Below are 56,389 nucleotides of genomic sequence, written 5' to 3'. Positions count from 1 at the left end.
GGTCCACCTTCCACATGGCGTCCTTCATCTTCTCCAGCCCCAGTTCGTGCTGGGTGCCGAAGATCAGGTAGAGCATCCTGCCGCCCTCGTCGACCATCTCGAAGTACAGCGTGTGCGTGAAGCCTGCCTCGCGCAGCGTGTTCCGGTACTGCTCGCGCAGGAATGTGAACTTGCCTGAGGGAGACTGCTGGAAGACGCCTTGCCACTCCTGGCTGCCGAAGGCTTCGTCGCCGAGCTGGCGGTGGCCGTCGTGCTTCTCGGCGAACCGGGTGAGGAAGCTGGGCTCGAAGGTCACCATCACTTCAGTGCTGGGATGGCGCCCCAGCTCCTGGAGGAGCGAGAAGGGGATGTCGGGTCCGCCGAAGCTGTCCAGTAGGACAAAGAGAGGCTTCCCCAATGCGCCGATGCCCCGCAGCTTCTGCAGGAGGGCCGGGTGGAAATCTCCGTGACGTATGTCGACCGCTATTCGTTTGGTGATGTCGCCCGTTTGCTTGGAGCGGACGAGCTCCATCTGGCGCTGTAACTCCTTGACGCGCCGGGCGTCCTCCTCCATGAGGATCACGCGCATACGTTTCGGGAACCTCTGCAGTGCCTCGGCGAAGACTTCGTAAGCGATGACCGGGGAGCCGGGCTCGCCCTGCTTGTAGACGCCGGCACCCGCGAAGCCTTCGGCGTAACTGATCACGTCGAGCCGTGACAACAGAATCGGCGCCCAGGCTTCCAAGTACCGCTTCAATAAGTCGTGTTTGGCCGCCGTGTGCGGATCGCGTTCCCACACGGCATCCTTCGGTACGGCCACGATCGCTCCCCCTACTCCCGTCGGCCCCGCTGGGGAGAGGGTCACACACCGTTGCCATATGCCACCAGAGTGCGTACGGCGTCTGCTGGACTTTGGCCGTTAATTGGCTGTGACAGGCAGTCGGGGCGGCATCTCGTCCCAGGTCGCTCCGTCGAGTTCGCGGCCCCCTGACTTCGGGCTGCGACCACCCCATTGCTTGAAGAAGAATGGCACTCCGGCGTCGTTGCAGACGTCGCGGATGTCCACCAGCCACTCCTCCTTCACGGGCCGATGGTGGGGCCCGGACTCCCCGCCGGCAATAACCCAGCCGATGCCTTCCAGCTGTAGACCGGTCAGCGGACCGAGCAGAGGCTCACAGGACAGGAAGCGCACGGCAGCGGGAACTTGGCGAAGGTCGTCGACACGATCCAGGTGCTCTGCATCTTCGACGGACACCCCCATCCACAGGTTGGAGGGCCAGTCGAGGTCGCCGGCCACTCGTCGCAGCCTGCGGGCTCTTTTGGTCAGTAGCTGATACGTGTGCTGGGGGGTCTCGGCAATCACCTGGAAGACTTGCCGGACGAAGCCCAAGGGGACCTTGGCGTGGAAGAGGTCGCTCATGGAATTGACGAACACCATCCGTGGGGCCTTCCACTGACGGGGAATGGCCAGTGCGTCAGGGTGAGGAGTGAGGCCGAAGCCCGGGCCTGATGTCCTGGGATCCCCGTCAGTCCGGTACTTGGCAACGCCCATGGCCTTGAGGCGCCTGGATAACGTCAAGGCGTAGCAGTTGTCACACCCTGGGGAGATCCGGTCGCATCCTGTGGTGGGATTCCAGGTCGCCTCGGTCCACTCGATTGTGCTGCGATCGCCCATGGGTCCCCTCCCGTAGCGGGTGGGCCGCTGGTCATCAGCGCTTTCCCACCCGGCGATTCGACTGCGCTGCCTAACGAGCGACGTGCCGAACTGACACGCGATCGCCCCCATACTTCACGTCGAACAGGTGTTCTGTGAAGGGGGTGTTGGGATCGGAAGCCGATGGGTGCGTTCGTCTGAAGGGAAGTTCGGCCTGCGGCTGTGTGCACTACCGGGATCGGCGGTGGATTGCTGAGAGAGGGCGCGGTATGGCGGCCACCTGCCCGGCCGTCCCGATGGCCAGCCGTCGATAGAAGCCGTCCGCCGTTGGTCATCGGCTCATTGCTGAACACCCGCACAGCCCGGCGGCTGTCCAAGGCCTCATGGAGCGCGTGCCGAGCAGTGAACTCGCGCTCTCAGCTTGGGAAGCGACGGCGCTTGCAAATGAGGCACGGCTCCGGACCTGCGCGCATGCTGTCGCGATGGCGCAACTACGCGGCTCGGTCGCGCCGATGTTGACCACGCTTGTCCGGTTGTACGGGCACGGATTGGACCTGCTTCGCGCCAGTTGCGTCGTTCGGCGGCTCGTCCTACCCGCGAGTGACGCATCCGCAGCGGGCCCAGCGGCATGCGCGGGGTGATGTCGAGTGGCACTCGGCCGCAACACAACGCGGCGGTTGGTTGTACGAAGCGCAGGCCACGCCTCCACAGCTCGCCACGGGAGCTGCCGTTTCCGCCGCGTGGCATGCCATCCTCGAATAGAATCCAAGGGCTGCTGACGGTCCTTCAGAACGGGGGGTTGATGGCCGGTGTCGACGCTGCCCTGCAGGAGATCGCGCGTCTGTGTAAGGAGGTCAAGCCGGAGGAAGCCCAAGCCCTAGCAGTCGCCCTGATCGAAGGGCTTTACACCGGAGAGTTGGAGGCTCGAGAGACACAACTGCGGAAAGCGTTCGAAGGCGCATTCCTCCGGAAGCGCAAGATCGCATTGCTGGCTCTTCTCGACGAGAGGTTGCACGGCCCCGCGCCTGCCCCTGACCCAGCGCCCCAGGCACCCACACAGGCTGAGGACGACTGGCTGGAAGAATTCCGCGCTGCGCTGCAGGATTTGAGCGATCGGCACATTTTTCAGTGGTCCACCTACTATCGGGACCGGCTCGCCGAGGACTTCAACTACTTCCTGGACCGCATGACGGACCCGGAAGACGTGAGGACGCTACTTCCGAAGATCTCTTCGGCGCTGTCCAGCCACGCTGAGGAGATCTTCCAAAGAGGCTTCAACTATCAGATGACACAGGGTGAGTCGGAGCCGTACGCCCTGATGAAGTCGCTCAACGGACTGCAGCGGTTCTTCGACCTTCCCATCGAGTTCTACTCCACTCGCCTGCCTGGCGCGGCCGACCTGGAATCCGCCCGCCAGCTCCGTGCGCTGAACTCTTGCATGCTGTCCGCCATCATCATGGGGTACGCGCAGGTGACCTTCGGGGACCGCACAGGCCGCGAGGTCCTGCAGGAGAACGCGCGAGCCTGGTTGCACACGCTCCCTTTCCTCGTCACAGATGACATGTTCCTGGTGCAGAGACGGATCGGTCCCAGTCACCTCACCGATGGACTTCTGCGCAGCGTCCTGCCCACTGTCTCTGCCTTCGACAGGCTGGGCAACAACCGGCAGCACGTCCCACTGCCAGCCCTTTCCCAGTACTCGGTGGCGGAGCACCGGCTCGACATCTCGCTCCGCCCGTCCGCCCGGTCGCCGTACCAGCAGATGATCGAGGTGCAGTGCTATCTCGACGACGGCTACGTCGATCGGCGCGACCTGGAGGAGGCCCACCGGCGAGGAGTCGCCGCTGTAGTGGCGCCTCTACCGCCCGACCTGCGCGCCTTCATCGAGCAGGACGGGAGTCTGAGCAGGACGGTTGTCTCCGTCCCGCGGGGGGTTGACGTCGATTCCATCCCCGCTACCCGGGACCATGTGCTCCGGCTCTTGGTGGCTCGCTCCTACCGGCAAGGCACCACATCGGTGCGCAGTCAGCCGCTGCTGTACAACTTCGCCCGTGACTTCCCGCTGGAGGAACCGGGCAAGCTGCGGTACTACCGCGTACACCGGCACAGCGTGCACGACTTGCTCCGAACCTTCGAGAGTCGTAACGGCGTACGGCTCTGGTGCAGTGTCCGGCGCAGCGGCAAGACCACCGCGGGCTTCGATCTGGCATCGACGACTGGCGAGGCGGCCGTGGTCAGCCAGACCTGTTCCTCCACTGGGGAACTCGCCAACGACGGGGTCTGCTACGACCGTGTCTGTGCCGCCCTGGACGAGGGTCGCCGCATCCCCAACACATTCTTCGCCGACCTTGTCAATCACTGCGCGAACGGGGAACCGGCCGACCGAGGCCGCACGGTGTTCGTCCTCGACGAGTACGAGACGCTCTTCGGGGACCTTCACGCAGCCCTGCAGAGTGACTTCGGTATCAGGTACACCGTGGTTCAACCCCTACTCAACCAGATGGTCCGGTTCGCCAGGGAGAACCTCCTGGTGTTCCTCGGACAGCAGCCCGACGCTCACTTCATCCTGATGGAACAGAACCAGCTCAGTCCCTTCGTACGACAGGACCCTTTCCCGCTGTTCGAGCACAGAGCCGGCGCGGAGGAGAGCGAATTCGCCCAGTTCACGCAGAAGGTGTTGGGCCCTCAGGTGTCACCTGATGCGTCCTTCATCGATGCCATCCACTCGGAGACGGCCGGGCATCCGTTCCTGACCGTGAACCTGCTGCGTGACTTCGTCGCCTTCCTGATCGAACAGGAACGGCGGCAGGCCGACCTGGACGTCACATCGGAGGACGCCACGCTGTTCTCCGAGAGCCGGCTCCGCCCGAGCCACATCAGCCGAAGCCGCCAATACGAGTTCTTCCGACAGGCGGCTTCCCAGGCCATGGGAGCGCGGAACGGCCGGGACACTGTATGGCTCCGCGCTGTCTACTCCTGTCTGAGCGCGATCATGCGCACGTCACCGGAGAGCATGCGATGCAGCATGGAGGACTTCGAGGACATCGTCGAGCGGCTCGGCCCGGACACCGTCATAAGCGCCGACCGCCTTTTGTCCAGCGCCACGGAGAGCAATTTTCTCGACAGCGACGGCGAATGGGTGTGGCCCAAGATCCGTCTGCTCGGTCGTATCGCGGCGATCTCGCAAGGAGACGTGTACGCATGAACCCGTTCGACCAGGAGAACGTAGCCAACAGAACGGATCCGGGAGCCTTCGCTGACGAGCAGATCGCGCCCGCCCGCCTCGCCTCCGCGATCAGAGACAGGCTTGCTGCGTCGGCCAGTGAGCTGAATGGGTTCTGGTTCCAGGTCCGGGGAAATCGGACCGACTATGCACGGGAACTACAGGAACACCTCAACGGCAACGCCGTTGTGGTTCTGGTCGTACGCGGAGCCCCCTTCGACAACGTCAACGCCGTACTCGACGATTTCGTAGTACTCCTTGAGGAAAACCAGGAAGCGTGTGAGAAACACCTGGCCGGCGGTGCCGCAACGGACCGGCGCGCGGTGGTATTGCTGGCTCGCAACACACTGCAACTGCCTCAGATCTCCTCCCCGGTGAGGCTCCCGGCTTGGTTCCCGCGCCTCGGCGGCAGGACACCCTCGGTCATTATCGAGGACCTTACCTGGCGCGCGGAAACCCCGCTCAACACGGCCGAGGCCGCCATCGACGAACTGTGCCAGCTGCTCTTCGAACTGGAAGGGGTGCTGCTCGATCGCCTTCATTCGGTATGTGAGCAGAAGAAGGCGGAGACAGCCAGCTTCTGGGACCAGGTACGGAGGGAGGGCGAGGGGCCATCCTTCGATGACTTCCTCGACGATGTACGACGGACCCGGCGCGAGGTGCGCAACCCATCCTCATACCGGCCCAGCGTGAAGGCAGGAAGTTCCCTGGTGGCCAGGATCTGGGGCAAGACCCAGGCCACGCCACCCGACGGCCTGGGTCGGCTCGGAAAGGCTCTCGCGCGGGCACTGGCGCTTCCGGACTCGGCGGATACGTCCTGGCACCGCAGTATCGTCGCCGTACTCTTCCGACCGTCCTACCGCCCGCCTTCAGATCAGCAAGCCTTCGCCACCAGCCTCCTGGTCACGATCGGGGCCACGTGTCAGATGATCACCGCGGCGGCACACGCCGACGCGTACCCGAGCTATCCGGTGCCATTGATCCGGTCGATGTCCTTCGACCTCCGCCAGGGACTGGCAGGCGCGAGGAGAGCTCTTATCGCTTTGGACCGATACACCGGCTGACCAAGGCCACTCCGCGATCCTGCAACCCGTTCGCACACTGCGACAGGCAGCTGGGCGGTTTCGGCGGCTAACCGTGCAGCCACTGGGAGGTCACTAAGCTGGCTGTCCTTCCGTGTTGAGTGGAGGGCTCGTTGTGGGGGAGGACGCCGGCTGACCGCGCCGGTGCTGCAATGTACTGCTGATGTAGGCGCGGGCCGTGTCCGGCTGTGTGCAAGGGGGTGCAAGCGATGGACAGTGGACAAGAGCAGCTCGGGGAGCGCGTACTGGCGCAGGCTGCCGCGATCTTCTCTGCTCGTTCGGACTTCGGCGCGACGGAGCTGCTCCGCGCGGTTGAGAGGTTGGACTTCGAGCAGACCGAGGACAGGTACACGACGGCCACCAACTGGCACGACTACTTCTGGGCTGCCGTCTTCTACATCGACGCGGCGGACTTCCCCAGCTTCGATGACGAGGTCTTGGACCATTTGTTGCCAACGATCGCTGAGGTGGCCAGTCAGAACGGCAGACCAGCCATCGACCGGATCCTGGTCAAACCGGCTCTTCCCACCCCGGATGTGAACTGGCGGCAAGCGCTGGAGGGAGGGCAGGTGCATGCGCTCCTTCAACCGCAAGATATACGTGGGGCCGAGGGGCAACGGGCTCGAATCACTGAGGTCACGCGAATGCGTATCTTCGACACACTTCGACTGCAGAACGTCGAATGGTCCGGAAGGCTGGAAGAAGCAGAGTTCCTCAAGCGCATCTTCGATCTGGATGCTTTGGAAAGCTACGACTCCCGATTCACGACGGCCGAAGGTGACATCTACCAGCATCGCTTCAACAATGATGATTGGGAATCGGACTGGGTCTTCACCGACGCGCGGTTCGGACTGAGCCGCGGCCCGGACGTAGTCCTTCTGCGTTTCCTCTCCGAAATGCTGCACCCCGTTGTGCGGACTGATGCGGAAGAGCTACGCGAGTTGCTGGAACTGCTCAATACCCTGCTGGCCCGGGACGGTTACACGCTTGTCCCCGTCGGCTCCATCAGCGGCCATCCCATTTATGGCGGGCGCCGCATTCCAGTGCAGGCACGTCCCATGCTCCCGGCCCCCGCACAGATGACGCCCAACCGCGCATCCGCGGCCAAGGGCGATGCTTTGAGTAGCCCGTACGATCTGGTGCGCGCTCAAGCACGCGGCGACCGAAAAGACTATCGCCTTGATCGACTACCCATGGAGGAAGGCGGACAAGCACAGGTCTTCCGGGCCATGCACAAGCCGACCGAGGCCGAAGTCGCCTTCAAGCGCCGGAGTTCGGAACGGGAAACACCCGCCGCGCGGATGCGACGAGAGATCGAGATTTCCCAACTGCTTGGTCGGCATCCCCACTACATGCCCATCCTCGACTCCAACCCAGAAGACGGGTGGCTCGTCATGCCGATGGCACGGGCGACCGCGGAGGACCGACGCGACGACCTCAAGGACCCTACACAGCTACGCGTCCTGGTCGAGGCGCTGATGGACGTGCTGGAACTCGCTCACACTCACGACTGGCTCCACCGCGACGTCAAACCCTCTAACATCCTGCTGCTGGACAGCAGATGGACCCTTGCCGACTGGGGGATTGTCCGGCGGCCGAGGGGCCAGACCACGAAGGCCGGGCGTACCCGCTTCGAGATCGGCACGGAGGGCTTCGCGGCACCTGAACTTTTCATTGCTGCGCACGAAGCCACGCCGTCCGCGGACATCTACGGCATTGGGCGCGTCATTGCGTGGGCATTGACAGGCCAGTATCCGCAGATGAACGTGCCGCTCCTGCCTGCCCCAGGCCCCTGGAGAAACGTCACTCGGGTTGCTACTTACCCTGACCCTAAGCGGAGGCCGCAGAGCGTCCAGGACCTTCGCGAGCTGATCAACCGCGAGCTCACTGAGCCGGCGGAACCGCCGACCGAACAAGCGAAGCGGCTGTGGGAACGGACGCGCGCTGGTGATCCGGCAGCAGTTACTTCCTTGCTCGATTTGATCGCGGACCATCCTGAAGACTATGAGTTGTACCTCCATACGCTGATTGAGCTCTCGGCTGAACAGGTAGGCCCGTGGCTCTCTCGCAACCCTCAAGGAAGCGAACGCCTTCTCAAGGCCATGGCCGACCACGCCGACGGCCGAGGTGCACGACGCGTCCAGTTCAGCGAAGCTGCCCGAGCTGTCGTATGGCTTCACACCATCGCGAATTTCGCCGCAGCAAAGGACGACTGGGACCTTCTAGATGAGGCTGCGCGCACGATGTGCATCTGGGACGCTGCATGGGACCAATGGAACGCCCAAGATCGGATCGCGCCGTGGTTGCGCTCCCTGTCGGGACAGGCAGCCCAGCTTGTGGCAGCGATTCTGCGTGATGACCCACGCTCTGCGAGGCACTTTTCCGGCTTGGCGCAAGACGGGACTGTGGATCTGTGGATCCGCCAGGCGATTCGTGGGGCCGTAGAGACGCAGCAGCCATAGGGAAGCAGATCCGTAGCACGCGGTAGGTAGGACGGCGACCGGCGGTCGCGCGAGGCGTCGCCTTCCGTGATCTCAGGAGGCCCAGCCAGTATCCGGGCGGCGCTAACGACAGTCCGGACTCTGGCTGAGCGATTACGGCAGCGGCTGAGACTACGGTTTCCGCATGGACCTATCGAGACTCATTGAATTGACGAGCGGCGATGATCCACGTGCACGTGTGGACGGCCTGCTGCGTGTCTACGAGGAGGCGACTGGCGAACATCTTCGGCAACCTCTGTTGCGTGAGGAGGCTGATCGTGTTCGCTTGTGGATGATGCATTCAGACCTGCCGTGGGTGGTTTACCGAAGGCTCGCAGTGGGAGCGAACGTGCATGCAAGCCTCGCGAGTAAGGCGGGGTTTGTGCAGCAGGCTGCTTGTGGAGTGTGTGACCTGCTGCCGTTGGATGGCCTGATTGCCAGGCCGAGCTTCTTCCCGATCTCGGTTCCGCCGTTCACGAAGCAGAATGCCGCGAAGCGGAAGGAGATCCATAAACGAGTGGTTAGAGAGATGGAGAAGGCAGCAGATAGACGCGAAGATCCTCGAACATGGGACGGGCTGCCAATCTGTGCCACGGTGGTTGCCGTGCAGGACCAAAACCGGAAGACTATCGATGCCGATAATGCGGCAAAGGCCATTCTGGACACTCTTCAGGGAACCGTGATTGTCAACGACGCTGCTATTCAACATGTGTCCGCGTATCGCATGAAGGCGCCGGAGACCAAGGGTTACTACCTCATCGGCCTGCGCCCCGTGTATCCGCTGGAAAATGACGTGGTGGACTTGGTAGCCAGGGCGAAGGATGTCAGCCCGCTTATGAGGCTTCAGGAAGAGGAGTAACAACGGATTCTCAACCGGTGTAAATAACAAGTGAGCTTCATGGTCCACCTATCCACCACGGAGACAACCGGCCTGCCAAGATGACTGGTTACCTGAGCGTGCCGGTACCGCTACTTGTGCTTGCCATGGCGCACAACGGATCGCAGGCACGGTCCACTGTCGACGGCCCGTGCCCCCAGGTGAAGTGGATCCTGCACTTGCGTTCGGTCGGAGCCACGGGCGAACAGTCGACCTGCAGCTGGGGCCGCCTGCCCAGCCGCTTTCCTACGGGCAAGTCGAAGTCGGTGGGCTTGGTAATGACTGTCCGCGCCAGACGCGGGGTCAGGCCGTGAGGTCGTACGACGTCTGGGCATCCAGCCACGCGTCCACCTCCCGCCAGCGGTAGAGCAGGTGACGGCCGACCGTGTGGACGCTGGGGCCGGTGCCCCGGTACTTCCACTGGTAGAGGGTCTTCACCGGTACCCCGAGGTACGCGGCCACGTCGGCGGGAGTGGCGAGCTGGTCACGCTCGGCGCCGGCAAGGTGCGGGGAGTGGTTCGGCAATGAGGTCTCCATATTCAGGGTTTTGGATGGCAAGCGTGGACAACACCGCCACACCACCTGGGATGCTTCCAGAGTGAATTCTGAAACTCCCGGCTACTTCCCTCTGCGTCGCCAGGGAAGACCAAAACAGTAAGGGCGGATCCCCGGTTGCCGAAATCGCTCCCACGGAAGCTGAAATTTTCTGCAGATAAGCAACCGGCTGACGTGCCGGAATTCGGTACCTTAGCAGCTCAGGCGTAGCGTCCAGCAGTGAGAAGTGGCGTGGCCAGTCCAGCGGACACTGCATCCGATAGTCGCCCAAATCGCCCACTTTTTTGATTCGGCGGGAAGGCTGCACAACCTCCCCGCCGAAACGGCTCGTGATGTGCCGGAATCCGACGAGACGAACACCACACGGTCCGCAACCACATCGTCGAGCACCTCGGCCGGCGCGAGCTGCGGTCCCTCAACCCCCTCGGTCATTCAGGGTTGGATTCGCACACTCCAGGACGCCGAACTGGAGGTGTAGGCGATCGAGGGCATCTTCGACATCCTCTCCAGCATCCTCAGCATGGCCGTCGAGGACGGGCTGCTGCCAAAGAACCCCTGCAAGGCGAAGTCGGTCAAGCTGCCGACGGCGACCAAGATGGAGATCATCCCCTGGTCGTTGGAACGCGTGCGTGCCGTAATAGCCGGACTCCCGAAGCGCTTCCAGGTCGGCGGCAAGCTTGCCTTCGGCTGCGGCCTCCGCCAGGGCGAGGTGTTCGGCTTCGCTGTCGAGGACATCGACTTCAAGGGTGGTTGGATCCACATCAACCGCCAGGTGCGGTTGGTCGGTACGAAGCAGGTCTTCGCCCTGCCTAAGGGCAACAAGATCCGGTCAGTGTCCCTGCCGGTTCAGCTCGCAGCTGCCCTCAAGGCCCGCATGAAGGAGTTCCCTCCGGTCGGGGTCACTTTGCCCTGGACCAAACCGGAGACGTTCCGCCTGCTCTTCGTCGACAAGAAGAAGCGGGCCTACAGACGCAGCGTTTTCAACATGGGTGATTGGAAGCGCGCCCTGGCTGCCGCCGGAGTGATCCGACCTCGCGAGCGCGGCGCGCGCTACCTCCAGGCGGCCCCCGAGGACGGCATGCACGCCCGCCGGCACGCCTACGCTTCCGTACTCCTGGACGCGGGGGAGAGCATCAAGGCGCTCTCGGAGTACCTCGGGCACTCGGACCCCGGCTTCACGCTACGGACGTACACGCACCTGCTGCCGTCCAGCGAGACCCGCACCCGCAAGGCGATCGACGACGCCTTCACGGAAACGGAAGCCGAGGCGGAAGCGGAAGACGACGGCGGCCCGCCCGCAACCCAGGGCACATCAGCACCCCCAGCGAAACCAATGTGCCCTCAATGTGCCCTGGCCGCCTGACGGCCCCACCCCGGCACCAAAAAGGGCGAGGCCCGAAGACCCCGCCCGAATCCCACGAAACCCCAGGTCAGGGCCACACAAGGCAATAAGGCTGATGCCCCGCCTCATGCAACCGATGGCTGAAGTCCTGCCACTCGTGGAGCAGCTGGTAGACGTTGAACGCGTCGCGGGGGCCGCCGCGGTCCGGGACCGTGGACCAGATGAAGGCCGCCGCGCCCACCGCCTCCTCGCCTATGCCGCGCAACGGGTCGACGACCGTCATCGGCAGCTTCACCACGGCGTAGTCGGGGTGGAGGACGACCAGCTCCAGGGGCGGCACCTTGTGCAGGGGCACGCCTTCGATGCCCGTCAGCACCATGGCCGCCATCGTCTCCGGCTTGATCTTGGTGAACATGCCGTTCATGCCGAGCTCGTCGCCGCCGAGTTCCTCGGGGCGCATCGAGATCGGGACGCGGGCCGCGGTCGCGCCGTCCGGAGCGCCGAAGTACTTGTACGTCACCCCCACCCGACCACCATTCCTGCTCCCCGCCCTCAGACGGTCGACCCGGCTGTCGATCCGCCGGTCGAACGGCTCGTGCTCACTCGGTACACCCGTCGCATCTGGCATACCTGGTACAACGTGTCCCTGGCGTACTTCGTTCGAATCCTCCGCGTCGCGTCGGTGCCTTCCCCGCCGGGCACGTCGAGGACCCAGGTCGTCGGTCCCCTCGCCCAGTCCGCCACCGCGATGCATATCTCCACCCGACTGCTGTTCTAGGACGCGTGGCGCCCGCCGCGCAACCCGATCATCGTGTCAGTGACCTCCCCCACGGCCGCCCGCCGAAACGTGCGGCGAAACACCTCTGCGCGAGATGTCCCCGGTCCCCGATCACCACGGCCCGCATGAGCTGTGTGTATCACGCCCAGTCTCGCAGATCACCCGTCCGTGACGCCGGGGTACGCGGGGACGGAAGGGGCGAAGGGGGCCGTCCGCACGCCGGTGGCGGCTCGCTGCCGTCGCCGGGCCCTGGCCTACCCTGAGGAGGTCACAGGCAACCGGAGCCCCGGATGATCACCGAAGGTCGGAAAAGGTCGGAGTAGTCGCAGGTCATGAGCGAAGCGCCCTCTTCAGGAACGCCCTATCCATACGATGCGCCCGCCTCGCAGGCGCTGTTCGACCGTGCGGCCGCCGTGACGCCCGGTGGTGTGAACTCCCCGGTGCGCGCCTTCCGCGCGGTGGGCGGTACGCCCCGGTTCATGGTGTCCGGCAGCGGCCCGTACCTGACCGACGCCGACGGACGCGAGTACGTCGACCTCGTCTGCTCCTGGGGGCCGATGATCCTCGGGCACTCCCACCCCGAGGTCATCGCCGCCGTGCAGGAGGCCGTCGCCCGCGGCACCTCCTTCGGTACGCCCGGTGAGGGCGAGGTCGCGCTCGCCGAGGAGATGGTCGACCGGATCGGGCCCCTGGAGCAGGTACGCCTGGTCTCCAGCGGCACCGAGGCCACCATGTCGGCGATCCGTCTCGCCCGCGGGTTCACCCGGCGCACCAAGGTCATCAAGTTCGCCGGCTGCTACCACGGGCACGTCGACTCGCTGCTCGCCGCCGCCGGATCGGGCGTCGCCACCTTCGCCCTGCCCGACACCCCGGGCGTCACCGGCGCCCAGGCCGGCGACACGATCGTCCTGCCGTACAACGACCTGGAGTCGGTGCACGAGGCGTTCCACCGCTACCCCGGCGAGATCGCCTGCGTCATCACCGAGGCGTCCCCCGGCAACATGGGCGTCGTCCCGCCCCGCCCCGGCTTCAACCAGGGCCTGAAGGACGCCTGCGGCAAGAACGGCGCCCTGTACATCTCCGACGAGGTCATGACCGGCTTCCGCACCAGCCGCGCCGGCTGGTACGGCGTGGACGGGGTCGAGCCCGACCTGATGACCTTCGGCAAGGTCATGGGCGGCGGTTTCCCGGCCGCCGCGTTCGGCGGCCGGGCCGACGTGATGGCGCACCTCGCCCCCGCCGGGCCCGTCTACCAGGCCGGCACGCTGTCCGGGAACCCGGTCGCGACGGCCGCCGGTCTCGCCCAGCTGCGCCTCCTCGACCAGGCCGCGTACGACACGATCGACCAGGTGTCGGCGACCGTCCAGGGGCTCGTCACCGAGGCGCTCACCAAGGAGGGCGTGGCGCACCGGCTGCAGAACGCCTCCAACATGTTCTCCGTCTTCTTCACCGACCGTGAGGTCCGCACCTACGAGGACGCCAAGCGCCAGGAGTCGTTCCGCTTCACCGCGTTCTTCCACTCGATGCTGGCGCAGGGCGTCTATCTGCCGCCGTCGTCGTTCGAGTCCTGGTTCGTGTCCACGGCCCACGACGAGCGGGCCCTCCAGCGGATCGCCGACGCCCTCCCGGCGGCGGCCCGAGCGGCGGCGGAGGCCACGGCGGAATGAGCGACACGCCCCGCGACACCTCCCGCGACACCTCCAGTGACGACACGCCCACCCCCGAGCCCTCCGAGAAGCCGATGACCGACAGCAGCGACATCACCGTCGTCCACCTCATGCGGCACGGCGAGGTGGACAACCCGGACGGCGTCCTCTACGGCCGCCTGGCGGGCTACCACCTGTCCGAGCTCGGCCGGCAGATGGCCGACCGGGTCGCCGAGCACCTGGCCGACCGGGACATCACCTACGTCTGCGCCTCCCCGCTGGAGCGGGCGCAGGAGACGGCCACCCCGATCGCCAAGGCGCACGGGCTCGACCTCGCGACCGACGCCCGGCTCATCGAGGCCGAGAACGTCTTCCAGGGCAAGACGTTCGGCGTCGGGGACGGCGCGCTGAAGCGGCCGGCGAACTGGAAGCACCTGTTCAACCCGTTCAAGCCGTCCTGGGGCGAGCCGTACGCCGAGCAGGTCGTGCGGATGATGGGCGCCCTCGACGCCGCCAAGGACGCCGCGCGCGGCCACGAGGCGGTGCTGGTGAGCCATCAGCTGCCGATCTGGATCGTGCGCTGCGCAGTCGAGAAGCGGCGGCTGTGGCACGACCCGCGCAAGCGGCAGTGCACGCTCGCGTCGCTGACGTCCTTCACCTACCAGGGCGACCGGATCGTCTCCGTCGGCTACTCCGAGCCGGCGATCGACCTCGTCCCCGAACATCTGCGGGCCGGTGCCAGGCCGGTCCAGGGGCAGAGCAAGGGCTTCGGCGCCTGACCCCCCGTGGCTGATACACGCGGGTGACATTGCTCGCGAATCCTCCACAGGGCGACGGGAACCACCCCGTTCGTCGTGACCTCTGACTGGGTGACCACCTCAGCAGCACGACGGACGGGGCAGCCATGCGCGACATCAGCCGACGGGGAGCCATCGGGCTCGGGGCCGGAGCGGCCGCCGCCCTCTCACTCGCGGGATGCGGCGCGTCCACGTCGTCCGGCGGACCCAAGGACCGCAAGGATCCCGGCGGTTCCGGCGGCGACCGGGACAACCGGCACGGTTCGCAGGCCGGCCGCGCCCGTCCGATCGGCGACGGCTCCACCTCGTACACCGGCAAGCAGCCCCATCAGCCGGACGCGCCGCGCCCGCTGGAGCCGGGCGAGGAGCCGCCGCAGTTCGTCGTCTTCTCCTGGGACGGGGCCGGCGAGGTCGGCAACGGTCTCTTCCCGCGCTTCCTCGACCTCGCCAAGGAGCACGAGGCGCACATGACCTTCTTCCTCTCGGGGCTCTATCTGCTCCCCGAGTCGAAGAAGCGGCTCTACGAACCGCCGAACAACCCGCGCGGCGCCTCCGACATCGGCTACCTCACCGACGACCACATCAAGCAGACGCTGAAGAACGTCCGGCGCGCCTGGCTCGACGGGCACGAGATAGGCACCCACTTCAACGGGCACTTCTGCGCGGGCAACGGCACCGTCGGCAACTGGACGCCGCAGCAGTGGCGCAGCGAGGTCGACCAGGCCAAGTCCTTCGTCAAGGAGTGGCGCACCAACTCCGGCTGGACCGATCTGCCCTCCCTGCCGTTCGACTACGACAAGGAGCTCGTCGGCGGCCGTACGCCCTGTCTGCTCGGGCAGGACAATCTGCTGCCCACCGCCCGTGAGCTGGGCTGGCGCTACGACGCCTCCTCGCCCGGCGGCCGTCAGATGTGGCCGGTGAAGAAGCAGGGGCTCTGGGATCTGCCGCTGCAGCAGATACCTTTCCCCGGCCGTTCGTTCGAGGTCCTGTCGATGGACTACAACATCCTCGCCAACCAGTCGGTCAACTCCACGAACGCGCCCAGCCACAACCACCCGGCCTGGCGCACCCAGGCGACACAGGCGTACATCCAGGGATTCAAGCGGGCATACGAGACGAACCGCGCCCCCTTCTTCATAGGCAACCACTTCGAGCAGTGGAACGGCGGCATCTACATGGACGCCGTCGAGGAGGCGCTGAAGCACATGGCGCGCGAGAAGGAGAAGGGCGGCGACATACGGCTCGTCTCCTTCCGGCAGTTCGTGGACTGGCTGGACGTCCAGAAGCCGGACATTCTCGACAAGTTGCGCACGCTGGACGTCGGGCAGAAGCCCGCAGGCGGCTGGAGCGCCTTCACCAAGGGTGGCGGCGAGGGCGGCTCGGGGACCCCGTCCGGCACCTCTGCCGAGGGGTCCGGAAACGCTGCCTGATATGCGGTTTTACGCCCGAGAGGGGGGTGCGCAAGATCCCCCGTACGGGCATGCGAAACTTTTCACATGAGTGCCGTCCGTCGCGCCCGTAGCCGTATCGCCCCGCTCGCCGCCAGTGCCGCCGTTGCCGCGCTGGTCCTGTCCGCGTGCAGTTCGGGCGGCACCTCGGGCGGTGGCGGGGACACCAACTTCGTCGCCGGCGGCAACGGCGTCGACACCGTCAAGCGGGGCGAGCGCGCCGAGGCGCCGGAGTTGTCCGGCGCCACCATCGACGGCAAGCAGCTCACCACCGCCGACTACAAGGGCAAGGTCCTCGTGGTCAACGTCTGGGGCTCCTGGTGCCCGCCCTGCCGGGCCGAGGCGAAGAACTTCCAGACCGTCTACACGGACCTCAAGGACCAGGGCGTCCAGTTCGTCGGCATCAACACCCGGGACACCAGCACCACCCCGGCGAAGGCCTTCGAGAAGGAGTTCGGGGTCACCTACCCGAGCCTGTACGACCCCACCGGGAAGCAGATGCTCCGCTTCGGCAAGGGCACGCTCAACCCGCAGGCCATCCCCTCCACGCTCGTCATCGACCGGGACGGCAACATCGCGGCCCGGGCGCTGACGCCCCTCGGCGAGGACACCCTGCGGGACATGATCGAGCCCGTCCTCGCGGAGAAGTGACGTGAGCGCCCTCACCACGCTCGCCGCCGAACCGAACCAGACGGTGATGAGCGGCGCCCTGCTGATCGCGCTGCCCGTCGCCCTGCTCGGCGGCCTCGTCTCCTTCTTCTCGCCCTGCGTCCTGCCCCTGGTCCCCGGCTATCTCTCCTATGTCACCGGGGTCACCGGCACCGACCTCGCCGAGGCCCGGCGCGGCCGCATGGTCGCCGGCGCCTCCCTGTTCGTGCTCGGCTTCACCGCCGTGTTCGTCTCCGGCGGGGCGCTCTTCGGGTACTTCGGCGACAACCTCCAGGCGCACAAGGACATCCTGTCGAAGGTGCTCGGCGTCCTCATGATCGCCATGGGCGTCTTCTTCATGGGCCTGATGCCCTGGATGACCCAGCGTGAGTTCCGCTTCCACAAGCGGCCCGTGACCGGGCTGGTCGGCGCGCCCTTCCTCGGCGCCCTCTTCGGCATCGGCTGGACGCCCTGCCTCGGCCCCACCCTCACCTCCGTGATCGCGCTGTCGTACAACGAGGCGAGCGCGGGCCGCGGCGCCCTGCTCACCGTCGCCTACTGCCTCGGCCTCGGCGTCCCCTTCGTCCTGGCTGCCGTAGCCTTCCGCAAGGCGCTCGGTGCCTTCGCCTGGGTCAAGCAGCACTACGTCTGGGTCATGCGGATCGGCGGCACGATGATGATCGTGACCGGTGTCCTGCTGCTGACCGGCGCCTGGGACCGCATCGTCCAGGAGATGCAGGTCTGGTCCAACGGCTTCACTGTGGGGATCTGATCGATGAGCGACACGACCGACAAGGCCGCCCCGGCCGTCCCCGAGGGCCAGGAGCAGGACCAGGACCTCGGCGCCGCCGGCTCCCAGCTCTCCACCGCCCCCGCCGAGGACGCCCCGAACCTGCCGTCGCTCGGCGTGATCGGCTGGGCCCGCTGGTTCTGGCGGCAGCTCACCTCGATGCGGGTGGCGCTGCTGCTGCTCCTGCTGCTGTCGCTCGGCGCGATTCCCGGCTCGCTCATCCCGCAGACCGGCATCGACGAGACGAAGGTCGCGGAGTTCCGCCGTACGCACGAGACGCTCGCGCCGATCTACGACAAGCTCGGCCTCTTCCACGTCTACAGCTCGGTGTGGTTCTCGGCGATCTACATTTTGCTCTTCGTCTCCCTCATCGGCTGCATCGTCCCGCGCACCTGGCAGTTCGTCGGACAGCTGCGCGGACGGCCGCCGGGCGCGCCCAGGCGGCTCACCCGGCTGCCCGCCTACACCACCTGGCGCACCGAGGCCGCACCCGAGGAGGTCCGCGAGGCCGCGCTCGCCCTGCTGACGAAGCGCCGCTTCCGCGCCCACCGCGCCGGTGACGCCGTCGCCGCCGAGAAGGGCTATCTGCGCGAGGTCGGCAACCTCGCCTTCCACATCGCGCTGATCGTGATGCTGGTGGCGTTCGCCTGGGGCCAGCTGTTCAAGTCCGAGGGGAACAAGCTGGTCGTCGAGGGCGACGGCTTCTCCAACACGCTCACCCAGTACGACGACTTCAAGTCCGGCAGCCTCTTCTCCCAGGACGACCTGGACCCGTTCAGCTTCAGCCTGAAGGAGTTCAAGGGCACCTACGAGGCGACCGGACCCAACCGCGGCACCCCGCGCACCTACGAGGCCGACCTCACCTACAGCGCGGGCGCCGACGGCAAGGAGAAGAAGACGACCGTCAAGGTCAACGAGCCGCTGGAGATCGGCGGCTCCAAGGTCTATCTCGTCAGCCACGGCTACGCCCCCGTCATCACCGTCCGCGACGGCAAGGGCAACGAGGTCTTCCACGACGCGGTCCCCCTCCTCCCGCTCGACGGCAACGTCACCTCCACCGGCGCGATCAAGGTGATGGACGGCTACCGCGACGCCGAGGGCGAGCGCGAGCAGCTCGGCTTCCAGGCCTTCCTGCTGCCCACCTACGTCCCCGGCAACGAACTCGCCTCGCAGTTCCCCGCGCTGCTCAGCCCGGTCATGAACGTCGAGGCCTACCACGGTGATCTCGGTGTCGACTCGGGCCTCCCGCAGAGCGTGTACCAGCTGGACAAGAAGAACCTGAAGGGCTTCAAGGACGGCAAGGGCGCGCAGCTGAGGAAGAACCTGCGGCCCGGCGAGACCCTGACCCTTCCGAACGGCGCCGGCTCGATCACCTTCGAGAAGGAGATCAAGGAGTGGGCCGGCTTCCAGGTCGCCCGCCAGCCCGGCAGCGGCTGGGCGCTCGCCGGCGCCCTGGCGGCGATCTTCGGTCTGGCCGGCTCCCTGTTCATCCAGCGTCGCCGGGTCTGGGTGCGGGCCACCACCGGGGACGACGGTCTCACCGTCGTCGAGATGGCCGGCCTGGGCCGCAGCGAGTCCGCGAAGGTGCCCGAGGAGCTGGGCGAGCTCGCCGGGATCCTCTACGACCGGGCCCCCGGGGCAGCCGCCCCCGAGGACACCGACGACGCCTCCTCCGATACCCCCGACCCCCAAGCCGTACCTGCCGAAGGGGCTGAGAAGTGACTCTCGCCGCCGCAACCGATCTGGCCGCCGCCACCAACGAGAACCTGGCCAGTATCAGCAACACGCTGATCTACTCGTCGATGGCCGTCTACACCCTGGCCTTCTTCGCGTACATCGCCGAATGGCTCCTCGGCAGCCGCAGCAAGGTCGGCCGCACCGCCGCCGCGCTCACCCCGGCCAAGGCCGCCCAGGCGCCCGCCGTCACCGTGACCAAGGGCGGCTCCACGGCCGTACTGGAGCGGCCGAAGGTCGTCGTACGGGCCGCGGCCGGACAGCGCGACGTGCCGGACGGGCCCGGCGCGCACGGCGGGGACGAGCAGGGCGACCTCTACGGGCGTATCGCCATCTCGCTCACCGTCCTCGCCTTCCTCGTCGAGTTCGGCGGAGTGGTCACGCGGGCCCTGTCGGTGCAGCGGGCGCCGTGGGGCAACATGTACGAGTTCAACATCACCTTCTCCACCGTCGCCGTCGGCGTGTACCTGGGGCTGCTGGCGCTGAAGAAGAACGTGCGATGGCTCGGGCTGTTCCTGATCACCACGGTCCTCCTCGATCTCGGCCTCGCCGTCACTGTCTTGTACACCGCCAGTGACCAGTTGGTTCCCGCCCTTCACTCGTACTGGCTGTACATCCACGTCTCCACGGCGATCTTCTGCGGCGCGGTGTTCTACGTCGGCGCGGTCTCCACGCTGCTGTACCTGTTCAAGGACGGGTACGAGACCAAGCTCGCGAACGGCGGCACCCCCGGCCGCTTCGCGAACTCCGTCCTGGACCGGCTGCCGTCCTCGGCGTCCCTGGACAAGTTCTCGTACCGCGTGAACGCGGCCGTCTTCCCGCTGTGGACGTTCACGATCATCGCGGGCGCGATCTGGGCGGGCGACGCCTGGGGCCGCTACTGGGGCTGGGACCCGAAGGAGACCTGGTCCTTCATCACCTGGGTCGCCTACGCCTGCTATCTGCACGCCCGCGCCACCGCCGGCTGGAAGGGCCGCAAGGCCGCCTACCTGGCTCTGATCGCCTTCGGCTGCTGGCTCTTCAACTACTACGGCGTCAACATCTTCGTCTCCGGCAAGCACTCCTACGCCGGCGTCTGAGCCGACGCGGGCCCGCGCCGCCCAGGGGTGCGGGCCGGGTCCGGCGGGGTCAGGCTGGTGTCATGACCGGTTCGATAGAACAGGGCACCAGCCAGACCCACGGGAACACGCACATCCTGCACTTCCTGGTGCGGCTGCCCCGTCCGATGGCCGCCGTCTGGCCCTATCTGGCGACGGCCGACGGCCTCGCGTCCTGGTGCACCCCGGTCGACTCGCTCGAACCCCGGCTCGGCGGCACCGTCGGCCTGGGCGAGCTGGGCAGCGGGCGGATCACCGCCTGGGACGTGGACCGGGTCGCCGAGTACACGGGCGACCGGGGCCGCGTCCGCTTCCACCTGGAACGCGACGGCGAGGACGGGGCCGCGCTGCGTTTCACCCACGAGTTCCAGGGCGAGGCCGAGACGGAGCAGCGCTGGCGCTCCCGCTTCGAGAAGCTGATCGCACGCCTGAAACACGCCTAGCCGTCCGTCCGGCGTCTCACTCCCCGATGTCCTCGTTCCACAGGTCGGGATGACGGGCGACGAAGTCACGCATCAGTGCCACGCACTCGGGATCGTCGAGCAGCAGGATCTCCACGCCGTGCTCGGCCAGCCACTCGTGTCCGCCCGAGAACGTGATCGCCTCGCCGATCACCACCCGCCCGATGCCGAACTGCCGGACCAGCCCCGAGCAGTACCAGCACGGCGAGAGCGTCGTCACCATCGTCGTGCCCCGGTACGACCGCTGCCGGCCCGCCGCCCGGAACGCGGCCGTCTCCGCGTGCAGCGAGGGGTCGCCGTCCTGCACCCGCCGGTTGTTGCCCTGCCCGAGCAGCGTCCCGTCCGCCCCGTACAGGGCGGCCCCGATGGGGATGCCGCCCTCGGCGAGGCCGGCCCGCGCCTGCGCGAGCGCGGTCCCGAGCCACCGCCGTGCCAGTCCCTGATCCATCCCCACACTGTCCTGTGCCCGGGCCCACCCGGCAACGGCACGAAAATCCCGCGCCCCCGCGCCCGGCCCGCGGCTACGCTCACGTCCGTTCCCGCGGAGAGGAGCGGCAGCCGTGCGCCCCCTGCTCTACCTCGACGTCGACGGCCCGCTGAACCCGTACGCCGCCAAGCCCCACCGCCGGCCGGACGGCTACACGACGCACCGGATGAAGCCCGAGAGCTGGGTCGCCCGGCACCGCTACACGCCGCCCCACCGGGTGAAGCCCCTGCGGGTGTGGCTGCACCCCGGGCACGGGCCCCGGCTGCGGGAGCTGGCCGAGCGGTACGAGCTGGTGTGGGCGACCACCTGGGGCGCCGAGGCGAACACCTTCATAGCGCCCGTCCTCGGGCTGCGGGAGGCGGACTTCGTGGCTCTGGGTGTCTTCGCCGGAGGGTGACCAGGTAATTCGGTGGCGTGGGCCCGGGCGGCGGTATTGGGTGGCGGGGCCCGGGTCGTCGTACGGACGCCGGGGGTGAGGAGTGTTCGTGGGGCGGATGGGGCGGGGCTGGCGGGTGGCCGAACTGCGGCAGCGGGGCGGGGTGCTGGCGGCCTTCGTGGCCGCGTGCTGCGAGGACGAGAAGCGGGCGCGCGCGGCGCGGAGGCTGGGCGCGCGGCTGGCCGGGTTCGCACCGGCCGACCGGACGGCCGCCGAGGAGGCCGTGGCGACGCTGGAGCGGTGGGCCGACGACCTAGCCGACCACCCGTACCGTCCCGTAGAGCCCCGGCCCGACGAGGCCGACCGGCAGACGCGCGACCACTACAAGGACATCCAGCAGGAGCGGCTGACGGTCGCGGCCCGGGACTGGAGGAAGGGGGCGCGGCTCTCCCTCGACGTGTACCTCTCGCAGCTGAGCCGAGCACGCGGGCTCGATCCGCGGGTCCTGGAGGACGCGTACTACCTCTACGGGCGCGGCACGATGGCCCTGGACCTCGGCGACCGGGCCACCGCGGTACGCGAGGCGGGCCGGCTGCGGAAGCTGCGGGACGCCTACGCCTGGTAGCGCGTCCCGCCCCGGTCAGGGCTCGTCGCGGCGGGTGCCGTCCTCGTCCTCGTCCGGGGACTTCTTGTCCTCGCCCAGCGACTTCAGGAAGTCCGGGTTGTCGTCGGGCGCCACCCACTGCCGGCGTCCGCGGTCCCGCACGCCCGACCAGCCCTCGGCGGCCGGGCGGCGCTTCTTGCCCGCCAGCAGCCACGAGATCGAGCCGACCAGCGGGAAGACGAGCACGAGGATCGCCCACAGCGGCTTGGGCATGTGGCGGATGTCCTCCTCCTTCGTGCTGATGCAGTCGATGAACGCGTACACGCTCAGCGCCAGTGGCACGAGGAACATCAGCACCCGGAGCATGGGCCCTCTCCAGTGGAACGGTCGTCGGGCCGGGGGCACGGCCCCCGGGTTCCAGGCCAGGGTAGCCGCTCGGGGATACTTGACCCCATGGCTTACGACGATCTTCGATCCCTGCTCCGCGCCCTGGAGCGGGAAGGCGACCTCAAGCGCGTGAAGGCGGAGGTCGATCCGTACCTGGAGGTCGGGGAGATCGTCGACCGGGTGCAGAAGTCCGGCGGCCCCGCCCTGCTCTTCGAGAACGTGAAGGGCTCCGACATGCCCCTCGCGATGAACGTCTTCGGCACGGACCGGCGCCTGCTGAAGGCCCTGGGGCTGAAGTCGTACGCCGACATCTCGGACAAGATCGGCGGGCTGCTCAAGCCCGAGCTGCCGCACGGGTTCGTCGGGGTCCGCGAGGCCTTCGGCAAGCTCGGCGCGATGACCCACGTCCCGCCGAAGAAGGTCAAGGACGGCCCCGTCCAGGAGGTCGTGCTCACCGGCGACGACGTCGACCTGGACCGGCTGCCCGCGCTCTTCACCTGGCCCAAGGACGGCGGCTCCTTCTTCAACCTGGGCCTGACGCACACCAAGGACCCCGAGACGGGCGTCCGCAACCTCGGTCTGTACCGCCTCCAGCGCCACGACAAGCGCACCATCGGCATGCACTGGCAGATCCACAAGGACAGCCGCAACCACTACCAGGTGGCGGCCCGCAGGGGCGAGCGGCTGCCCGTCGCGATCGCCTTCGGCTGCCCGCCCGCCGTCAGCTACGCCTCCACCGCCCCGCTGCCCGGCGACATCGACGAGTACCTGTTCGCCGGGTTCCTCGCGGGCAAGCGGATCGAGATGGTCGACTGCAAGACCGTTCCGCTCCAGGTCCCCGCGCAGGCCGAGGTCGTGATCGAGGGCTGGCTGGAGCCCGGCGAGATGCTCCCGGAGGGCCCCTTCGGCGACCACACCGGCTTCTACACGCCGCAGGAGCCGTTCCCGGCGCTCACCATCGACTGCGTCACCATGCGCAAGCGCCCGCTGCTCCAGTCCATCGTGGTGGGCCGGCCGCCCACCGAGGACGGGCCGCTGGGCCGGGCGACGGAACGCTTCTTCCTGCCCCTGCTGAAGATCATCGTGCCGGACATCGTGGACTACCACCTGCCCGAGGCCGGAGGCTTCCACAACTGCGCGATCGTCTCGATCGACAAGAAGTACCCCAAGCACGCGCAGAAGGTCATGCACGCGGTCTGGGGCGCCCACATGATGTCCCTGACCAAGCTGATCGTGGTCGTCGACTCCGACTGCGACGTCCACGATCTGCACGAGGTCGCCTGGCGGGCCCTCGGCAACACCGACTACGCCCGGGACCTCACGGTCGTCGAAGGCCCCGTCGACCATCTCGACCACGCCTCCTACCAGCAGTTCTGGGGCGGCAAGGCCGGCATCGACGCCACCCGCAAGTGGCCCGAGGAGGGCTACACCCGCGACGGCGGCTGGCCGGACATGGTGGAGTCCGACCCGGAGACGGCGGCGAAGGTCGACCGCCGCTGGAAGGAGTACGGCCTGTGAGCAGCGCCTCCGCCGCGATCCCGCAGCCCGGACGGACCAAGGCGTTCCTGCGCCTGGTCATGATCGAGCACTCGGTGTTCGCGCTGCCCTTCGCCTACATCGCCGCGCTCACCGCGATGTTCGAGTGGGACCGGAACATCCACTGGGGCCGGCTGCTCCTGGTGACGATCTGCATGGTCGGGCTGCGCACCTTCGCGATGGCCGTGAACCGGATCATCGACCGCGAGATCGACGCCCGCAATCCGCGCACCGCGCACCGTGAACTGGTCACGGGTGCGATGTCGGTGCGGCACGCGTGGACCGGCGCCCTGATCGCCCTCGTCGTCTTCCTGGGCTCGGCCGCGCTGCTGAACCCGCTGTGCCTGGCGCTCGCCCCCATCGCGGTCGTGCCGATGGTGGTCTACCCCTACGGCAAGCGGTTCACGAACTTCCCGCAGGCCATCCTGGGTCTCGCCCAGGCGATGGGCCCGGTCGGCGGCTGGCTGGCCATCACCGGCACCTGGTCGTGGGACGCGGTGATCCTGGGTCTCGCCGTCGGCGTCTGGATCGGCGGCTTCGACCTCATCTACGCCTGCCAGGACGTGGAGACCGACCGGGAGATCGGCGTCCGCTCGGTCCCGGCGCGCTTCGGCATCCCGGCGGCCATCTGGGGCGCCCGCGTCTGCCACACCGTCACCACCGCCCTCTTCGTCTGGTACGGGGTCGCGACCGGCGCCGGCGTCTTCTTCTGGCTGGGTGTGCTGATCGTGGCCGCTGCCTTCGTCTACGAGCACACCATCGTGCGCCCGCACGACCTGTCCCGGCTGAACCGGGCGTTCTTCAGCGTCAACGGGTTCATCGGGATCGCGCTCTTCGTGTGCGCGCTGCTGGATCTGCTCGTGCGCGGACTGACCGTCTGACCCGGCGGGGTCAGACCGGCAGCTCACGGGGGCCGGTGTCCCGGCGGCGCAGCACGAACGCCGCCACCACACCGGCCACCAGCCCCACCAGATGCCCCTGCCAGCTGACGCCGGACTGGGTCGGGGCGAGCCCCGCCAGCATGGAGCCGCCCCAGACGGCGGCCACCAGGACACCGACCAGCACACCGAGCGGGCGGCGCTCCACGAAGCCCGTGACCAGCAGGAAGCCGAACAGGCCGAAGATCAGGCCGGAGGCGCCCGCCGTATTGCTGCCGGACGGCGATATCAGCCACACGCCCAGCCCGTCGGCGACCACGACCAGCGCGCACACCGCGAGGAACCGGCGTATGCCGCCGAGCGCGGCGAGGAAGCCCAGGACCAGCAACGGCACGGTGTTCGCCGCGACATGGGCGAAGCCGAAGTGCGTGAACGCCGCCGGGACGACGTCCACCAGCTCGGACGGGGTGCGCGGGACGATCCCGAAGCCGTCCAGCGCGTGACCGCTCACCACGTCGGCGAGCTCCAGCAGCCACAGCAGCGCCACCCAGCCCAGCATCAGCTTGGCCGCGGTCAGTGCGCGCTCCCCGCGCGACCCCGCGCGCAGCGCGTCCCGCACATCCGACATGGCGATCCCACCGTCCGACTCGTCCCCGAACGAGAACGCCTGGGCCCCCTTGGTCGGTTCCCACCCCGTGCCGCCGGATAGGCTCGGTGTCGTGAACCCAGCCAAGCCAGGAGAGACAGCCCGAACGCCTTGGATCGTAGGGGTGTCCGGCGCTTCCGGCACCCCATACGCCGCCGCGGTGCTGCGCGCGCTCCTCGACGCCGGGGAGAGCGTCGACCTGGTGGTCAGCCGGGCCTCGCGGCTCACCCTGCTCGACGAGACCGGGATCTCCTTCCGGGACGCCCACTGGCGCGACGACCTGCGCGAATGGCTCGCACGTGGCGCCGACGGCAAGCCCGGCACCTTCGAGACGGACCTCACGGACGTGCGGTACTGGCCGGCCGGGGACCTGGCGGCGGGACCGTCCTCCGGGTCGTACGCCACCAAGGGCATGCTCATCGTGCCCGCCTCGACGGCCTGTGTGGCCGGGGTCGCGCTCGGGCTCTCCAAGGACCTGCTCCAGCGGGCCGCGAGCGTCACCTTGAAGGAGGGCCGCCGGCTCGTCGTCGCCGTTCGGGAGACCCCTTTGAACGGGCAGACGCTGCGGCATCTCGTCACCCTGGACGACGCGGGCGCCATCGTCGTGCCCGCCTCGCCCGCCTTCTACGCGGGGGCCACGCACATCCAGGACCTGGTGGACTTCGTGGCCGGACGCGTCCTGGACGCGGCGGGGGTCCGGCACCGGCTCTACCGCCGGTGGAAGGGCGAACTCGGCGGGGGCGCCCGCCCCGCCTGAGCGGCCCGCCCCGCATCACGCGCCGGCGGCCGTGCTCATCACTTCGGGCAGCAGCAGACCAGCAAGCACGTCAGACCTCTTCAGCGGAAGGCTTCGAATCGCATGGACGCGGTGGACAGGCAGCTCATCCAGGCCCTGAGGGAGAACGGCCGGGCCTCCTACGCGGAGCTGGGGCGCCTCGTCGGGCTGTCGGGACCCAGCGTCACCGACCGCATCAACCGGCTGGAGGCGGCCGGTGTCATCACGGGTTACCGCGCCACCGTCGACGCCGCCTCGCTCGGCCTCGGCGTCACCGCCCTGATCGGCATCTCGCTGACGGACGCCACCGACCACGAGGACGTGGCGGGGCGGCTCAAGGACCTCTCCGAGATCGAGGACTGCTGGTTCATCGCCGGCGACGACTCGTACATGCTCAAGGTGCGGGCGACCGACGTGGACGGCCTGGAGAAGATCATCCGACGGCTCAGCGGGATCGAGGGCGTCTCCCGGACCCGTACCACCATCGTGCTCTCCACGAAGTGGGAGAACAGGGTCGGAGAGCTGCCCGAAGAGGTCTGAGGGCACAGGCGTAACGTGGGGGCGAGCTTCGTGGAAAGGTGTTGGCATGGACGTCGGGCTCAAGCGCGAGCTGGAGGAGAAGGTCCGCTCCGGTGAGCGGCTGTCCCGCGAGGACGGCATCGCGCTGTACGAGTCGGACGACCTGGCGTGGCTCGGCGGCCTCGCCCACGAGGTGCGCACCCGCAAGAACGGCGACGTCGTGCACTTCAACGTCAACCGGCACCTGAACATGACGAACGTGTGCACGGCCTCCTGCGCGTACTGCTCCTTCCAGCGCAAGCCGGGGGAGAAGGACGCGTACACGATGCGCATCGAGGAGGCGGTGAAGCTCGCCAAGGAGATGGAGTCGGAGAACCTGACCGAGCTCCACATCGTCAACGGGCTGCACCCCAACCTGCCGTGGCGCTACTACCCGCGCTCGCTGCGGGAGCTGAAGGCCGCGCTGCCGGACGTGTCGCTGAAGGCGTTCACGGCCACGGAGATCCACCACTTCGAGACCATCTCGGGGCTGTCCGCCTCCGAGATCCTCGACGAGCTGATCGACGCCGGTCTGGAGTCGCTGACCGGCGGTGGCGCCGAGATCTTCGACTGGGAGGTCCGCCGGCACATCGTGGACCACCGCACCCACTGGGAGGACTGGTCCCGGATCCACCGCCTGGCGCACGAGAAGGGCCTGAAGACCCCGTGCACCATGCTGTACGGGCACATCGAGGAGCCCCGCCACCGCGTCGACCATGTTCTGCGGCTGCGCGAACTGCAGGACGAGACCGGCGGGTTCCAGGTCTTCATCCCGCTGCGCTACCAGCACGACTTCGTGGACATGAAGGACGGCAAGGTCCGCAACCGCCTCCAGGCGCGGACGACGATGGCGACCGGCGCGGAGGCCCTGAAGACCTTCGCTGTCTCCCGGCTGCTGTTCGACAACGTCCCGCATGTGAAGGTCTTCTGGGTCATGCACGGCGTGCAGACCGCCCAGCTGGCCCTCCAGCACGGCGCGGACGACATGGACGGCTCGGTCGTCGAGTACAAGATCACGCACGACGCGGACAGCTTCGGCACACCGAACAAGCTGACCCGCGACGATCTGCTGGACCTGATCCGGGACGCCGGCTTCCGCCCGGTCGAGCGCAACACGCGCTACGAGATCATCCGCGAGTTCGACGGCCCGGACCCGCTGCGCCGGGAGTCGCCGCAGCCGATGAGGATCTGACCGGTCGCCCGGCGGGCGCGGGTCCGCGGGGGCTGTGCGCGCAGTTCCCCGCGCCCCTGAGGGGTAGCAGTTCCCCGCGCCCCTGAAGGGGTACTCGCCGCCGTATGGCGGTGAAGGCGCCCGAGGACGGCTATACGGCGGAGCCCTTCGTCCCCGAGCGGGGCGGGCTGCCCGCCCTGCGGCGGGCGGCCGCCGGATGCCGGGGCTGTCCGCTGCATCGCGACGCCACCCAGACGGTCTTCGGCGCCGGTGACGCCGACGCGCGCGTGATGCTCGTCGGTGAGCAGCCCGGCGACCAGGAGGACCGGCAGGGCAGGCCCTTCGTCGGCCCCGCCGGGAAGCTCCTCGACCGGGCGCTCGCCGAGGCCGGGATCGACCCGGGCGAGGCGTATGTCACCAACGCGGTCAAGCACTTCAAGTTCACCCGCGCCGAGCCGGGCAAGCGCCGTATCCACAAGGCGCCGACGCTGCGGGAGATGACGGCGTGCGGGCCGTGGCTGGCCGCCGAACTGGCCGTCGTGGAGCCGGAGCTGATCGTGCTGCTGGGCGCGAGCGCCGGGAAGGCGCTGCTCGGCTCGTCGTTCCGGGTCACGCAGGTGCGCGGGACCGTGCTGGAGGAGGAGATCCACGGGCGCAGGGAACGGCTGGTGCCCACCGTCCACCCGTCGTCCGTGCTGCGCGCGGACGATCGGGAGTCGGCCTACGCCGGGCTCCTTTCCGATCTGAAAGTGGCGGCGCGCCTGCTGGCGTAAGGGTTACGATGCTCGGGTGTCCCTTACTTTCACCCTGGATCCCGCCGTCACGGCCGAACTGCGCGACGGCATCCTCGACCTGTGGACCGACGTCTCCAACGCGGGCGGCTCCGTCGGGTTCGTGCCGCCGGTGACGACCGAGGCGGTGCGGCCGGAGCTGGTCAAGCACCTGGTCGCGATGGCGGAGGGCCGTACCCGGCTGCTCGTCGGGCACGACGAGGACGGCCGGATCGCCGCGGCCGCCTTCCTCACCCACAACACGCACCGGCTGATGACGCACTGGCTGTGGCTCTACACCGTGATGGTGCACCCCCGCCACCAGGGCAAGGGTTACGGCCGCGACCTGCTCGCCGCCGCCGAGGACGCCGCCCGCGGCCTCGACGGCATCGAGGCGATCCGGCTCACCTGCCGGGGCGGCCTCGGCCTGGAGCGGTTCTACGGCTCCTGCGGCTACAAGGAGGTCGGCCGCGTCCCCGGCGCGATCCGCGTCGCGCCCGGCGACGACCGCGACGACATCATCATGCTGCTGCCGCTCGGCTGAGGGCCCCCTGCAAGATCGGGACCCGGACGTGCTTCACTGGACGATGCCCTTTGGGAATGTTCGTACCGTTGACGGAAGAGTGGATTGAGATGCTCCGCTACACGCTGATGCGCCTCGGGGTCTTCGTGGGCTGCTTCGTGGTCGTCTGGGGCCTCGTCTACACCGGCATCGTCCCGCGCGGCTTCGGCGCCTCCAACGGCATCTGGATGATCCTGCTCGCCCTGCTGCTCTCGGCGCCGATCAGCTTCGTCGTCCTGCGCAAGGAACGCGACCGCGCCTCCGCCGGGATCGTGCAGCGGGTCGACCGGATGAAGTCGAACCTGGAGGCCAGCCGCAGCCAGGAGGACGACGTCGACGACGCCGCCCGGGCGCAGGGCTGAGCAATGCCCTCGCGGCCCTGAGCGCGTCATGACCGCCACGGACACCGGCCTCCCGTTACCGCGCACCGCGCGGTGGCGGGAGGCCGCGGTCGTGGCGGCGGCGTGCGTGCTGTGTCTGCTCGGCGGCACGATCCGGGTCGACGACACGCTCACCGCGCCGCCCGCCGCCGCCTACCTCGTCGCCCTGGCGTCCTGCGCGGTGCTGCCGGTGCGGCGCCGGGCGCCCCTCGCCGCGCTGGCGGGCACCACCGCCGTGGGCGTGCTGGTGCAGCCCCTGGGGTTGCTGCTCACCCCGCCCATCGTGGCCCCCGCCCTGATCGCCGCCTACGCCTGGGTGCTCACCGCCCCCACGGAACGGCGCGCGGCGGGCGCCGTCTCCCTCGCCGGCGCCGCGCTGCTGCTCGCCACCGCGCCCCTCACCGGGGAGCTGTCGTGGAAGGACGCCGGCAGGATGGGGGTGGTCGGGGCGTCCCCGCTGGTGGCCGGGGTCGTCGCGCAGGCGGTGCGTCACCGGCGGGCGTATCTCGCGGCCGTGGAGGAGCGGGCGGCGCGCGCCGAGGAGAGCCGGGAGGCCGAGGCGCGCCGCCGGGTGGCCGAGGAACGGGTGCGGATCGCACGGGAGTTGCACGACCTCGTCGCCCACCAGATCACCCTGGCCAACGCGCAGGCCCAGGTCGCCGCCCAGTTCTTCGACACCCGCCCGGACCAGTCGCGCACCAGCCTGCGGGACGTCGTCGCGACCACCGGTCAGGCCCTCGACGAACTGCGCGCCACGGTCGGCCTGCTGCGCCAGACCGGCGACACCGCCGAGCCCGCCGAACCGGCCCCCGGCCTGGACCGACTCCCGGAGCTGCTCGACACCTTCCGCCGGGCCGGTCTGGAGGTGGCCGTGCGTCAGGAGGGCAAGGCACGCCCGCTGCCGCCCGGCGTGGACCTCACCGCGTACCGCATCGTGCAGGAGGCGCTGACCAACGTGACGAAGCACGCCCGCACCGGCAGGGCCCGGATCGCCCTCACCTGGCACCGCGACCGCGTGACGGTCACCGTCGCCGACGACGGACCGGGCGGGGGCGGGGCGCCGGAACGGCCGCCCGGGTACGGCCTGATCGGGATGCGGGAGCGGGCCACGGCGGTCGGGGGTGATCTCTCGGCGGGGCGGCGTCCCGAGGGTGGCTTCCTCGTCACCGCCCGGCTTCCGGTTCCGCGCGGCTCCGGTGACGACGGGGGTGCCGCATGACGTACCGGGTGCTGCTCGCCGACGACCAGGCGCTGCTGCGCGGTGCCTTCCGGATGCTGCTGGAGAGCGCCGGTGACATCACCGTGGCCGGCGAGGCCGGTGACGGGCGGGAGGCGGTGCGGCTCGCCCGTGAACTGCGCCCGGACGTCGTCGTCATGGACATCCGGATGCCCGAGGTGGACGGCCTCGCCGCCACGGCGGAGATCTGCGCCGACCCGGATCTGCGCGACACCCGCGTCCTGATCCTCACCACCTACGAGACCGACGAGCACGTGGCCCGGGCGCTGCGCGCGGGCGCCGGCGGGTTCATCGGCAAGGGCATCGGCGCGGAGGAACTCGCGGACGCCGTACGGACGATCGCCGCGGGGGACACCCTGCTGTCCCCCGCGGCGACACGCTCCCTGGTCGCCCGGTTCCTGGCCACCCCGGACGACCCGCCGGCGGGCGAGTCGGAGCGGCTGGCCCTGCTCACCCCGCGCGAGCGCGAGATGGTCGCCCTGGTCGCGACCGGCCTGTCCAACCAGGAGATCGCCGAGCGGATGTTCCTCAGCCCCTTCACCGTGCGCGCCCATGTGCAGCGGGCCATGACCAAGCTGGAAGCGCGCGACCGGGCCCAGCTCGTCGTCGTCGCCTACCGGACGGGCCTGGCCCGGGTCACGCCCTAAGGGCTGTCCCGTGATTCCCGGCGGGCGCGCGACGACAGCTGATCCACCGGGAATTACGGGACAGCCCTTAGTCGGGCAGTGCGAGCGCCGAGTAGGCGGGGCGGGCCGGGGGTGGGGGCAGAGTGGCGAGGCTCCGCAGTCTCGTGTCGCGCCGCTCCAGGGCCTCCGCTGTTGTGGGGAAGAGGGTCGCCCCGCCGTCCTCGGCCAGCGCCTGGTTGGCGGTGACGTACGGGCGTGTGACCCGCTCGTAGGCGGCGAAGGCCGTGGCGGGGTCCCGGTGTGCGGCCAGGGCACGGGCCAGCGTGTAGGCGCCGGCGAGGGCCAGGCTGGTGCCCTGACCGGTGAGGAACGAAGGCGCGTACGCGGCGTCCCCGACCAGGGCGACACGTCCCCGGGACCAGCGGGGCATCCGGATCTGCCCGGCCGTGTCGGCGAACAGGTCGTCCGCGTCGCGCAGGGCGTCCAGCATCCGGGGGACCTCCCAGCCCGCGTCCGCGAAGACCTCGGCGAGCGCGTCCCGGTGGACCGGGGTGCCGGGTGGTGTGGGCCGGTGGAAGGTGAGGAAGGCGTGCAGGTCCTCCTCGGCGCCCCCGGCCGCGTACAGCGCCGCCGCCCGGCCGGGGACGTTCCACATCGCCAACTCGTGGGAGAGGCCGAGGGTGTTCGGCATGGTGTAGATGCCGAAGCAGTGGCCCAGGTAGTGGTGGAACCGCTCCTCGGCGCCGAACACGGCTCCCCGGGTCGCCGAGTGGACGCCGTCGGCACCGACCACCAGGCCGAACGTACGCCGGTGTCCGCCGCGGAACGTGACGTCCACCCCGTGCGCGGAGTCGTCGAGGGCGTCGGCGCGGTCGCCGAACAGGAACTCCACGTCGTCGCGGACCCCCGCGTACAGGGCGGCGGTCAGGTCCCCGCGCCGCACCTCGACGTGGTCGGCGCCGGTGCCGCCCGCCACGGCCCGCGCGGGGACCGAGGCGACCTCGCCGCCGTCGGCCCGCAGGAACGTGGCGCGCCGCATGTCGACCCGGGCCTCCCGCAGCCGGGGCAGGAGGCCTGTCCGGCGGGCCACCTCCACCGCCGTACCGCGCAGGTCGACCGGGTAGCCGCCGTCGCGGGGGCCGTCCGCCTTCTCGACGACCGTGACCGCGTGCCCGGCGCGGTGCAGCCAGTGGGCCAGGGCGAGGCTGGCGACACCGGCTCCGGAGATCAGGACGGTGGGCCGCGCGGTCACGAGCGGGCTCCCTTCCGGGTGAGACGGACGACGATCAGGGACAGGGCGGCGGTCAGTCCGGCGACCGCGAACCCGGTCGCGAAGGCCGACTCGGACGGCGCCCCGGACACCGGGTCGGCACCGGCGCCGAGCAGCGCGGCGGCGAGCTGGGCGCCGACGGCCACCCCGATCACCCGGGTCACCACGAGCAGGCTCGTCGCGATACCGGTGTCCCGGGCCGGGACGGCGGTGACGGTCCCGGACAGCAGCGCGGTGGTGGCGGCGCCCGCCGCGACCGCGGTCAGCACCTTCGCCAGGACGAGCTGCCAGGACTCGGAGTGCCGGAAGGCCAGGGCGATCATCGTGGCGGCGGTGACGACCGTGCCCGCGACGACCACGGCACGAGGCCCGAACCGCCGTGCCGCGACCCCGCCGACCGCGTCGCTCGCCGCACCGGCCAGCGCGCCGGGCAGCAGGAACAGACCGATGGCGGTGGTGCCCGCCGCGAACCCGTAGCCGTCGCCGGGCACCGCGAACAGCTGCGGCACCAGGAACGCCACCATGCCGAACGCGGTCGTCACGACCAGGGTGAGCAGGACGGCCTGGACCATCGCGGGCCGGGCCAGCAGCCGCAGGTCGACCATCGGCGCGGCCACCCGGCGTTCGACGGCCACCCAGCCGGCCGCGAGCCCGGCCACGCCCACCGCGACGGCCCCGGCAGCGAGCGGCGGCAGACTTCCGTCGGCCACGGTCACGAGCCCGACCATGAACGCGAGCAGGGTGCCGGTCAGCAGCAGCACACCGGGCCAGTCGATCCGGCCGTCCGACGCGGCCGGCGGATCGTCCGGCACGGTCCGGGCGACGACGTACGCCGCCGCGGCGACCACGATCGTCGGCAGCGCGAACATCCAGTGCCAGGACAGGTGTTCGGCGATCGGTCCGGCGACCAGCGTGCCGACCGTGCCGCCGCCCGTGAAGAGCGCGACGACGACGCCGACGGCCGCCTGCGACCGGTGCGCCGGGAGGTGGGTGCGGACCAGGATGAAGGAGAGGGGCAGCGCGCCCACCATGGCGCCCTGCAGCAGCTGGCCGAGCAGCAGCACCGGCAGGCCGGGCGCCAGCGCGGCGAGCAGCCCGCCCGCCGACACCAGCGCCATCAGCCGGAGAAGCACCCGCTTGCCGCCGTAGCGGTCGCCGAGCTTGCCCGCGACGGGCGTGAGGACGGCGCCGGTCACCAGTAACGTGTTGGCGACCAGGGCCCCTTGGGACGGGGTGACGCCCAACTCCCGCTGGAGCAGCGGCAGCGCGGGCTCCACCACGGACTGCAGGGTGCCGAGGGCGAGCGCGAGGACGCCGAGCGCGCCGATCGGCAGTCTGCCGAGGCGCACCGGGGCGGGCGGGTCAAGGACGGTCGTGGTCATGGGAGTCCTGTTCACAGTCGGGAGACGCGCGGTTCTCGCGCACCTCCCACGCTCCCGCCGGGCGCTTCGGCGGGCATCGTCCGCCGTGCCCGTCGTCGTCTGGTGCGTGCGGACCAAGTGGCCTCGCCCGTAGTGCAGGTGCACCAGACGGGCGATGCCGCCACTACCGTCCGGTAACGCCCCGGTACACCCCCCTTACGCTGGTCCGGACCCATGGTGTGGGATGGCTTGACTCACGCCGGAGATCACGCCGGAGATCACCGCGGGGATCACGACGGAGATTCACGCCGGGCCCGCACACGCGCCCGGCACAGCAACGCAAAGGGGGAACTGTGGCACGAGGGCGCGCGAAGGCGAGCGCACGACGCGTGGCCGAGGCGGTCGCCTCGGGCACCGATCCACGCAGGGCCGCGCAGGAGGAACTGCGCCGCCAGGCGGGCGGCCGGGGAGCCGGGCAGGACGGCGGCGGCGAGTACGAGGCGCAGGGCTGGAACATCGACCCGGCCGACTTCCCGGCCGCCCGGGAGCAGGGCGGCTCGACCGCGACCGTCATGCGGCAGAAGACGGTGCCGCTGGACGAGGCCGGAGAGGCGCTCGGCCGCAGCGAGCAGGAGCGCGAGGGCGGCGAGGTGGTGCACTCCATCTGCCCGATGGTGCTGCCGAAGGGCCGCTCGTTCCTCTCCATGCTGCCGGTGCTGAGCCTGCTCGTCGTGGGGGCCGTGGGCGCCTCGATCGTGGGGGCCGCCGGGGCCGACGTGCTCACCAACCCCCTGTTCGGCGTGCACTACTGGATCATCTCGCTCGCGGCGGTCGCCTTCGTGTGGTGGCGGCAGGGCATGGTGATGGTGCCGGACGGCTCGCAGGCGCTGATCACCCGGTTCGGCAAGCTGGAGAAGGTCGTCGGACCGGGCCGGGTCGTGCTGCTGAGCCCCTGGAAGCGGGTGTCGTACATCGTCAACACCACCCGTGAGTACCCGTTCAACGCGCCGGTGCGCGAGGCCCCGACCCGGGGCGGGGTGAAGGCGTCCATCGACCTGTTCATCCAGTTCCGGATCAGCGACCCCACCGAGTTCGTGTACACCCTCGGCGCGGTGCGCGGCTTCGAGGAGAAGCTGAGCAACGCCGTCAGCGAGACGATCCGCAGCCTCATCTACGAGCAGGAGGCCGCCGGCATCTACGACATGGTCGGCGAGGACACCGGCCGGCTCCTGGAGCAGCTCAACCAGCAGTTCCGTCCGGCCGTCGAGCTGACCAACGCCAACATCACCCACGCCGAGCCGTCCGACCAGCGCTACCGCATGGACCTCGCGGCACCCGAGATGGTCCGGATGGCCAAGGAGGCGTACACCCACGAGTACGCGCTCCAGCTGCGCAAGGAGCAGGACGAGGGCGACCTGAGCCGGGAGCTCGCCTCCAGCCAGGAGACGCTCTCCGCGATCCAGGCCGACATCGCCCAGTACCAGGCGCAGATGGACACGGCCGTGGAACGCGAGACCAACCGCGCCGAGGCCCTGGCCCGCCAGCGCTACGTCCAGGCCGAGTCGGAGGCGAAGGCCAACGCGGCCCTCCTGGAGGCGCAGGCCCTCGACATCCGCGCGGTGACCGCGGCGGAGGCCCCGGAGATCCTGGAGTACCGCTACCAGCAGCAGGTCCTGGACACCCTGGAGGAGGTCGCCGACCATCTGCCCCGGCTGGTGCGCATCGGCGGCACCGCCGACGGCGCCGGCATCGACTTCCTGGAGCTGGCCCGCGAACTGATCGGTGAACGCGGCACCGAGCTGTTCAGCGACGCCGACATGGCCGCCGTCCGCTCCCGGCTCGGCGAGGTGTCGGCACGGATCGCCGCCCGCGAGGAGGAGATCGGCGCGCTGCTGGCCGCCGACCGGCCCACCGTGGTCGAGGTGCCCGACGTACCAGGACCGGCCGAAGCGACCGACGACACCGAGCTCTCCGAGGAGGCCGCCCAGTGAGCACCGTACGAACCCACCGCCGGTCGGTCATCTCCGAGGCAGTCGCGCCCTGGACCGACATCGCCCGGCTGCTGCGCGGCGGCGAGGCCGACACCCTGATCCCGGTCATCATCCCCCGGCACCGCCGCCGGGTGTGGTGGATGCTGCCGCTGTGGCTCGGCGTCTACGCCCTGCTCATGGGCGTGACGCTGTCCCTGGCCGGTGCCGACGCCGAGTCGGCCGCCGGGGACCTCGCCTACGGCACCCTGGCCGGCCTGTCCTACGCAGGCGGCGCCGTGCTGGTGCTGATCGGCGTCCTGTGGTGGTGGCGCTCCTCCATCGTCGAGATCGAGCAGGGCACCAACGGCGTCCTGACCCGCTACGGCGCCGTCGTGCGCACCCTCGACGCCGGCCGGCACTACCTGTGGCACCCCTGGTCCCGGGTCGACTTCGTCGTCGACACCGCCACCGAGATCCCCTACTCGGCGCCGGTGATGGCCTGCCCGACGCAGGAGAACGTGCCGCTGCGCTCCATCGAGTTCTTCCTGAAGTTCCGCATCACCGACGCCGTGCTGTTCGTCCGCACGATCGGCGCGGGCAACTTCGACCTGGTGCTCTCCAGCGCCGTGCAGGACGCCATCCGCCAGCGCGCCCGCAAGATGCGCACCGAGCGGGCGTACGACCTGCGCGGCTCGGACGTGGCCGACATGCAGGAGCTGCTCAACCGCCAGCTCTCCGGCTACGGCGTGCGCATCACCGGCTGCAACATCCCGGACGTGCAGCTGCCGACGCAGTACCAGCAGCACCTGGCCACCCGGGAGCGGGTCGCCAAGGAGCGCACGGCCTACGAGCAGGAGTGGGGCCTGATCCGCAAGCGCCGGATCGACCAGCTCGGCATGGACATCGAGCGGGCCAAGAAGGTGCGCGACGCCCGGATCGTCGAGGTCAGGGCCGCGCTGAACCGGGCCCGTGAGGAGGTCGCCCAGCTGCTGGAGGAGCAGGAGACCAACGCCCAGCGGGTGCGGTTCGAGATCGAGACGCGGGGTCGCAGCGGTCTGATCGCCGCCGAGAACGAGGCCCGCGCCCAGCGCGCCCTCGCCAAGGCGTACCGCGACAACCGGGCCGTGCTCCAGTACGAACTGGCGCGGCGCCGCCTCGAGGTGGGCGCGAAGCTCGCCGGGCGGGCCCCGCAGCCGGTGGTGGTGCGCACCGACGGTTCGAGTGCCGACAGTTCGGCGCTGTCGACGTTGCTCACCGCGCAGCTGCTGCCGCGGCTGACGGCGCTGCCGGCCGCCGACGCCCAGCCGTGGGCGGACCGGGTGGCGCGGCTCGCCGAGGAGCGGACCGGCGACGAGTAGGGCCGCCGGTTGGCGACGGGCCGGGCGGGATCTCCCTCCCGGCCCGTACGCTGAGCGCCATGGGTGCCGTGAAGACCAAACGGATGCCACGGGCCGTCCGTGAGCAGCAGATGCTGGACGCCGCCGTGCGGACCTTCGGCCGGCGCGGGTACATGGCCGCGTCGATGGACGAGGTCGCCGAACTCGCGGGCGTCTCGAAGCCGTTGGTGTACCTCTATCTGAACTCCAAGGAAGACCTCTTCACCGCCTGCATCCGGCGGGAGTCCGCCGCGCTCGTCGCGGCCATCCGGTCCGGCATCCGGCCCGAGCTGCCCGCCGACCGGCAGCTGTGGGACGGGCTGCGGGCGTTCTTCACCCACACCTCGCACTACCCGGACGCCTGGTCCGTGCTGCATCTGCAGGCCCGCACCCACGGCGAGCCGTTCGCCTCCGAGGTCGCCGCGATGCGCGCGGACATCGTCGAGTTCGTCACCCAGCTGATCGTGGTCGCGGCCCGTGAGGTGCACCGCGACCCCGACCTCCCCGAGAGCGAGGTCGCCGGGGTCGCCGAGGCCCTGGTGGGGGCCGCCGAGTCGCTGGCCGACTGGGCCAACACCACCCCGGGCGTGAGCGCGCGCCAGGCGGCGGCCACGCTGATGAACTTCGCGTGGGCCGGGCTCGGCGACCTCATGGAGGGCCGGCGCTGGACCCCACCGGACCCCGCTCAGGAGGCGGCCGGGTAGACCTCCCCGGCCAGGTGGAGGCGGCCGTCGCCGCGCAGCTCGAACCGCCCGTCCCCGGCGGCGTACGTCACCGTCGCGGGCAGCAGCACCGGCGCCCGGAAGCCGGCCCGCACCCGCACCGCGTCCGGGGTGCCGTGCGCGGCCAGACAGCGGGCCACCGTCCACATGCCGTGCGCGATGGCGCGCGGGAAGCCGAACAGGCGGGCGGTGAGCGGGTGCAGGTGGATGGGGTTGCGGTCCCCGGAGGCGGCGCCGTAGCGGCGTCCGACGTCCCCGGGGACCTCCCACTCGGCGACCGTGGGCAGCGGCTTCGGCTCCTCGGAGGGTGCCGAGGGTGCCGTGCCGTCGGTGCGGTGGCGGGCCAGATAGCGGCTGGACGACTCCCACACGAGACGGTCCTCCGACCGCACCTCGGTGACCACGACCGCCTCGGTGCCCCGGCGGTGCGGCTCCAGCCGGTCGACGAGCACCGCGACCTCGTACGTGCCCGACGCGGGCAGCGCGGTGTGCCGGGTGAGCTCGATGGAGGTGTGGACGAGCCCGAGCAGGGGCAGCGGGAACTCCCGCGCGCTCATCAGCCGCATGGCCAGCGGGAAGCCGAGCAGATGCGGATAGGTGACGGGCAGCGTGCCGCCGCCCGCCGGGAAGCCGCACACCCGCTCGTACGCCGCGAGGCGCGCCGGATCGACGCGGACGCCGGGCAGCACGAGCCGGGTCCGGGGGAACTCCGCGTCCGGGCGCGGCCGTTTGAACGGGGAGAGCGCGGCGCCCCGGGCGAGCAGTGCGGGCAGCCGGGGCGCACCGGTCAGGACGGTCGTCATCACGCCCCCAGCAGGCTCTGGCCGCACACCCGGACGACCTGGCCGTTGACGGCGCCCGACGCCGGGTGCGCGAGCCAGGCGGTCGTCTCGGCGACATCGGCCGGAAGGCCGCCCTGCGCGAGGGAGTTCATCCGCCGCCCGGCCTCCCGGATGAACAGCGGGACCGCCGCGGTCATCATCGTCTCGATGAAGCCCGGCGCGACCGCGTTCACGGTCACCCCGTGTCCGTCGAGCGCGCGCGGCGCGAGGGCGCGGACGAGCCCCGCGATCCCGGCCTTGCTCGCGCCGTAGTTGGTCTGCCCGGCGTTCCCCGCCAGCCCGGCGATGGACGCCGTCGCCACGATCCGCCCGCCGGTGCGCAGGGCGCCGGCCGCGAGGAGGGCGTCCGTGGTGCGCAGCACGCTCGCCAGGTTGACGTCCAGGACCGCGTTCCAGCGCTCCGCGGGCATGTTGACCAGGCGCCGGTCGCGGGTGATCCCGGCGTTGTGGACGAGGACGTCCAGCCCGTCCGGCAGCGCCGCCGCGATCCGCTCACCGGCGTCGGGCGCGGTGATGTCGAGGGCGAGGGAGGTGCCGCCGAGCCGGTCCGCCACCCGCCGGGCGTCGTCCTCGGCCTGCGGCACGTCGAGGACGACGACCCGGGCGCCGTCCCTGGCCAGAGTCTCGGCGACCGCCTCGCCGATGCCCCGGGCGGCGCCGGTGACCAGGGCGGTGCGCCCGGCGAGCGGGTGGGCGGGGTCGTCGGGCGGGGTGACCTCCCGCGCGCCGACCTCGACGACCTGGCCGCTGACGTAGGCCGACTTGGGGGAGAGGAGGAAGCCGAGGGTGGACGCGGCGGCGCGGGCGTCGGTGAGCCGGACCAGGTTGACCGTCCTGCCCCGGCCGATCTCCTTGCCGAGGGAGCGGGTGAAGCCCTCCAGGGCCTGCTGGGCGGCGGCCTGGTGGTGGTCGGCGGGGTCGAGGGGCGCGCCGAGGACGACGATCCGGCCGCTCTCCACTACGGACCGTACGACGGGGTGCAGGGCCGTGTGCACCTCGGCCAGCGTCCCGACGTCCCGGACGCCGGTGGCGTCGAGCACGACGGCGGCCGGGTGCTCGACGGGGGCGGTGGTGAGGCCGAGGTCCGCCGCCGCGAGGTCGAGGTCGGACTTCCCGGCCGTCAGCAGCAGCCGTTCGCCGTCGAGTTCGGGCCGCTCGGGCGACCAGCGGTGCAGCGGGGCGGGCCGGGGAAGGCCCAGGCGGCGGGTGAGGAACCGGCCGGGGGCGGTCCCCGTGAAGCTCAGATAGCGGTCGGCCATGCGGGACTCCCAGTGCGCTCCGGAACTGACTCGAGAGTAAGGTTACCGGAGGTAAGTCATCGTGGACGTGAGGAGTGAGGCATATGAGCGCCCTGTTGGCCCCGGCGGTCCGGCGCGTCGCGATCATCGGCGGCACCCGTGTCCCGTTCGCCCGCTCCGACGGCCCCTACGCCACCGCCTCCAACCAGGACATGCTCACCGCCGCCCTCGACGGCCTGGTCGAACGGTACGGCCTCGAAGGGCCCGGAGCCGTCGGCGAGTTCGTCGCCGGGGCCGTCCTCAAGCACAGCCGCGACTTCAACCTCGCCCGCGAGACCGTCCTCGGCTCACGGCTCGACCCGCGCACCCCCGCCTACGACATCCAGCAGGCCTGCGGCACCGGCCTCCAGGCCGTCGTCGCCGCCGCCAACAAGATCGCGCTCGGGCAGACCGAGGCGGCCGTCGCGGGCGGCGCCGACACGGCGAGCGACGCGCCCCTCGGCGTCAACGACGACCTGCGCAAGGTGCTGCTGGAGGCGCGCCGCGCCAAGTCCATCGGCGCCCGCCTCAAGGCGCTCGCCAAGGTGCGCCCCGGCCACCTCGTCCCCGACATCCCGCGCAACGCCGAGCCCCGCACCGGCCTGTCCATGGGGGAGCACGCCGCCGTGACCGCCCGCGCCTGGGGCATCACCCGCGAGGCCCAGGACGAGCTGGCGGCGACGAGCCACCAGCGGCTGGCCGCCGCCTACGACCGCGGCTTCTTCCAGGACCTCGTCGTCCCCTTCCGGGGGCTCGACCGCGACCAGAACCTCCGCCCCGGCTCCACCCCGGAGAAACTCGCCGCGCTGGAGCCGGTGTTCGGCCTGGACGGGCCCGCCCCCACCATGACGGCGGGCAACTCGACACCGCTGACCGACGGGGCCGCCGTCGTGCTGCTGGCGAGCGAGGAGTGGGCGGCCGCCCGGGGCCTGGAGCCGCTGGCCCACCTCACCGCCTACGAGACCGCCGCCGTGGACTTCCCGCACGGCGATGTGGCGGACGGCGAGAACGGGCTGCTGATGGCACCCGCGTACGCCGTCCCGCGCATGCTGGAGCGGACCGGTCTCGGCCTCGGCGACTTCGACCTCCTCGAGGTGCACGAGGCCTTCGCCTCCCAGGTGCTGGCCACCCTCGCCGCCTGGGAGAAGCGGGGCCTGGACCCCGTCGACCGGGCCCGGCTGAACGTCGCCGGGTCCTCCCTGGCCACCGGCCACCCCTTCGCCGCCACCGGCGCGCGGATCGTGGCGACACTGGCCGCGCTGCTGGCCGAACGCGGCGGTCCCGGCCGGGGTCTGATCTCGGTGTGCGCCGCGGGCGGTCAGGGGGTGACCGCGATCGTGGAGCGAAGCTGAGGACTTCTCACATAACCCGCGAGGTTGCACATACCCGTCCCCGGACCGCCGCCGAACCCGCACAAGGTCCCCACGCCCGCGCCGTACGATCGCGTGCCTAACCAGCGGTAAGCCGTTTCCGCAGGCCTCGGCAGGTGAACACCACGGTGCGCGAGGCACGTACCTCATGCAGCAAGCGATGTCCCGCTGCACGCCCGCAGGAGCCGCCCGTGTCCACCCCGCTTCCCTCCTTCGCCCCCTCGGCCGCCTACGACGACGCCCCGGGCCCGACCCTGGTGCGACCGGAGACCCGGCGGCTGAACGGCGCCGTACGGGAGGCGCACGTACCGCCGTTCGCCCCGCCCGTGACCCATGGCTCGCTGGCCGACCTGCCCTTCGACAACGCCGACGCGGTGCCGGACGCGGTGGTCCTCAGCCGCCGGGACGCCGACGGTAACTGGACGGACGTGACCGCGGCGGAATTCGCCGGCCAGGTGCAGGCGGTCGCCAAGGGGCTCATCGGCGAGGGGCTGATGCCCGGCGACCGGATCGCCGTCATGGCCCGCACCCGCTACGAGTGGACCCTCCTCGACTTCGCCGCCTGGGCCGCCGGACTGGTGGTCGTCCCCATCTACCCCACCTCCTCTGTCTTCCAGACCCGCTGGATCCTCCAGGACTCCGGCGCCGTCGCCCTCATCACCGAGACCGTCGCCCAGGCGAACGCCCTCGGCCCCGAACTGGACCGCGTCCCCGATCTGCGCAGCCTGTGGGTGATGGACAAGGGGCACGTCGACCGGCTGGCGGAGGCCGGGGAGGAGCTGTCCGACGGGGAGGTGGCCGTCCGGCGGGGCATGCTCGTGCCCGACACCCTGGCCACCCTGATCTACACCTCGGGCACCACCGGCCGGCCCAAGGGCTGTGCGCTGACCCACGGCAACTTCTTCGCCGAGGTCGACAACGCCGTCGAACTGCTCTACCCGATCTTCAAGGCGCGGACCAGCGAAGAGGCGTCGGTGCTGCTCTTCCTGCCGATGTCCCACGTGTTCGGGCGGATGGTCGAGGTGGCCTGTGTGCGCGCCCGGGTCCGGCTGGGCCACGCGCCGAGCCTGAAGGCCGAGGACCTGCTGCCGGACCTCGCCGCCTTCCGGCCGACCTGTCTGCTGACCATCCCGTACATGCTGGAGAAGGTCTACAACTCCGCCCGCGCCAAGGCGGAGGCGGGCGGCCGGGCGTCCACCTTCGACCGGGCCGCCGGGGTCGCCGAGCGCTACGGCGAGGCCATGGAGGCCCGCCAGTCCGGCACGGGCCCCGGCCCTGGGACCGCGCTCAAGGCGGCCCGCGCGATGTACGACCCGCTCGTCTACCGGCGCCTGCGCAACGCGATGGGCGGCAGGGTCAAGTACGCGATCTGCGGCGGCTCCCCGCTGGGCCGCCGGCTCGCCGCCTTCTACGCGGGCGCCGGCATCGAGGTCTACGAGGGCTACGGCCTCACCGAGACGACCGGCGCGGCCACCGTGACGCCGCCCCTCAAGCCCCGCCTCGGCACGGTCGGCTGGCCGCTGCCCGGCACCCGGGTCCGGATCGCGGCGGACGGCGAGATCCTGCTCTCCGGCGAGCATGTGCTGCGCGGTTACTGGGACCCGGCGGCCGGCGGTGTGGTCCCCGCGGCCGCCGACGGCTGGCTGGCCACCGGTGACATCGGCGCCCTCGACGACGAGGGCTATCTGACGATCACCGGCCGCAAGAAGGAACTCCTCATCACCGCGGGCGGCAAGAGCGTCGCCCCGGCCCCGCTGGAGAACTGGCTGCGCTCCCACCCGCTGATCTCGCAGTGCCTGGTCGTCGGCGACCGCCGCCCGTACGTCGCCGCGCTGATCACCCTCGACATGGACGGCGTCACCCACTGGCGCCGGATGAACGGCCGGCACCCCGTCCCCGCCGAACTCCTTGTGGACGACCCGGAGCTGCGGGACATCCTCGGACGCGCCGTGGACGAGGCGAACAAGCTGGTGTCCCGGCCCGAGTCGATCCGCCGCTTCGCCGTCCTGCCGGTGGACTTCACCGAGCTGGACGGCCACCTCACGCCGTCGATGAAGCTCCGCAGGGACGCGGTCATGCGGGACTTCGCGGCCGACGTGGAGGCCCTGTACGCCGGCTGACCCCACCCACACCGGACCCCCGTACCGCGTGCGGAGACCGCCCGGTCACCGCGCGACCCGACCTGCCCCGCCCCGCCGTGACCACGGCCGTCCGGATCCCCACACCACCCGCTCGGAAGGCAGCAGTGAACGCTCGCACCCCCCACCGCCCCGTCATACGCCGTGCCCGCACGGCCGTCGCCGCGGCCGCCGCGGCACTGTCCCTCACCGCCTGCGGTGCCGTCGGCGGCATCGCGGGCGGCGACGGCTCCCAGGAGCCCGGCAAGGGCGACGACCTCACCGTCGGACTGCTCCTGCCCGACAAGACCACCGCGCGGTTCGAACGGTTCGACCACCCGCTGATCAAGAAGGAGGTCGCCCTCCTCACCCACGGCAGGGGCAAGGTCGCCTACGCCAACGCCGAGTCCAGCACCCGGCGTCAGAGCCGCCAGTTCCAGAAGCTGATCGCGGACCGGGTCGACGTGATCCTGGTGGACGCCGTGGACTCCAGAGCCATCGCGCCCGACGTACGCCGGGCCAAGGAGGCGGGCATCCCGGTGATCGCCTACGACCGGCTCGCCGAGGGCCCCGTCGACGCCTACGTCTCCCACGACAACGAGCTCGTCGGCGAGGTGCAGGCCCGCGCCCTCGTCCAGCGCCTCGGCTCGAACTCCCTGAACAGCAAGGTCGTCATGATGCACGGCGACCCCGGCGACCCGAACACCGCCCGCTTCAAGCGGGGCGCGGTCACCGAGCTCAAGGGCGATGTAAAGATCGTCAAGGAGTACGACGTCCGCAAGTGGTCGCCCGAGGCGGCCAAGGAGAACATGCGCAAGGCCATCGCGGCCGTCGGCGCCGACGGTATCGCGGCGGTCTACTCGGCCAACGACGACATGGCGGGCGCCGCCATCGACGCGCTGAAGGAGGCCGGCGTCGGCGAGGTCCCGCCGGTCACCGGGCAGGACGCGAACCTGGACGCCATCCAGCGGATCGTCTCCGGGGAGCAGTACATGACGGTCTACAAGCCGTTCGAGCTGGAGGCGACCACCGCCGCCCGGATGGCCGTCTACAAGGTCCAGGGCCGGGGCGTCGCCTTCGACGCCCTCACCCAGGACCTGGTCGACAGCCCGACCCAGGAGGACATCCCGGCCGCGCTCCAGACGGTGGTCGCCGTCACCCGCAAGAACATCGAGGACACGGTCGTGGCGGACGGCGTCTACACCGTCCGCCAGATCTGCACCCCGGAGTACGCGGCCGACTGCGCGGCGATCGGCCTCGGCTGACGGACGCCGGAGGGCGGGCCCCCGGGGGTCAGGCGCCGCGCCGGGCGATGAGGAAGGCCTGTGCGGCCGTCTCGTCCAGCGTGGGGTCCGCCTCCCGGACCGTGCGGGAGTGCGGGGCGAAACCGGCCCGGGTCAGCAGGGCGGCCATGTCCTCCGGGCGCCGGCGCAGGAAGGTCAGCGCCACCGGGTGCCCGAACGGCCGGTCGTGGTGCCGGTGTTCGTCCCCGGCCTGGAAGGCGACCAGCAGGGGCGCTCCGGGCGCCAGCACCCGGTGGAACTCGGCGAACAGCTCCGGCAGCCGGTCGTCCGGGAGATGGATGGACGAGTAGAACGACACCGCGCCGGACAGCGCCCCGTCCGGCAGGTCCAGCTCCAGCATCGACCCCCGCTCGAACCGCAGCCCCGGGTTCTCCCGGCGGGCGATCGCGAGCATCGACTCCGACAGGTCGACACCGAAGACGTCCAGACCCAGCGCGGCCAGCCGGGCCGTCGTCCGGCCGGGTCCGCAGCCGAGGTCGGCCACCGGCCCGCCGCCGCCCACGAGTTCGGCGAACACCCCCAGCACGGCCCGCTCCAGGGGCCGGTGCGCCATCTCGTCCTCGAAGAGCTTCGCGTAGTCCTCGGCGATGGCGTCGTAGAAGGTGCGGGTGGCGGTCAGGAAGTCGGAGTCGGTCATGGCCCGCGACCCTAACGCCCAGGTGCCGTTCGTCGCGCCCTACTCGGGCGTGCGGCTCCGGTCACCGCCGCGCGCGCTGCCCAGCGCCGCCCCGACCGCCACACCCACCGCCATGCCCAGGCCGAGTCCGAGCGCCAGATTGTCGAAGACCGCCGTCCCGAACACGACGCCGAGCGCCAGGCCCAGAGAGATGCCGAGCGACACACCGGTCGCCAGTTTCGAGTCCCGCTCGCGGCCGTCGCCGTCGCCACCGTTCGTCATCCGGTGATCCTCCCACGCGACCGGCTCACGCCACCCCCAACGCCCGCAGCAGGGCGGCGGATCCGGCCGCCGCCAGCACCACCACCGGGAACGGGGCGCCCCGCCACGCCAGGACCCCGCCCACCAGCACCCCGGCCGGGCGGGCCCAGCCGGCGAACCCGCCGCCCTCCGTCAGCGCACCCGTCGCCAGCAGCGCCACGAGCAGCACCACCGCACCGGCCGCCAGCAGCTCCCGCACCCGGGCGGGCAGCACGACCCGTCCGTGCAGCGCCGGGCCCACCAGCCGGAAGGCGTACGTCCCGACCGCGAGCACCAGGATCACGGCGACCGTCCCCGTCGTGGAGGTCATGCCGTACCGCCCTTCCGGCCGTGGACGACCAGCCCGGCGAGCGCCAGCAGTACGGGCACGCCCGCCGGGACGGCCGGGGTGACGGCCAGCGCGAGCGCCGCGCCGAGCAGCGCCGCCCGGCGGGCCGAGCGGTCGGTGCGCAGGGCCGGCAGCACCAGCGCTGCGAGCACCGCCGGGAAGGCGGCGTCCAGCCCGTAGGTCGCCGTGTCGCCGAGCGCGGTGCCGGCGAGGGCGCCGGCCAGCACACCGGTGTTCCAGGCGGCGAACAGACCGAGGCCGTTCACCCAGAACGCAGCCCGGCGCCGGGCCGGGTCGGGCTGCGCGAGCGTGAACGCCACCGTCTCGTCGGTCACCAGATGCGCCCCGGCCAGCCGGGCGAACCGCCCCGGGCCGAGGACGTCCGCCACGGCCAGGCTGAAGGCGGCGGTGCGGGTGTTGAGCAGCAGCCCGGTCGCGGCCGCGGCGAGCGGCCCGCCCCCGGCCAGCAGCAGCCCGACGGCGCTGAACTGCGCCGAGCCCGCGTACACGACGAGCGACATGGCCACCGGGACCCAGAGCGGCAGCCCTCCGGCCACCGCGATCGCGCCGAAGGACACGCCGACGACACCGCTCGCCAGCCAGACGAGGGCGCTGTCGCGCACGAGAGGTGCCATCATCGGTGTTCGGAACAGCGAACGCATGTTTCCCAGAATGAACAGACGCGCCGTCGTTCGTCAAGCCGAACGAGCGGACCGCCAGAACGAACGACGGCGGAACGAACGACGGCAGAGCGAACGACTGGAAGTGAGTCCATGGGTGAGCCCCTGACGTGGATCGCCGTCTCCCTGCGTCGCGAGCGCGCCCGCGCCGGGCTGTCCCTGTCCGAGCTGGCCAAACGGGCTGGCATCGCGAAGTCCACGCTGTCCCAGCTGGAGGGCGGCGGCGGGAACCCGAGCGTGGAGACGCTGTGGGCGCTCGGCGTGGCGCTCGGTGTGCCGTTCAGCACGCTGGTGGAGCCGCCGGCGCCCGCGGTCCAGGTGATCCGCGCGGGCGAGGGGCCCACGGTGGCGTCCGAGCGGGCCGACTATGTGGCCACCCTGCTGTCGGCGAGCCCGCCGGGCGCCCGGCGGGACATCTACCACCTGCGCGCGGAGCCGGGCGCGGCCCGTGAGTCCGAGCCGCACATCCCGGGCACGGTGGAGCATCTGATCGTCGGGGCGGGCCGGGTGAAGGCGGGGCCGCACGGCGAGGAGGCCGAGCTGGGGCCGGGGGACTACATGACGTACCGCGGGGACGTGCCGCATCTGTACGAGGCGCTGGAGCCGGGGACGTTCTTCGTCCTCGTCATGCAGCACGTGTAGGAGGCCCCCCGGCCTGATGGAGAAAAGGCAGGAGCCCCGCTGCCTTGCGGCGCGGGGCTCCTTGGGTACTGCACTCAGTTCCGGATCAAAGCACCAGGCTCCGAGGACCGAATCAGACGGGGGTGACGTTCTCCGCCTGCGGGCCCTTCGGGCCCTGGGTCACGTCGAAGGAGACCTGCTGGTTCTCCTCCAGCGAGCGGAAGCCGCTCGCGTTGATCGCGGAGTAGTGAACGAAGACGTCGGGGCCGCCGCCTTCCTGGGCGATGAAGCCAAAGCCCTTTTCGGCGTTGAACCACTTCACGGTTCCGGTAGCCATAAGCCCTCCTTGGGCCCAAAGGGTTGCCCTGCTCCAGAACCCTGCAAGTGTGAAAACAAAGTGCCGCACAACTGCATACGTCTGAAAACGACGAGAGCCCGCGGTTACATGCTCCGCAGGCTCTGTACTGCAAGGGAAACCAAACTGCAACTTGCGGCGAGCCTAGCACGCAGGCAGCCGAAAGCAATAGAGGTCAAGATCACGTCACTCGGACGTTTGAAGATCCGTGTCCGAGTTGACAGTAAGGGGGTGACCTGAATGTCCCGACCCTGAAGGCCGAACGCTACCCCATGGGGTCTAGTCTCGCGATGTGGACAATTCTCGCACCCGGCCCCGCGTGGGCCACATCCAGTTCCTCAACTGCCTGCCCCTCTACTGGGGGCTCGCGAGAACCGGCACGCTCCTCGACTTCGAGCTCACGAAGGACACTCCCGAGAAGCTCAGCGAGCAGCTGGTGCGCGGCGATCTCGACATCGGTCCGATCACCCTCGTCGAGTTCCTGCGCAACGCCGACGACCTGGTCGCCTTCCCCGACATCGCCGTCGGGTGCGACGGACCGGTGATGTCCTGCGTGATCGTCTCGCAGGTCCCCCTCGACCGGCTGGACGGCGCCCGCGTCGCCCTCGGCTCCACGTCGCGCACCTCGGTCCGCCTCGCCCAGCTGCTGCTCGCGGAGCGCTACGGCGTCCGGCCCGACTACTACACCTGCCCGCCCGACCTCAGCGTGATGATGCAGGAGGCCGAGGCGGCGGTCCTCATCGGTGACGCGGCGCTGCGCGCCAACCTGCTCGACGGCCCGCGCTACGGCCTCCAGGTGCACGACCTCGGCGCGCTCTGGAAGGAGTGGACCGGGCTGCCCTTCGTCTTCGCCGTGTGGGCGGCGCGCCGCGACTATCTGGAACGCGAGCCGGACATCACCCGCAAGGTCCACGAGGCATTCCTCGCCTCCCGCAACCTCTCCCTGGAGGAGGTCGGCAAGGTCGCGGAACAGGCGGCCCGCTGGGAGGCCTTCGACGAGAAGGTCCTGGAGCGGTATTTCACGACCCTCGACTTCCGTTTCGGCGGTCCGCAGCTGGAAGCCGTCACGGAGTTCGCGCGCCGCGTCGGGCCGACCACCGGATTTCCCGCGGACGTGAAGGTCGAACTGCTCCATCCGTGAGCGCCCGGCCGCCGGGGCCGGCACCGGCGATGCGTCACGGTGAGCGCTTGTCCGCGGCCCTCCGCACGTCCGGAGGGCCGCGGAGGGCGTTCTCGGGCTCCGGCCTTCACCCATCGGGCGCGCGCCCATCGGACTGACAGATCGGCGGCGGCGGTTCCGGCCCGCGACGCGGACCGCGGACCCGATCCGCACTAATCTGCTGCGAAGTCCGCGGGGGCGCTGGGCCGTACGGGGGAGAGGTGGACGCCGATGCAGCCACTCGGCATGGACGAGCCCACGGTCGTCGGGCCGTACCGGCTCCTCGGCCGGCTCGGCTCCGGAGGGATGGGCCGGGTCTATCTGGGCCGCAGCTCCGGGGGCCGCACGGTCGCCGTCAAGATCGTGCATCCGCACCTCGCGCTCGACGAGGAGTTCCGGGCCCGCTTCCGGCGCGAGGTCGACGCCGCCCGGCGGGTGGGCGGCGCGTGGACGGCGCCCGTGCTGGACGCCGACCCGGAGGCCGCCCTGCCCTGGGTGGCCACCGCGTACGCGGCCGGGCCGTCGCTGTCGGGCGCCGTCGCCGACGCGGGCGCCCTGCCCCCGCCGTCCGTACGGGCCCTGGGCGCCGGGCTCGCCGAGGCGCTGGCCGCGGTGCACGACCTGGGCCTGGTCCACCGGGACGTGAAGCCGTCGAACGTCCTGCTCACCCTGGACGGCCCGCTGCTCATCGACTTCGGCATCGCGCGGGCCCTGGACGGCACCGCCTCGCTCACCTCCAGCGGTGTCTCCATCGGCTCGCCGGGCTACATGGCGCCCGAGCAGATCCTGGGCAAGGGCGTCACCGGGGCGGCCGACGTCTTCTCGCTGGGCGCCGTGCTCGCCTACGCGGCGGCCGGCGAGCCCCCGTTCTCCGGCGACACCTCGGCGGCCCTGCTCTACAAGGTCGTCCACGAGGAGCCCGAACTCGACGCGCTGGACGAGCCGTTGCGCGAGCTGGTCGCGCGGTGCCTGGCCAAGGAGCCGGGTGAGCGGCCCACCCCGCGCGAGATCGCCGGGCGGCTGGCGCCCGAGGGCGCGGCCCGGCTGGTCGCGGGCGGCTGGCTGCCCGGGCCGCTGGTCGAGCAGGTCAGCCGGGGCGCCGTACGGCTGCTGAACCTGGAGGCCGGGGAGGACGCCCCGTCCGGACCCGTGGCGTTCAGCCGCCCGGTCACCGTGGGCGAGTTCGGGCCGGCTCCGGTGATGCCCGCCCCGGTGCCCGCGCCCCGGGACACGGTGCCCGACACCTCCACCGAGGCGTCCCCGCCCAGCACACCGGGGGTGACCGTCACGGCGCGCGGGCGCAGGGTGAGCTGCACGGTGACGCTGGCCGTGGCCGGAGCGCTCGCGGCGGTCATGCTCGGCTCCGTCGTCGTCCTCGACGGGCTGCCCGGCCGGGGCGCCGACGACCGGGACTCGAGCGCGGGCTCCGACGCCCCCTCGTCCCGGGCGCCGGGGAGCAAGACGGAGAGCGCCGTCCCCGCCCGCTACCTCGGCACCTGGGAGGGGAAGGCCACGGCCGTGGGCGGCACCCTGCCCGCCGGCACCTTCCGGCTCACCGTTCACAAGGCCGAGCTCGGCGGGGAACTGGGCCGGCTGCGCCAGACCGATCTGCTCGGCGGGGTCTGCAACGACGTCCTCACCCTGAAAGAGGTGACGGCGAAACAGCTCGTCGTCACCTCCGTGGGCGCGAAGGGCAACCACGCCGGCTGCAACCCCGAGCCGCACACCGTCCGCATCACCCCGGAGGGCGACGACCTGGTGTACCGCTCGGAGAGCTCGGCGGAAGGCGAGCCCGAGGCCCGCCTGTCGAAGACCGGCGGGGGGAGCGGCTGATGGAGGTGAGCACCCTGGTGAGCACCCCGCTCGTCGTCACGGTCGCCGCGCTGTGGGGAGCGCTCGCGGGGGCCCTGCTGCCCCGGGCCGCGTACCGGTTCGCCGCACCCGACGAGGAGCCGTGGCGCGCGCACTGCCCCGGCGGCCACCCGGTCGCGGGATGGCTCGGCCCGGCCGGCTGCCACGCGTGCGGGCCCCGTGCCCCGTACGGCCCCGGTGCCACCGTGCCCGTCCTCGTCACCGCCGCCGTCTGCGCCGCGCTCGCCGCCGCCACCGGCACCCGGCCCGAGCTGGGCGCCTGGCTGCTGCTGGCACCCTGCGGCGTGCTGCTCACCCTCGTCGACCTGAGGGTGCGCCGGCTCCCCGACCCGCTGACCCTCTCCCTCGCGGGCGGCGCGCTCGCCCTGCTGGGCCTGGTCGCCGCCGTCCCCGAGCACGCCGGGCACTGGCCGACCGCCGCGGCCGCGTCCCTCGCGCTCGGCGCCTTCTACTACGGCCTGCATCTGCTCAACCCCGACGGCATGGGCTTCGGCGACGTGAAACTGGCGCTCGGCGCCGGCGCGGTCCTCGGCTGGTACGGCTGGCCGACGCTCATGCTCGGCACCTTCGCCGGGTTCCTCTCCGGAGCGCTGTACGGCTGGGGCCTGGTCGCCCTGCGCCGGGCCGACCGCACCTCGGCGATCCCCTTCGGCCCCTTCCTCCTCGGCGGGGCGCTGACAGGGGTGCTGATCGGGGCGTACGCGGCCTGACGTCGGCCGTGTCGGGCCCCTGGCGTACGCTGGTTCGGTCCGCCCGACCTTGACGAAAGGGACGCCCCCGGTGACCGAGAAGGCCGACCTTCAGTCCGTGCTCGACCGTGCCGCAGCGGGCGGGCGGATCACCCCGGAAGAGGCGCTCGACCTCTACCGCGACGCCCCGCTCCACGCGCTCGGCTCCGCCGCCGACGCCGTACGCCGCCGCCGCTACGCGGGCACCGAGCACATCGCGACGTACATCATCGAGCGGAACATCAACTACACGAACGTCTGCGTCACGGCGTGCAAGTTCTGCGCCTTCTACGCCCCGCCGAAGGACACGGCCAAGGGCTGGACCCGCGACCTCGACGACATCCTGCGGCGCTGCGCGGAGACCGTCGAACTCGGCGGCACCCAGATCATGTTCCAGGGCGGCCACCACCCGGACTACGGCGTCGAGTACTACGAGAAGCACTTCGCGGCCATCAAGAAGGAGTTCCCGCAGCTCGTCATCCACAGCCTGGGGGCGAGCGAGGTCGAGCACATGGCCCGGATCTCCAAGGTCGGCGTCGAGGAGGCCATCCAGCGCATCCACGCCGCCGGCCTCGACTCCTTCGCGGGCGCGGGCGCCGAACTGCTGCCGGAGCGGCCCCGCAAGGCCATCGCGCCGCTGAAGGAGTCCGGCGAGCGCTGGCTGGAGATCATGGAGACCGCCCACAACCTGGGCGTGGAGTCCACCTCCACCATGCTGATGGGCACCGGCGAGACCAACGCCGAGCGGATCGAGCACCTGCGGATGATCCGTGACGTACAGGACCGCACGGGCGGCTTCCGCGCGTTCATCCCGTACCTGTACCAGCCGATGAACAACCACCTGAAGGGCCGGACGCAGGCCACGATCTTCGAGTACCTGCGGATGATCGCGATCTCCCGGCTCTTCATGGACAACATCGCCCACATCCAGGGCTCCTGGCTCACCACCGGCCAGGACGCGGGCCAGCTGACGCTGCACTACGGCGCCGACGACCTCGGCTCGGTCATGCTGGAGGAGAACGTCGTCTCGGCGGCCGGTGCCAGGCACCGCTCCAACCTCCAGGAGATGATCGACATGATCCGCTCCGCGGGGCGGGTCCCGGCTCAGCGCTCGACGACGTACGAGCACCTCGTCGTGCACGACGACCCGGCGAACGACCCCGTCGACAGCCGCGTCATGTCCCACATCTCCTCGACGGCCATCGAGGGCGGCACGGCCCACCCCGAGCTGAAGATCCTCGCCTCCAACTGACATCCCCGTGCTGACCCTTCACGTCGCCGACGCCACGCCCGAGAGCGCCGTCCTGGTCGACGGCGCGCACCTCGCCGCCGTCGGCCCGTACGACGAACTGGCCGCCGCCCACCCGGACGCCCGGCTGCGGAGGTGGCCCGGCATCCTGACACCCGGCCTGCTCAACCCGTACGGCCCGGAACTGCTCGAGCAGGCCTACCACCCCGACCCGCGCGAGGCGGACCGGCTCGGCACCGCGCCGATCTTCGGCGAGCGCGCACGGGACCTCCTCGGCGCGGGACCGTCCGCGCGGGGAGCCAGCGCCCGGCGAGGCGTACAGCGCCTGCTGGCGCACGGCACCGTCGCGGTCGCCGGTGAACTGCGCGGCCGTGAGGCCCTGGACGCGGTCCGCAGGGCCGGGCTCGCCCTGGCCGGACGCCCGGCCTCGCTACCCGGCCCCCCGGCGCTCTCCCCGGTGCCGCTCGTCCTGCTGCCGGGCCTCGCCGCCGGGCAGCCCGCCCGGTTCGCGGTGTTCGACGTGCCCGACCGCGCGGCCCTCGTCCGGGAGGGCGCGTCCACCTGCGTGGCCACCGTCGTGGCCGGCCGCCTGGTGCACCGCCGGCGCTGACCGCGCCGCCGACCGGGAAGCCGCCGCAGGTGGTCCAGGGAGCGGCTGCAAGAATGGGCCCGTGACGCGCGCATCCCTGGACAAGCAGCCGCATGAAGTCGCCTCGATGTTCGACGGCGTCGCGGAACGGTACGACCTGACCAACGACGTGCTCTCCCTCGGGCAGGACCGGCGCTGGCGCAAGGAGGTCGCGAAGGCGGTCGACGCGCGCCCCGCGCAGAAGGTCCTGGACCTGGCGGCCGGCACCGGCACCTCGTCCCTGCCCTTCGCCCGCACCGGCGCCTACGTCGTGCCCTGCGACTTCTCCCAGGGCATGCTCCGGGTCGGCAAGCGGAACAACACCTGGCTGCCGTACACGGCGGGCGACGCGACCCGACTGCCGTTCCGGGACGACACGTTCGACGCCGTGACGATCTCCTTCGGGCTGCGCAACGTCCAGGACTTCGACACCGCGCTGCGCGAGATGTACCGGGTGACCCGGCCCGGCGGACGCGTCGTGATCTGCGAGTTCTCGCACCCGACCTGGGCGCCCTTCCGCACCGTCTACACCGAGTACCTGATGCGCGCGCTGCCGCCGGTCGCCCGCGCGGTGTCCTCCAACCCGGACGCGTACGTCTACCTCGCCGAGTCCATCCGCGCCTGGCCCGACCAGCCGGCCCTCGCCGAGCGGCTGCGCGAGGCGGGCTGGTCGAAGGTGGCCTGGCGGAATCTGACGGGCGGGGTCGTCACCCTGCACCGCGGGTTCAAGCAGAGCTGACCAACGGGTAGGGGTCGCCGGGCTCGTCGAGCGCGCGGGGCCTGCCGCCCGACGGCGGGCGCGGTATGCGGGGCTCGCGCACACCTCCGCCGCCCTCGCCCTCGCCGAAGTCGAACCAGATGGCGACCGTCGAGTCCCGGGGCACCGGGGTGCCCGGCTGGGGGTACTGACGGACGACGTAGTCGACGACGACCAGGGAGAAGTCCGGCCGGTCGGGTGCGATGAGGGACAGGCCGCGGGACTTGGCCGCCTCGCGCGCGTCCATGGCCATCAGCCCGACGAGTCGCGGGACCCGCACCTCGGGTGTCGTGGGTGTTGTGTGCACAGATGTCACCCCCAGCGGTATCTGCAGGGTAACCGCCCGGGGGTGCCGTCCGGAAGCTTCAAGTATCTTTCTGTGACAGTCAGTTACTCTGCGTGTCCGAAGAAGGGGCGAGTTCCAGCCGGTAGCAGTGCCCCCGGCGCTCGTCCGGTGTGCTGAACACCTCGGCCAGCTCCATCCCCAGCCGCCGTGTCACCGCTATCGACCGCTCGTTGCGCGCGTCCACCATCGCGACGACGCCCGGCACCCCGGCCGCCCGTACCCGCTCCAGCGTCTGCCGCGCGGCCGCCGTCACATACCCCTTGCCCCAGTGCTCGCGGGCCAGCCGCCAGCCGATCTCGATCTCCCCGGTCGGGCCCCACTCCCGCTCCCAGGGCTGGGCGCCCGTGAAGCCGATGACGCGGTCGTCCTCGTCGAGCATCGTCCACAGGCAGAAACCACGCTCGGCGTCGTGCCGGCGCTGGCGGGCGGTGAGCTCCTCGTAGGCGGAGAGTTCGGCGGCCCGGCCGCCGTGGAACTCCATGACGTCGGGGTGGGCGAAGGCCCGGTGCCAGGCCACCGCGTCCTCGTCGGTGGGCACACGCAGCCGTACTACGGGCAGAGCTCGGTTCACAGGGCAGCCCTTCAGCCGGGTGATCAATTCTGCTGCATAGACTGCCCATGTCCAGTGCCCGTCGGCACGCAGATTCCGAACCTTGGGGAGTTCCCGCCGTGACCGAGCCCCTCTCCGAAAACACCGCCGATGTCATCGTCGTCGGAGCGGGCCCAGCCGGCTCCACCACCGCGTACCACCTCGCCAGGGCCGGACTCGACGTACTGCTCCTGGAGAAGACCGAGTTCCCGCGGGAGAAGGTCTGCGGCGACGGACTGACCCCGCGCGCCACCAAGCAGCTCGTCGCCATGGGGATCGACATCTCCGAGGAGGCCGGCTGGCTGCGCAACAAGGGCCTGCGGATCATCGGCGGCGGTGTACGCCTCCAGCTGGACTGGCCGGATCTCGCCTCCTTCCCCGACTACGGACTCGTCCGCAAGCGCGACGACTTCGACGAGCAGCTCGCCCGGCAGGCCCAGAAGGCGGGCGCCCGGCTCTACGAGCGCTGCAACGTCGGCGCCCCGATCCTGGACGACCGCACCGGCCGGATCATCGGCGTGCACGCCAAGCTCGGCGAGGAGAAGCGCGAGGTCACCTTCCGCGCGCCCCTGGTGGTCGCCGCCGACGGCAACTCCACGCGGCTGTCCCTGGCGATGGGCCTGCACCGGCGCGAGGACCGCCCGATGGGCGTCGCCGTGCGGACGTACTTCGAGAGCCCCCGCCACGACGACGACTACCTGGAGTCCTGGCTGGAACTGTGGGACCGCCGGGGCCCCGAGGACCGGCTGCTGCCCGGCTACGGCTGGATCTTCGGCATGGGCGACGGCACGTCCAACGTCGGACTCGGCGTGCTCAACACCTCGGACTCCTTCAAGGAGCTCGACTGGCGCGAGGTCCTGAAGGCCTGGTGCGCGTCCATGCCGGAGGACTGGGGCTACACCCCGGAGAACATGACGGGCCCGATCCGCGGCGCCGCCCTGCCCATG

The 56,389-nt window shown here is 70.6% G+C and carries 55 protein-coding genes and 2 pseudogenes (2 of these 57 only partly in view); 39 read left to right on the top strand and 18 right to left on the bottom strand.

Translation table 11 applies throughout. The features are described 5' to 3' along the window. A protein-coding gene (locus KBY32_RS10670; RefSeq protein WP_210979717.1) for a three-Cys-motif partner protein TcmP crosses the window boundary here: on the bottom strand, positions 1-799 show its 5' portion. The gene continues 329 nt to the left of window position 1, outside the view; the window shows 799 of its 1,128 coding nt (coding positions 1-799); its start codon is at positions 797-799; its stop codon lies beyond the left edge, outside the window. Between the two features lie 99 nt (positions 800-898). Further along, positions 899-1,654 carry a DUF5131 family protein gene (locus tag KBY32_RS10665; RefSeq protein ID WP_210979716.1) on the bottom strand — a complete coding sequence of 252 codons (756 nt, stop codon included), beginning with the start codon at positions 1,652-1,654 and terminating at the stop codon, positions 899-901. A gap of 781 nt (positions 1,655-2,435) precedes the next feature. Here KBY32_RS10665 and KBY32_RS10660 point away from each other — a divergent pair. The 4 genes from KBY32_RS10660 to KBY32_RS10645 all read left to right on the top strand — a co-directional run bounded on the left by KBY32_RS10660 (position 2,436) and on the right by KBY32_RS10645 (position 9,277). Next, on the top strand, positions 2,436-4,838 hold the full coding sequence (locus KBY32_RS10660) for a hypothetical protein (protein ID WP_210979715.1): 2,403 nt from the start codon (positions 2,436-2,438) through the stop codon (positions 4,836-4,838). After that, positions 4,835-5,920: a hypothetical protein gene (locus KBY32_RS10655; protein ID WP_210979714.1), complete on the top strand. Its 1,086-nt coding sequence runs from the start codon at positions 4,835-4,837 to the stop codon at positions 5,918-5,920. Before KBY32_RS10660 ends, KBY32_RS10655 begins: the two co-directional genes overlap by 4 nt. A gap of 227 nt (positions 5,921-6,147) precedes the next feature. Next, positions 6,148-8,400, top strand: coding sequence for a serine/threonine protein kinase (locus tag KBY32_RS10650; protein WP_210979713.1), 2,253 nt, complete (start codon positions 6,148-6,150; stop codon positions 8,398-8,400). Positions 8,401-8,563: 163 nt separating this feature from the next. Continuing rightward, positions 8,564-9,277: a RusA family crossover junction endodeoxyribonuclease gene (locus tag KBY32_RS10645; protein WP_210979712.1), complete on the top strand. Its 714-nt coding sequence runs from the start codon at positions 8,564-8,566 to the stop codon at positions 9,275-9,277. A 321-nt stretch (positions 9,278-9,598) separates the two neighbouring features. Here KBY32_RS10645 and KBY32_RS10640 read toward each other — a convergent pair whose 3' ends face one another. Further along, positions 9,599-9,832 (bottom strand): AlpA family transcriptional regulator, encoded by a 234-nt coding sequence (locus KBY32_RS10640; protein ID WP_247689230.1) that lies wholly within the window; start codon positions 9,830-9,832, stop codon positions 9,599-9,601. 381 nt (positions 9,833-10,213) lie between these two features. On the opposite strand from KBY32_RS10640, the pseudogene KBY32_RS10635 reads away from it, so the two are divergent. Beyond that, positions 10,214-11,213 (top strand): annotated as a pseudogene (locus KBY32_RS10635) (tyrosine-type recombinase/integrase); the annotation flags it as partial. Between the two features lie 67 nt (positions 11,214-11,280). On the opposite strand, the gene KBY32_RS10630 reads toward KBY32_RS10635, so the two are convergent. Next, positions 11,281-11,718, bottom strand: coding sequence for a hypothetical protein (locus KBY32_RS10630; RefSeq protein ID WP_003974483.1), 438 nt, complete (start codon positions 11,716-11,718; stop codon positions 11,281-11,283). A 584-nt stretch (positions 11,719-12,302) separates the two neighbouring features. Here KBY32_RS10630 and hemL point away from each other — a divergent pair. From hemL to KBY32_RS10590, 8 genes are all read left to right on the top strand, one after another. Beyond that, the gene (hemL, locus tag KBY32_RS10625) at positions 12,303-13,637 is read left to right on the top strand and encodes a glutamate-1-semialdehyde 2,1-aminomutase (RefSeq protein ID WP_115507797.1); all 1,335 of its coding nucleotides are present in this window, start codon (positions 12,303-12,305) and stop codon (positions 13,635-13,637) included. A gap of 74 nt (positions 13,638-13,711) precedes the next feature. Next, on the top strand, positions 13,712-14,395 hold the full coding sequence (locus KBY32_RS10620; RefSeq protein WP_210979754.1) for a histidine phosphatase family protein: 684 nt from the start codon (positions 13,712-13,714) through the stop codon (positions 14,393-14,395). Positions 14,396-14,520: 125 nt separating this feature from the next. Continuing rightward, positions 14,521-15,843, top strand: coding sequence for a hypothetical protein (locus KBY32_RS10615; RefSeq protein ID WP_210979711.1), 1,323 nt, complete (start codon positions 14,521-14,523; stop codon positions 15,841-15,843). A 66-nt stretch (positions 15,844-15,909) separates the two neighbouring features. Then, complete coding sequence (locus tag KBY32_RS10610; RefSeq protein WP_055622659.1) at positions 15,910-16,512, top strand: TlpA disulfide reductase family protein; 603 nt, start codon at positions 15,910-15,912, stop codon at positions 16,510-16,512. Position 16,513: 1 nt separating this feature from the next. Beyond that, positions 16,514-17,281, top strand: coding sequence for a cytochrome c biogenesis CcdA family protein (locus KBY32_RS10605; RefSeq protein WP_055622658.1), 768 nt, complete (start codon positions 16,514-16,516; stop codon positions 17,279-17,281). Between the two features lie 3 nt (positions 17,282-17,284). Next, positions 17,285-19,021 carry a cytochrome c biogenesis protein ResB gene (locus KBY32_RS10600; RefSeq protein WP_210979710.1) on the top strand — a complete coding sequence of 579 codons (1,737 nt, stop codon included), beginning with the start codon at positions 17,285-17,287 and terminating at the stop codon, positions 19,019-19,021. Then, on the top strand, positions 19,018-20,112 hold the full coding sequence (ccsB, locus tag KBY32_RS10595) for a c-type cytochrome biogenesis protein CcsB (protein WP_210979709.1): 1,095 nt from the start codon (positions 19,018-19,020) through the stop codon (positions 20,110-20,112). The genes KBY32_RS10600 and ccsB overlap by 4 nt, the downstream gene beginning before the upstream one ends. A gap of 62 nt (positions 20,113-20,174) precedes the next feature. Continuing rightward, a complete protein-coding gene (locus tag KBY32_RS10590) occupies positions 20,175-20,573 on the top strand; it encodes an SRPBCC family protein (protein WP_210979708.1) in 399 nt (132 codons plus the stop codon). A gap of 16 nt (positions 20,574-20,589) precedes the next feature. Here the strand turns inward: KBY32_RS10590 and KBY32_RS10585 are convergent, their stop codons facing one another. Next, positions 20,590-21,039 carry a nucleoside deaminase gene (locus tag KBY32_RS10585; RefSeq protein WP_210979707.1) on the bottom strand — a complete coding sequence of 150 codons (450 nt, stop codon included), beginning with the start codon at positions 21,037-21,039 and terminating at the stop codon, positions 20,590-20,592. 112 nt (positions 21,040-21,151) lie between these two features. Between KBY32_RS10585 and KBY32_RS10580 the strand changes: the two are divergent. Next, positions 21,152-21,448 (top strand): annotated as a pseudogene (locus tag KBY32_RS10580) (hypothetical protein); the annotation flags it as partial. Positions 21,449-21,563: 115 nt separating this feature from the next. Further along, positions 21,564-22,079 carry a hypothetical protein gene (locus KBY32_RS35645; RefSeq protein WP_210979706.1) on the top strand — a complete coding sequence of 172 codons (516 nt, stop codon included), beginning with the start codon at positions 21,564-21,566 and terminating at the stop codon, positions 22,077-22,079. A gap of 15 nt (positions 22,080-22,094) precedes the next feature. On the opposite strand, the gene KBY32_RS10570 is transcribed toward KBY32_RS35645, so the two are convergent. Then, on the bottom strand, positions 22,095-22,424 hold the full coding sequence (locus tag KBY32_RS10570) for a PLD nuclease N-terminal domain-containing protein (RefSeq protein ID WP_055622652.1): 330 nt from the start codon (positions 22,422-22,424) through the stop codon (positions 22,095-22,097). Between the two features lie 87 nt (positions 22,425-22,511). On the opposite strand from KBY32_RS10570, the gene KBY32_RS10565 reads away from it, so the two are divergent. Beyond that, positions 22,512-23,963 carry a menaquinone biosynthesis decarboxylase gene (locus KBY32_RS10565; RefSeq protein WP_055622651.1) on the top strand — a complete coding sequence of 484 codons (1,452 nt, stop codon included), beginning with the start codon at positions 22,512-22,514 and terminating at the stop codon, positions 23,961-23,963. Next, positions 23,960-24,862, top strand: coding sequence for a menaquinone biosynthesis prenyltransferase MqnP (gene mqnP / locus KBY32_RS10560; protein ID WP_055622650.1), 903 nt, complete (start codon positions 23,960-23,962; stop codon positions 24,860-24,862). Before KBY32_RS10565 ends, mqnP begins: the two co-directional genes overlap by 4 nt. A 10-nt stretch (positions 24,863-24,872) precedes the next feature. On the opposite strand, the gene KBY32_RS10555 is transcribed toward mqnP, so the two are convergent. After that, positions 24,873-25,487: a rhomboid family intramembrane serine protease gene (locus KBY32_RS10555; protein ID WP_210979705.1), complete on the bottom strand. Its 615-nt coding sequence runs from the start codon at positions 25,485-25,487 to the stop codon at positions 24,873-24,875. A 91-nt stretch (positions 25,488-25,578) separates the two neighbouring features. Between KBY32_RS10555 and KBY32_RS10550 the strand changes: the two genes are divergently transcribed. From KBY32_RS10550 to KBY32_RS10515, 8 genes are all read left to right on the top strand, one after another. After that, entirely contained in the window at positions 25,579-26,262 is a 684-nt protein-coding gene (locus tag KBY32_RS10550) for a UbiX family flavin prenyltransferase (protein ID WP_079033680.1), read from the top strand. 102 nt (positions 26,263-26,364) lie between these two features. Next, the gene (locus KBY32_RS10545; protein WP_055622647.1) at positions 26,365-26,820 is read left to right on the top strand and encodes an Lrp/AsnC family transcriptional regulator; all 456 of its coding nucleotides are present in this window, start codon (positions 26,365-26,367) and stop codon (positions 26,818-26,820) included. A 46-nt stretch (positions 26,821-26,866) separates the two neighbouring features. Beyond that, complete coding sequence (mqnE, locus tag KBY32_RS10540; RefSeq protein ID WP_055622646.1) at positions 26,867-28,030, top strand: aminofutalosine synthase MqnE; 1,164 nt, start codon at positions 26,867-26,869, stop codon at positions 28,028-28,030. Between the two features lie 104 nt (positions 28,031-28,134). After that, complete coding sequence (locus KBY32_RS10535; protein ID WP_210979704.1) at positions 28,135-28,782, top strand: UdgX family uracil-DNA binding protein; 648 nt, start codon at positions 28,135-28,137, stop codon at positions 28,780-28,782. A 16-nt stretch (positions 28,783-28,798) separates the two neighbouring features. Further along, positions 28,799-29,323 carry a GNAT family N-acetyltransferase gene (locus KBY32_RS10530; RefSeq protein ID WP_115507785.1) on the top strand — a complete coding sequence of 175 codons (525 nt, stop codon included), beginning with the start codon at positions 28,799-28,801 and terminating at the stop codon, positions 29,321-29,323. An 89-nt stretch (positions 29,324-29,412) separates the two neighbouring features. Beyond that, positions 29,413-29,703, top strand: coding sequence for a DUF4229 domain-containing protein (locus tag KBY32_RS10525; protein ID WP_055622643.1), 291 nt, complete (start codon positions 29,413-29,415; stop codon positions 29,701-29,703). Positions 29,704-29,731: 28 nt separating this feature from the next. Then, a complete protein-coding gene (locus KBY32_RS10520) occupies positions 29,732-30,940 on the top strand; it encodes a sensor histidine kinase (RefSeq protein ID WP_210979703.1) in 1,209 nt (402 codons plus the stop codon). Further along, a complete protein-coding gene (locus KBY32_RS10515) occupies positions 30,937-31,605 on the top strand; it encodes a response regulator transcription factor (protein ID WP_055622641.1) in 669 nt (222 codons plus the stop codon). The genes KBY32_RS10520 and KBY32_RS10515 overlap by 4 nt, the downstream gene beginning before the upstream one ends. Positions 31,606-31,672: 67 nt before the next feature. On the opposite strand, the gene KBY32_RS10510 is transcribed toward KBY32_RS10515, so the two are convergent. Together KBY32_RS10510 and KBY32_RS10505 are read right to left on the bottom strand one after the other, a co-directional pair. After that, positions 31,673-32,836, bottom strand: a complete 1,164-nt coding sequence (locus KBY32_RS10510) for an FAD-dependent monooxygenase (protein WP_210979702.1) — start codon at positions 32,834-32,836, stop codon at positions 31,673-31,675. Beyond that, a complete protein-coding gene (locus KBY32_RS10505; protein WP_210979701.1) occupies positions 32,833-34,236 on the bottom strand; it encodes an MFS transporter in 1,404 nt (467 codons plus the stop codon). Before KBY32_RS10505 ends, KBY32_RS10510 begins: the two co-directional genes overlap by 4 nt. A 332-nt stretch (positions 34,237-34,568) precedes the next feature. On the opposite strand from KBY32_RS10505, the gene KBY32_RS10500 reads away from it, so the two are divergent. Genes KBY32_RS10500 through KBY32_RS10490 form a run of 3 tightly spaced genes read left to right on the top strand, consistent with a single transcriptional unit; the run spans position 34,569 to position 38,265 of the window. Then, complete coding sequence (locus KBY32_RS10500) at positions 34,569-36,206, top strand: SPFH domain-containing protein (RefSeq protein WP_055622638.1); 1,638 nt, start codon at positions 34,569-34,571, stop codon at positions 36,204-36,206. Beyond that, the gene (locus KBY32_RS10495) at positions 36,203-37,543 is read left to right on the top strand and encodes an SPFH domain-containing protein (RefSeq protein ID WP_210979700.1); all 1,341 of its coding nucleotides are present in this window, start codon (positions 36,203-36,205) and stop codon (positions 37,541-37,543) included. Before KBY32_RS10500 ends, KBY32_RS10495 begins: the two co-directional genes overlap by 4 nt. Positions 37,544-37,602: 59 nt before the next feature. Next, positions 37,603-38,265 carry a TetR/AcrR family transcriptional regulator gene (locus KBY32_RS10490; RefSeq protein WP_210979699.1) on the top strand — a complete coding sequence of 221 codons (663 nt, stop codon included), beginning with the start codon at positions 37,603-37,605 and terminating at the stop codon, positions 38,263-38,265. On the opposite strand, the gene KBY32_RS10485 is transcribed toward KBY32_RS10490, so the two are convergent. Then, a complete protein-coding gene (locus tag KBY32_RS10485; protein WP_210979698.1) occupies positions 38,247-39,086 on the bottom strand; it encodes a MaoC/PaaZ C-terminal domain-containing protein in 840 nt (279 codons plus the stop codon). The two genes, KBY32_RS10490 and KBY32_RS10485, sit on opposite strands and share 19 nt — an antisense overlap. Continuing rightward, positions 39,086-40,384 carry a 3-oxoacyl-ACP reductase gene (locus tag KBY32_RS10480; protein ID WP_210979697.1) on the bottom strand — a complete coding sequence of 433 codons (1,299 nt, stop codon included), beginning with the start codon at positions 40,382-40,384 and terminating at the stop codon, positions 39,086-39,088. Before KBY32_RS10480 ends, KBY32_RS10485 begins: the two co-directional genes overlap by 1 nt. Positions 40,385-40,467: 83 nt before the next feature. On the opposite strand from KBY32_RS10480, the gene KBY32_RS10475 reads away from it, so the two are divergent. From KBY32_RS10475 to KBY32_RS10465, 3 genes are all read left to right on the top strand, one after another. Next, positions 40,468-41,754, top strand: a complete 1,287-nt coding sequence (locus KBY32_RS10475) for an acetyl-CoA C-acetyltransferase (protein ID WP_210979696.1) — start codon at positions 40,468-40,470, stop codon at positions 41,752-41,754. 209 nt (positions 41,755-41,963) lie between these two features. Further along, a complete protein-coding gene (locus KBY32_RS10470; protein WP_210979695.1) occupies positions 41,964-43,892 on the top strand; it encodes a long-chain fatty acid--CoA ligase in 1,929 nt (642 codons plus the stop codon). A 125-nt stretch (positions 43,893-44,017) separates the two neighbouring features. Next, positions 44,018-45,154 (top strand): sugar ABC transporter substrate-binding protein, encoded by a 1,137-nt coding sequence (locus KBY32_RS10465; RefSeq protein WP_210979694.1) that lies wholly within the window; start codon positions 44,018-44,020, stop codon positions 45,152-45,154. Positions 45,155-45,182: 28 nt separating this feature from the next. Here the strand turns inward: KBY32_RS10465 and KBY32_RS10460 are convergent, their stop codons facing one another. From KBY32_RS10460 to KBY32_RS10445, 4 genes are read right to left on the bottom strand one after another with little or no spacing between them, the layout of a single operon-like run. Beyond that, entirely contained in the window at positions 45,183-45,830 is a 648-nt protein-coding gene (locus KBY32_RS10460) for a class I SAM-dependent methyltransferase (protein ID WP_055622631.1), read from the bottom strand. Positions 45,831-45,869: 39 nt separating this feature from the next. Next, positions 45,870-46,091: a hypothetical protein gene (locus KBY32_RS10455; RefSeq protein ID WP_210979693.1), complete on the bottom strand. Its 222-nt coding sequence runs from the start codon at positions 46,089-46,091 to the stop codon at positions 45,870-45,872. A gap of 25 nt (positions 46,092-46,116) precedes the next feature. After that, a complete protein-coding gene (locus KBY32_RS10450) occupies positions 46,117-46,440 on the bottom strand; it encodes an AzlD domain-containing protein (protein ID WP_115507773.1) in 324 nt (107 codons plus the stop codon). Then, positions 46,437-47,096: an AzlC family ABC transporter permease gene (locus tag KBY32_RS10445; protein ID WP_247689229.1), complete on the bottom strand. Its 660-nt coding sequence runs from the start codon at positions 47,094-47,096 to the stop codon at positions 46,437-46,439. Before KBY32_RS10445 ends, KBY32_RS10450 begins: the two co-directional genes overlap by 4 nt. A 135-nt stretch (positions 47,097-47,231) precedes the next feature. Between KBY32_RS10445 and KBY32_RS10440 the strand changes: the two genes are divergently transcribed. Next, positions 47,232-47,780 (top strand): helix-turn-helix domain-containing protein, encoded by a 549-nt coding sequence (locus tag KBY32_RS10440; protein ID WP_210979691.1) that lies wholly within the window; start codon positions 47,232-47,234, stop codon positions 47,778-47,780. Between the two features lie 112 nt (positions 47,781-47,892). Here KBY32_RS10440 and KBY32_RS10435 read toward each other — a convergent pair whose 3' ends face one another. After that, on the bottom strand, positions 47,893-48,096 hold the full coding sequence (locus tag KBY32_RS10435) for a cold-shock protein (protein ID WP_003992177.1): 204 nt from the start codon (positions 48,094-48,096) through the stop codon (positions 47,893-47,895). A 310-nt stretch (positions 48,097-48,406) separates the two neighbouring features. Here KBY32_RS10435 and KBY32_RS10430 point away from each other — a divergent pair, with 310 nt between their 5' ends. The 6 genes from KBY32_RS10430 to KBY32_RS10405 all read left to right on the top strand — a co-directional run bounded on the left by KBY32_RS10430 (position 48,407) and on the right by KBY32_RS10405 (position 54,489). Beyond that, positions 48,407-49,255, top strand: a complete 849-nt coding sequence (locus KBY32_RS10430; RefSeq protein ID WP_055622626.1) for a menaquinone biosynthetic enzyme MqnA/MqnD family protein — start codon at positions 48,407-48,409, stop codon at positions 49,253-49,255. Positions 49,256-49,504: 249 nt separating this feature from the next. After that, complete coding sequence (locus tag KBY32_RS10425; RefSeq protein WP_210979690.1) at positions 49,505-51,106, top strand: serine/threonine-protein kinase; 1,602 nt, start codon at positions 49,505-49,507, stop codon at positions 51,104-51,106. Further along, positions 51,106-51,855: a prepilin peptidase gene (locus tag KBY32_RS10420; protein ID WP_247689228.1), complete on the top strand. Its 750-nt coding sequence runs from the start codon at positions 51,106-51,108 to the stop codon at positions 51,853-51,855. The genes KBY32_RS10425 and KBY32_RS10420 overlap by 1 nt, the downstream gene beginning before the upstream one ends. A 70-nt stretch (positions 51,856-51,925) precedes the next feature. Beyond that, positions 51,926-53,125, top strand: coding sequence for a cyclic dehypoxanthinyl futalosine synthase (gene mqnC, locus KBY32_RS10415; RefSeq protein ID WP_108708172.1), 1,200 nt, complete (start codon positions 51,926-51,928; stop codon positions 53,123-53,125). 7 nt (positions 53,126-53,132) lie between these two features. Further along, on the top strand, positions 53,133-53,732 hold the full coding sequence (locus KBY32_RS10410; protein ID WP_210979689.1) for a hypothetical protein: 600 nt from the start codon (positions 53,133-53,135) through the stop codon (positions 53,730-53,732). A gap of 61 nt (positions 53,733-53,793) precedes the next feature. Further along, positions 53,794-54,489 (top strand): demethylmenaquinone methyltransferase, encoded by a 696-nt coding sequence (locus tag KBY32_RS10405; protein WP_055622622.1) that lies wholly within the window; start codon positions 53,794-53,796, stop codon positions 54,487-54,489. Here the strand turns inward: KBY32_RS10405 and KBY32_RS10400 are convergent. Together KBY32_RS10400 and KBY32_RS10395 are read right to left on the bottom strand one after the other, a co-directional pair. Further along, positions 54,476-54,814, bottom strand: a complete 339-nt coding sequence (locus KBY32_RS10400; RefSeq protein ID WP_258873176.1) for a PASTA domain-containing protein — start codon at positions 54,812-54,814, stop codon at positions 54,476-54,478. The genes KBY32_RS10405 and KBY32_RS10400 overlap by 14 nt on opposite strands. A 79-nt stretch (positions 54,815-54,893) precedes the next feature. After that, positions 54,894-55,424: a GNAT family N-acetyltransferase gene (locus tag KBY32_RS10395; RefSeq protein ID WP_055622620.1), complete on the bottom strand. Its 531-nt coding sequence runs from the start codon at positions 55,422-55,424 to the stop codon at positions 54,894-54,896. 47 nt (positions 55,425-55,471) lie between these two features. On the opposite strand from KBY32_RS10395, the gene KBY32_RS10390 reads away from it, so the two are divergent. Continuing rightward, positions 55,472-56,389 carry the 5' portion of a geranylgeranyl reductase family protein gene (locus KBY32_RS10390; protein WP_055622619.1) on the top strand. It continues 417 nt past the right edge of the window, so the window shows 918 of its 1,335 coding nt (coding positions 1-918); its start codon is at positions 55,472-55,474; its stop codon lies beyond the right edge, outside the window.

Origin of the sequence: Streptomyces sp. RK62, assembly GCF_018070255.1 — a bacterium.
Classification (GTDB): domain Bacteria; phylum Actinomycetota; class Actinomycetes; order Streptomycetales; family Streptomycetaceae; genus Streptomyces; species Streptomyces nigra.
Note: the sequence above shows the minus strand (reverse complement) of the source record. Positions and strands in the feature narration are given on the sequence as shown.

Coding starts and splice junctions, on each gene's coding strand:
- KBY32_RS10665 (WP_210979716.1), bottom strand. CDS start 1,654: ATGGGCGATCGCAGCACAATCGAGTGGACCGAGGCGACCTGGAATCCC.
- KBY32_RS10660 (WP_210979715.1), top strand. CDS start 2,436: ATGGCCGGTGTCGACGCTGCCCTGCAGGAGATCGCGCGTCTGTGTAAG.
- KBY32_RS10655 (WP_210979714.1), top strand. CDS start 4,835: ATGAACCCGTTCGACCAGGAGAACGTAGCCAACAGAACGGATCCGGGA.
- KBY32_RS10650 (WP_210979713.1), top strand. CDS start 6,148: ATGGACAGTGGACAAGAGCAGCTCGGGGAGCGCGTACTGGCGCAGGCT.
- KBY32_RS10645 (WP_210979712.1), top strand. CDS start 8,564: ATGGACCTATCGAGACTCATTGAATTGACGAGCGGCGATGATCCACGT.
- KBY32_RS10640 (WP_247689230.1), bottom strand. CDS start 9,832: ATGGAGACCTCATTGCCGAACCACTCCCCGCACCTTGCCGGCGCCGAG.
- hemL (WP_115507797.1), top strand. CDS start 12,303: ATGAGCGAAGCGCCCTCTTCAGGAACGCCCTATCCATACGATGCGCCC.
- KBY32_RS10620 (WP_210979754.1), top strand. CDS start 13,712: ATGACCGACAGCAGCGACATCACCGTCGTCCACCTCATGCGGCACGGC.
- KBY32_RS10615 (WP_210979711.1), top strand. CDS start 14,521: ATGCGCGACATCAGCCGACGGGGAGCCATCGGGCTCGGGGCCGGAGCG.
- KBY32_RS10610 (WP_055622659.1), top strand. CDS start 15,910: ATGAGTGCCGTCCGTCGCGCCCGTAGCCGTATCGCCCCGCTCGCCGCC.
- KBY32_RS10600 (WP_210979710.1), top strand. CDS start 17,285: ATGAGCGACACGACCGACAAGGCCGCCCCGGCCGTCCCCGAGGGCCAG.
- KBY32_RS10590 (WP_210979708.1), top strand. CDS start 20,175: ATGACCGGTTCGATAGAACAGGGCACCAGCCAGACCCACGGGAACACG.
- KBY32_RS10585 (WP_210979707.1), bottom strand. CDS start 21,039: ATGGATCAGGGACTGGCACGGCGGTGGCTCGGGACCGCGCTCGCGCAG.
- KBY32_RS10570 (WP_055622652.1), bottom strand. CDS start 22,424: ATGCTCCGGGTGCTGATGTTCCTCGTGCCACTGGCGCTGAGCGTGTAC.
- KBY32_RS10565 (WP_055622651.1), top strand. CDS start 22,512: ATGGCTTACGACGATCTTCGATCCCTGCTCCGCGCCCTGGAGCGGGAA.
- KBY32_RS10555 (WP_210979705.1), bottom strand. CDS start 25,487: ATGTCGGATGTGCGGGACGCGCTGCGCGCGGGGTCGCGCGGGGAGCGC.
- KBY32_RS10545 (WP_055622647.1), top strand. CDS start 26,365: ATGGACGCGGTGGACAGGCAGCTCATCCAGGCCCTGAGGGAGAACGGC.
- mqnE (WP_055622646.1), top strand. CDS start 26,867: ATGGACGTCGGGCTCAAGCGCGAGCTGGAGGAGAAGGTCCGCTCCGGT.
- KBY32_RS10535 (WP_210979704.1), top strand. CDS start 28,135: ATGGCGGTGAAGGCGCCCGAGGACGGCTATACGGCGGAGCCCTTCGTC.
- KBY32_RS10525 (WP_055622643.1), top strand. CDS start 29,413: ATGCTCCGCTACACGCTGATGCGCCTCGGGGTCTTCGTGGGCTGCTTC.
- KBY32_RS10520 (WP_210979703.1), top strand. CDS start 29,732: ATGACCGCCACGGACACCGGCCTCCCGTTACCGCGCACCGCGCGGTGG.
- KBY32_RS10515 (WP_055622641.1), top strand. CDS start 30,937: ATGACGTACCGGGTGCTGCTCGCCGACGACCAGGCGCTGCTGCGCGGT.
- KBY32_RS10505 (WP_210979701.1), bottom strand. CDS start 34,236: ATGACCACGACCGTCCTTGACCCGCCCGCCCCGGTGCGCCTCGGCAGA.
- KBY32_RS10490 (WP_210979699.1), top strand. CDS start 37,603: ATGGGTGCCGTGAAGACCAAACGGATGCCACGGGCCGTCCGTGAGCAG.
- KBY32_RS10485 (WP_210979698.1), bottom strand. CDS start 39,086: ATGACGACCGTCCTGACCGGTGCGCCCCGGCTGCCCGCACTGCTCGCC.
- KBY32_RS10480 (WP_210979697.1), bottom strand. CDS start 40,384: ATGGCCGACCGCTATCTGAGCTTCACGGGGACCGCCCCCGGCCGGTTC.
- KBY32_RS10475 (WP_210979696.1), top strand. CDS start 40,468: ATGAGCGCCCTGTTGGCCCCGGCGGTCCGGCGCGTCGCGATCATCGGC.
- KBY32_RS10460 (WP_055622631.1), bottom strand. CDS start 45,830: ATGACCGACTCCGACTTCCTGACCGCCACCCGCACCTTCTACGACGCC.
- KBY32_RS10455 (WP_210979693.1), bottom strand. CDS start 46,091: ATGACGAACGGTGGCGACGGCGACGGCCGCGAGCGGGACTCGAAACTG.
- KBY32_RS10450 (WP_115507773.1), bottom strand. CDS start 46,440: ATGACCTCCACGACGGGGACGGTCGCCGTGATCCTGGTGCTCGCGGTC.
- KBY32_RS10445 (WP_247689229.1), bottom strand. CDS start 47,096: ATGATGGCACCTCTCGTGCGCGACAGCGCCCTCGTCTGGCTGGCGAGC.
- KBY32_RS10440 (WP_210979691.1), top strand. CDS start 47,232: ATGGGTGAGCCCCTGACGTGGATCGCCGTCTCCCTGCGTCGCGAGCGC.
- KBY32_RS10435 (WP_003992177.1), bottom strand. CDS start 48,096: ATGGCTACCGGAACCGTGAAGTGGTTCAACGCCGAAAAGGGCTTTGGC.
- KBY32_RS10425 (WP_210979690.1), top strand. CDS start 49,505: ATGCAGCCACTCGGCATGGACGAGCCCACGGTCGTCGGGCCGTACCGG.
- KBY32_RS10420 (WP_247689228.1), top strand. CDS start 51,106: ATGGAGGTGAGCACCCTGGTGAGCACCCCGCTCGTCGTCACGGTCGCC.